The sequence below is a fragment of the Geofilum sp. OHC36d9 genome, from assembly GCF_052400685.1.
Lineage (GTDB): Bacteria > Bacteroidota > Bacteroidia > Bacteroidales > Marinilabiliaceae > CAZHHH01.
Map to the genome: position 1 here is coordinate 57672 of NZ_JBQTGJ010000009.1, position 57671 is coordinate 115342.

At 40.1% G+C, this 57671-nt stretch carries 45 protein-coding genes (2 of these 45 cut by a window edge); 28 read left to right on the forward strand and 17 right to left on the reverse strand.

Annotated features, from left to right (window positions below; genetic code table 11):
• The 11 genes from ACT3CD_RS10655 to ACT3CD_RS10705 all read right to left on the reverse strand — a co-directional run.
• A protein-coding gene (locus ACT3CD_RS10655; protein ID WP_444645558.1) for an ROK family protein crosses the window boundary here: on the reverse strand, nt 1-715 show its 5' portion. It extends 221 nt beyond the left edge of the window; the window shows 715 of its 936 coding nt (coding positions 1-715); its start codon is at nt 713-715; the stop codon falls past the left edge of the window.
• Between the two features lie 608 nt (nt 716-1323).
• The gene (locus ACT3CD_RS10660) at nt 1324-3621 is read right to left on the reverse strand and encodes a GH92 family glycosyl hydrolase (protein ID WP_444645560.1); all 2298 of its coding nucleotides are present in this window, start codon (nt 3619-3621) and stop codon (nt 1324-1326) included.
• Between the two features lie 109 nt (nt 3622-3730).
• Complete coding sequence (locus ACT3CD_RS10665; protein WP_444645562.1) at nt 3731-5638, reverse strand: hypothetical protein; 1908 nt, start codon at nt 5636-5638, stop codon at nt 3731-3733.
• A 1546-nt stretch (nt 5639-7184) separates the two neighbouring features.
• Nucleotides 7185-7568, reverse strand: coding sequence for a nucleotidyl transferase AbiEii/AbiGii toxin family protein (locus ACT3CD_RS10670; RefSeq protein ID WP_444645564.1), 384 nt, complete (start codon nt 7566-7568; stop codon nt 7185-7187).
• A gap of 435 nt (nt 7569-8003) precedes the next feature.
• Nucleotides 8004-8438 carry a cupin domain-containing protein gene (locus tag ACT3CD_RS10675; protein ID WP_444645566.1) on the reverse strand — a complete coding sequence of 145 codons (435 nt, stop codon included), beginning with the start codon at nt 8436-8438 and terminating at the stop codon, nt 8004-8006.
• A gap of 448 nt (nt 8439-8886) precedes the next feature.
• A complete protein-coding gene (locus ACT3CD_RS10680) occupies nt 8887-9363 on the reverse strand; it encodes a DUF1456 family protein (RefSeq protein ID WP_444645568.1) in 477 nt (158 codons plus the stop codon).
• Between the two features lie 163 nt (nt 9364-9526).
• Nucleotides 9527-10855 (reverse strand): ATP-dependent 6-phosphofructokinase, encoded by a 1329-nt coding sequence (locus ACT3CD_RS10685; RefSeq protein WP_444645570.1) that lies wholly within the window; start codon nt 10853-10855, stop codon nt 9527-9529.
• A gap of 448 nt (nt 10856-11303) precedes the next feature.
• On the reverse strand, nt 11304-12095 hold the full coding sequence (gene gpmA, locus ACT3CD_RS10690; protein WP_444645572.1) for a 2,3-diphosphoglycerate-dependent phosphoglycerate mutase: 792 nt from the start codon (nt 12093-12095) through the stop codon (nt 11304-11306).
• A 29-nt stretch (nt 12096-12124) separates the two neighbouring features.
• On the reverse strand, nt 12125-13552 hold the full coding sequence (gene pyk / locus ACT3CD_RS10695) for a pyruvate kinase (protein WP_444645574.1): 1428 nt from the start codon (nt 13550-13552) through the stop codon (nt 12125-12127).
• 96 nt (nt 13553-13648) lie between these two features.
• On the reverse strand, nt 13649-14599 hold the full coding sequence (locus tag ACT3CD_RS10700) for an L-lactate dehydrogenase (RefSeq protein ID WP_444645576.1): 951 nt from the start codon (nt 14597-14599) through the stop codon (nt 13649-13651).
• A gap of 659 nt (nt 14600-15258) precedes the next feature.
• A complete protein-coding gene (locus ACT3CD_RS10705) occupies nt 15259-16281 on the reverse strand; it encodes a class I fructose-bisphosphate aldolase (RefSeq protein WP_444645578.1) in 1023 nt (340 codons plus the stop codon).
• 1459 nt (nt 16282-17740) lie between these two features.
• On the opposite strand from ACT3CD_RS10705, the gene ACT3CD_RS10710 reads away from it, so the two are divergent.
• Entirely contained in the window at nt 17741-18373 is a 633-nt protein-coding gene (locus tag ACT3CD_RS10710) for a hypothetical protein (protein WP_444645580.1), read from the forward strand.
• 421 nt (nt 18374-18794) lie between these two features.
• Here the strand turns inward: ACT3CD_RS10710 and ACT3CD_RS10715 are convergent, their stop codons facing one another.
• The gene (locus tag ACT3CD_RS10715; protein ID WP_444645582.1) at nt 18795-18944 is read right to left on the reverse strand and encodes a hypothetical protein; all 150 of its coding nucleotides are present in this window, start codon (nt 18942-18944) and stop codon (nt 18795-18797) included.
• A gap of 216 nt (nt 18945-19160) precedes the next feature.
• On the opposite strand from ACT3CD_RS10715, the gene ACT3CD_RS10720 reads away from it, so the two are divergent.
• Genes ACT3CD_RS10720 through ACT3CD_RS10730 form a run of 3 tightly spaced genes read left to right on the forward strand, consistent with a single transcriptional unit; the run spans nt 19161 to nt 22843 of the window.
• A complete protein-coding gene (locus tag ACT3CD_RS10720; protein WP_444645584.1) occupies nt 19161-20612 on the forward strand; it encodes a TrkH family potassium uptake protein in 1452 nt (483 codons plus the stop codon).
• A gap of 18 nt (nt 20613-20630) precedes the next feature.
• The gene (locus ACT3CD_RS10725) at nt 20631-22163 is read left to right on the forward strand and encodes an ATP-binding protein (protein WP_444645586.1); all 1533 of its coding nucleotides are present in this window, start codon (nt 20631-20633) and stop codon (nt 22161-22163) included.
• Entirely contained in the window at nt 22160-22843 is a 684-nt protein-coding gene (locus ACT3CD_RS10730; RefSeq protein WP_444645587.1) for a response regulator, read from the forward strand. Before ACT3CD_RS10725 ends, ACT3CD_RS10730 begins: the two co-directional genes overlap by 4 nt.
• Before the next feature lie 393 nt (nt 22844-23236).
• On the opposite strand, the gene ACT3CD_RS10735 is transcribed toward ACT3CD_RS10730, so the two are convergent.
• The gene (locus tag ACT3CD_RS10735) at nt 23237-23647 is read right to left on the reverse strand and encodes a bacteriohemerythrin (RefSeq protein WP_444645589.1); all 411 of its coding nucleotides are present in this window, start codon (nt 23645-23647) and stop codon (nt 23237-23239) included.
• Between the two features lie 161 nt (nt 23648-23808).
• Between ACT3CD_RS10735 and ACT3CD_RS10740 the strand changes: the two genes are divergently transcribed.
• The 5 genes from ACT3CD_RS10740 to ACT3CD_RS10760 all read left to right on the forward strand — a co-directional run bounded on the left by ACT3CD_RS10740 (nt 23809) and on the right by ACT3CD_RS10760 (nt 31690).
• Nucleotides 23809-25047, forward strand: coding sequence for an MFS transporter (locus ACT3CD_RS10740; RefSeq protein ID WP_444645590.1), 1239 nt, complete (start codon nt 23809-23811; stop codon nt 25045-25047).
• Between the two features lie 411 nt (nt 25048-25458).
• The gene (locus tag ACT3CD_RS10745; RefSeq protein ID WP_444645592.1) at nt 25459-25905 is read left to right on the forward strand and encodes a MarR family winged helix-turn-helix transcriptional regulator; all 447 of its coding nucleotides are present in this window, start codon (nt 25459-25461) and stop codon (nt 25903-25905) included.
• A gap of 25 nt (nt 25906-25930) precedes the next feature.
• Nucleotides 25931-27115, forward strand: a complete 1185-nt coding sequence (locus ACT3CD_RS10750; protein ID WP_444645594.1) for an efflux RND transporter periplasmic adaptor subunit — start codon at nt 25931-25933, stop codon at nt 27113-27115.
• Between the two features lie 14 nt (nt 27116-27129).
• Complete coding sequence (locus tag ACT3CD_RS10755) at nt 27130-30279, forward strand: efflux RND transporter permease subunit (RefSeq protein ID WP_444645596.1); 3150 nt, start codon at nt 27130-27132, stop codon at nt 30277-30279.
• 22 nt (nt 30280-30301) lie between these two features.
• On the forward strand, nt 30302-31690 hold the full coding sequence (locus ACT3CD_RS10760) for a TolC family protein (protein WP_444645598.1): 1389 nt from the start codon (nt 30302-30304) through the stop codon (nt 31688-31690).
• Between the two features lie 203 nt (nt 31691-31893).
• Here ACT3CD_RS10760 and ACT3CD_RS10765 read toward each other — a convergent pair whose 3' ends face one another.
• Nucleotides 31894-32400: a TlpA family protein disulfide reductase gene (locus tag ACT3CD_RS10765; RefSeq protein ID WP_444645600.1), complete on the reverse strand. Its 507-nt coding sequence runs from the start codon at nt 32398-32400 to the stop codon at nt 31894-31896.
• Nucleotides 32401-32921: 521 nt separating this feature from the next.
• On the opposite strand from ACT3CD_RS10765, the gene ACT3CD_RS10770 reads away from it, so the two are divergent.
• From ACT3CD_RS10770 to ACT3CD_RS10805, 8 genes are all read left to right on the forward strand, one after another.
• On the forward strand, nt 32922-33836 hold the full coding sequence (locus tag ACT3CD_RS10770; RefSeq protein ID WP_444645602.1) for a glycosyltransferase family 2 protein: 915 nt from the start codon (nt 32922-32924) through the stop codon (nt 33834-33836).
• Nucleotides 33837-35071: 1235 nt separating this feature from the next.
• The gene (locus ACT3CD_RS10775; protein ID WP_444645604.1) at nt 35072-39421 is read left to right on the forward strand and encodes a CusA/CzcA family heavy metal efflux RND transporter; all 4350 of its coding nucleotides are present in this window, start codon (nt 35072-35074) and stop codon (nt 39419-39421) included.
• Complete coding sequence (locus tag ACT3CD_RS10780) at nt 39421-40635, forward strand: efflux RND transporter periplasmic adaptor subunit (RefSeq protein WP_444645606.1); 1215 nt, start codon at nt 39421-39423, stop codon at nt 40633-40635. The genes ACT3CD_RS10775 and ACT3CD_RS10780 overlap by 1 nt, the downstream gene beginning before the upstream one ends.
• A gap of 308 nt (nt 40636-40943) precedes the next feature.
• Nucleotides 40944-41936 (forward strand): fatty acid desaturase, encoded by a 993-nt coding sequence (locus ACT3CD_RS10785; RefSeq protein ID WP_444645608.1) that lies wholly within the window; start codon nt 40944-40946, stop codon nt 41934-41936.
• 827 nt (nt 41937-42763) lie between these two features.
• Nucleotides 42764-43339 (forward strand): Crp/Fnr family transcriptional regulator, encoded by a 576-nt coding sequence (locus ACT3CD_RS10790; RefSeq protein WP_444645610.1) that lies wholly within the window; start codon nt 42764-42766, stop codon nt 43337-43339.
• Between the two features lie 217 nt (nt 43340-43556).
• The gene (locus ACT3CD_RS10795; RefSeq protein WP_444645612.1) at nt 43557-44120 is read left to right on the forward strand and encodes a YceI family protein; all 564 of its coding nucleotides are present in this window, start codon (nt 43557-43559) and stop codon (nt 44118-44120) included.
• A 117-nt stretch (nt 44121-44237) separates the two neighbouring features.
• On the forward strand, nt 44238-45047 hold the full coding sequence (gene ygiD / locus ACT3CD_RS10800) for a 4,5-DOPA dioxygenase extradiol (protein WP_444645614.1): 810 nt from the start codon (nt 44238-44240) through the stop codon (nt 45045-45047).
• A gap of 257 nt (nt 45048-45304) precedes the next feature.
• Entirely contained in the window at nt 45305-46147 is an 843-nt protein-coding gene (locus ACT3CD_RS10805; protein ID WP_444645616.1) for an SDR family oxidoreductase, read from the forward strand.
• A gap of 747 nt (nt 46148-46894) precedes the next feature.
• Here ACT3CD_RS10805 and ACT3CD_RS10810 read toward each other — a convergent pair.
• From ACT3CD_RS10810 to ACT3CD_RS10820, 3 genes are read right to left on the reverse strand one after another with little or no spacing between them, the layout of a single operon-like run.
• Nucleotides 46895-47272: a protein-export chaperone SecB gene (locus ACT3CD_RS10810; protein ID WP_444645618.1), complete on the reverse strand. Its 378-nt coding sequence runs from the start codon at nt 47270-47272 to the stop codon at nt 46895-46897.
• Between the two features lie 2 nt (nt 47273-47274).
• Nucleotides 47275-47502, reverse strand: coding sequence for a hypothetical protein (locus tag ACT3CD_RS10815; protein WP_444645620.1), 228 nt, complete (start codon nt 47500-47502; stop codon nt 47275-47277).
• Nucleotides 47489-48061: a hypothetical protein gene (locus ACT3CD_RS10820; protein ID WP_444645622.1), complete on the reverse strand. Its 573-nt coding sequence runs from the start codon at nt 48059-48061 to the stop codon at nt 47489-47491. Before ACT3CD_RS10820 ends, ACT3CD_RS10815 begins: the two co-directional genes overlap by 14 nt.
• Before the next feature lie 635 nt (nt 48062-48696).
• Here ACT3CD_RS10820 and ACT3CD_RS10825 point away from each other — a divergent pair.
• The 11 genes from ACT3CD_RS10825 to ACT3CD_RS10875 form a co-directional block, all read left to right on the forward strand.
• A complete protein-coding gene (locus tag ACT3CD_RS10825; RefSeq protein ID WP_444645624.1) occupies nt 48697-50088 on the forward strand; it encodes an alpha/beta hydrolase family protein in 1392 nt (463 codons plus the stop codon).
• Nucleotides 50089-50526: 438 nt separating this feature from the next.
• Nucleotides 50527-50826, forward strand: coding sequence for an ArsR/SmtB family transcription factor (locus ACT3CD_RS10830; protein ID WP_444645626.1), 300 nt, complete (start codon nt 50527-50529; stop codon nt 50824-50826).
• A gap of 90 nt (nt 50827-50916) precedes the next feature.
• A complete protein-coding gene (locus tag ACT3CD_RS10835) occupies nt 50917-51147 on the forward strand; it encodes a thioredoxin family protein (protein ID WP_444645628.1) in 231 nt (76 codons plus the stop codon).
• A gap of 25 nt (nt 51148-51172) precedes the next feature.
• Nucleotides 51173-51619, forward strand: coding sequence for a nitrophenyl compound nitroreductase subunit ArsF family protein (locus tag ACT3CD_RS10840; protein WP_444645630.1), 447 nt, complete (start codon nt 51173-51175; stop codon nt 51617-51619).
• Between the two features lie 2 nt (nt 51620-51621).
• On the forward strand, nt 51622-52320 hold the full coding sequence (locus ACT3CD_RS10845) for an aromatic aminobenezylarsenical efflux permease ArsG family transporter (RefSeq protein ID WP_444645631.1): 699 nt from the start codon (nt 51622-51624) through the stop codon (nt 52318-52320).
• 50 nt (nt 52321-52370) lie between these two features.
• On the forward strand, nt 52371-53495 hold the full coding sequence (locus tag ACT3CD_RS10850; protein WP_444645633.1) for a permease: 1125 nt from the start codon (nt 52371-52373) through the stop codon (nt 53493-53495).
• A gap of 486 nt (nt 53496-53981) precedes the next feature.
• The gene (locus ACT3CD_RS10855) at nt 53982-54584 is read left to right on the forward strand and encodes an FmdE family protein (RefSeq protein WP_444645635.1); all 603 of its coding nucleotides are present in this window, start codon (nt 53982-53984) and stop codon (nt 54582-54584) included.
• Nucleotides 54585-54968: 384 nt separating this feature from the next.
• Nucleotides 54969-55706, forward strand: coding sequence for a sulfite exporter TauE/SafE family protein (locus ACT3CD_RS10860; protein ID WP_444645637.1), 738 nt, complete (start codon nt 54969-54971; stop codon nt 55704-55706).
• 41 nt (nt 55707-55747) lie between these two features.
• The gene (locus tag ACT3CD_RS10865; RefSeq protein ID WP_444645639.1) at nt 55748-56128 is read left to right on the forward strand and encodes a rhodanese-like domain-containing protein; all 381 of its coding nucleotides are present in this window, start codon (nt 55748-55750) and stop codon (nt 56126-56128) included.
• Between the two features lie 179 nt (nt 56129-56307).
• Complete coding sequence (locus ACT3CD_RS10870; protein ID WP_444645641.1) at nt 56308-57210, forward strand: cation diffusion facilitator family transporter; 903 nt, start codon at nt 56308-56310, stop codon at nt 57208-57210.
• A 358-nt stretch (nt 57211-57568) separates the two neighbouring features.
• On the forward strand, nt 57569-57671 hold the 5' portion of the coding sequence (locus ACT3CD_RS10875; RefSeq protein ID WP_444645643.1) for an ArsR/SmtB family transcription factor. 224 nt of this gene lie beyond the right edge of the window; 103 of the gene's 327 nt are visible here — the first part of the coding sequence; the start codon lies at nt 57569-57571; the stop codon falls past the right edge of the window.

Consider the following 57671-nt stretch of genomic DNA (forward strand, 5'->3'; position numbering starts at 1 on the left):
AGGGTTGAAGAAATACACCCATTTTCACCCCAAAATCATCGAATAATTCGTGTACATACCTATTGGTTTTTGCCAAGTCTGCTATTTGCTTAACATCTTGCAATTTCTTCCCTGATATTTTTTCAAACCGACTTAACAAACCCCGTGTGGAGAAATAATCATCTGCAATACCATTTTCAAAAGGCAAATGCCACATGCAGCCATTTTCCGGAACTTCGGCGCCTTCAACCACAGGTAACCCATCTTTTATAAACGCTGAACCCAACCCGGTGCCCAAAGTTATACTCAAAGATCGATGATACGATTTTGCCTTTCCAACCTGGTCTTCACCTATGGCAAAGGCGGCAGCATCGTTTATTAACCTGATTTTAAAACCATTGGATAAATTAAGCATTTTACGAAGTTCGTTAGACACATTTAACCCATAAGTGTTTTCGTACTTACCATTTAGCCCTTGAAAAAGCGAAATGCCATTTACATAATCAAAAGGACCAGGCATGGCAAAACCAACTCCATTAACCCGATCTGAACCTACAATATCAATAGTCTCTTTTATGACACCTCCCCATGCTGCAATTATTTCAGCAGGCTGAGCATGATTATTCAAATCCCTTTCAGATATGCTATCTGTCAAAAGATTTTTCTTCTCCAAATCATAGGCCATGCAACTTACGTGGCTACCACCTACATCAACTCCAATGGCAATTGTCTTCATCGTTATCTTTAAATATTGATTGTTTATGTAAATCAGTCTAAAATGTAAAAACCGATATTATATTCAAATGAGCATGTCTAAATCAATTCATAAAAACACCAGCTCATTTGGGCATTCAAACTAAATGGAGCCTGTCCATAAATTAAATGTTTGAAATATAAAGTTCAAAGACAAGGCTTATGAAGGCTTTAAAATCAAGGAACAAACAAACGAAACAAAGGCAGAGACTAAGCTGTTGCTGCGAATTTGTCGCAAGGAACGAAGTCGCTTACTTTTCGTAAATGACTGTTATTATAACAAAAGAGTTGGATTTATAGACAGATTGCAACAAGACCTCAGATTTTCTACTAATTTCACTCTCTCCATATATGCTTTATTCCAAATTTCGTCCTTAAAGAAAATACCGCTATAAACACTTATCACCCTTATTCTTTACGGATATTTCAAAATCAGGCAGGCGTGTTTCCCTTCAGCAGTTGTTTTATCTCATAAAGGGCAATAAAAAACCGCCTACCCAACCCTTTTGCTACCAGATACAATTAAAACCACAAGTTACTCTCAATCAACTGTCAACTATTAATGGTCGCATCATCGACAACTATTTATTTCTATTGTTCATCCCAAAACGAATAGGGATATGCATCACTGTCGATGCCCCTAGCTTTGTTAGGCCGATCGCTCATATCATATCGAAGATAAGCGCCATCCATAAGTTCTGAATAGCTCAACCAGTTTTTTTCATAACGTTTACCATTCAAATAGAGTTGTTTCACATACCTGTTTTGGACAGTATTGTTTGGTGCTTCTATGGTGATGGTATTACCATTTTCGAGCTGCACACATACTTTAGGAAAAAGCGGTGACCCAAGAACATATTGATCAACCCCGGGGGTTACAGGATAAAATCCCATAGAACTGAAAACGTACCAGACCGAAGTTTGGCCGTTATCTTCATCGCCACAATAACCATCAGGGTTTGAAGTATAAAGTTTGTCCATCACCTCTCGCACCCAATATTGAGCTTTCCATGGCTGTCCAGCATAATTGTAGAGATAAATCATATGCTGAATGGGTTGATTACCGTGCGCATACTGGCCCATATTCGTAATCTGCATCTCTCTAATTTCGTGTATCGGGAAACCGTAATAAGAATCATCAAAAAGTGGGGGCATCTTAAAAATGGAGTCAAGCATGTTAACGAAAATTTCCTTACCTCCCATCAGATTAATCAAACCCTGAATGTCGTGAAATACCGACCAGGTGTAATGCCAACTGTTACCTTCGGTAAAGGCATCACCCCATTTAAGTGGATTGAATGGTTCTTGAAAAGTACCATCTTCATTTTTACCTCGCATCAAATTCGTCTCGGGATCGAAAAGGTTCCGGTAGTTCTGGCTCCGTTTTTTAAAGAGCTCAATCTCCTTCTTGGGACGCCCCAATTCTTTAGCCAATTTCCAGATGCACCAGTCGGCAAAGGAATATTCCAGCGTACGGGCTGCATTTTCGTTTATGCCTACATCATAAGGCACATAACCAAGCTTATTGTAATACTCATATCCCAGACGACCCGTGGAGCTAACATCGGGATGTACATTTTTGGTGCCGTGCAATACCCCTTCGTAGAGAGTTTCAATATCGTAGCCACGAAGTCCTTTGAGGTAGGCGTCGGCCACAATGGTGGCCGAATTGTTCCCAATCATCACCGAACGATGCCCAGGACTGGCCCACTCAGGCAGAAACCCGCTCTCAAGATAAGTATTTACTAGTCCTGCCTGGATTTTCTCGTTTAAAGAAGGATACATCAAATTAAAGAAAGGAAATACTGCTCTAAAAGTATCCCAAAAACCATTATCGGTAAACATATAACCCGGCAGCACGTTCCCATTATAAGGACTATAATGCATCATTTGGCCGTTGGCATCAAACTCGTAAAACTTACGAGGGAACAACAAAGTGCGGTAAAGCGTCGAGTAAAAAGTACGGGTTTGCTCTTCTGTTCCACCTTCAACTTGGATCCGACTTAACTCCTTATTCCAAATATCCCTGCCTTCTTTTTTCAAGGTATTAAAATCTTTAGTGCCAAGTTCTTTAAGATTGAGCAAAGCCTGGTCATAACTGATAAAAGAGGAAGCCACCCGCGCCTGAACCTTTTCACCTTTACTTGTTTTAAACCCTACAATAGCGCCCACGTAACCGGCCTCAACTTCAAGTTGCCCTTTAATTATTTTATCACCGCTCCACACTGTTTTATATTCAAATGGCTTATCAAATACCACCACAAAGTAATTACGAAAGTTTTCCGGTACTCCACCACTATTTCGGGTCGTATAACCAATCACTTTATTTTCGCCCGGAATAATCTTCACATACGAGCCCTGGTCGAAGGCATCGATCACCACAAAGGAACTGTCACTAGAAGGAAATGTAAAGCGAAACATGGCAGCACGCTCCGTGGGTGTCAGCTCTGTAGTTACATCGTGGTCGGCCAGGTAAACGCTATAATAGTAAGGTTTGCAAATCTCAGTTTTATGCGAAAACCAACTGGCCCGTTCTTCTTCAGTAAAGTCCGCAGTGCCTGTTACCGGCATAAGCGAAAACTGACCATAGTCATTCATCCAAGGGCTGGGCTGGTGTGTTTGTTTAAAACCCCTTATCTTATCTGCTTCGTAGCTGTACTGCCATCCATTGCCCATTTCTGCTGTCTGTGGCGTCCAAAAATTCATACCCCAAGGCAATGCAATAGCCGGATAGGTATTGCCGTTAGAAAGACTGAACTTGGATTGAGTGCCCATTAATGGATTTACATAGTCAACCGCATCCAGAGATCTGACAGCCGTAGTTTGAGCATAGTTGGGTGCAACAGAAATGAATAGAAAAATTGATATAATAAAAATTAAGCGGATCATGGTGTTCATATTTATGTTTATAAATCCTGTTTTACGTTAAATAGTGCCTGTCCATAAAGTCGGAAGTTTGAGCTATAAAGTTCAAATTCAAGGCTTGCGCAGCTCGATTTTAAAACGCTTCATCCAAATATTTTTTAGTTTGCTCTGGCCGATAATGCATTCGAATACGCCAAATCATTTCTTCAATATTAACAACCGAATAATTCTCATTCAACTTGTCGACACATAGCTTGGCAGCCCCTGCACCCTTTATGCTTCCACTCGCTGTTCCTGTTTCATTAAATCCACTCCAGGCATGAACAAGAACCAAATTAAAAAGATCGGAATCTGATGAACTAATCAATTTATTGGCAATGTAATCAGGAGTCCCTTCGCTCTCATTGTTATATCCCCCAAAATCCCAAATTGAATACTTCACCGTAACAACAGGTATATCATAACCATTGCCATTGGCAAACCACATGATTTCACCGTTACCTCCGGCATATGGCGTATATTGAACCGAAATAATCCCTTCTAATTGATCGTTGGCGTCAATATAAGCTTGATAAGCCTCTACCGATGCAATAGAACTGACATCCTTTGACATCACTGCCAAAACTTTAATTCCATGCTGACGCATATGTGCTGCAGTTCCCTCTGCTAGTGCTTTTAAAATTGGGCCCCTTGATTTTTTTTCTCCATAATTGTCAATATAATTGTAACCTCCTCCAAATGTTTGCACAATGGTCGTTTGCGGACATTGATTGTTAAATAAATTCTGACATACAGAAGGTGCAATCATGGACAAATTGTCAACGGCAAGACCGAAAGACATTTTTACACTATTCGCATCAGAATGTGAGTAATAATCTGCACCTATAAAATTATTCATCATCCATTGTACATTATCACCATCCGACAAATAAAAAGAAACATATTTTTTATCTTCTTCCCAATTAATTAATTGAGGATCCATAACCTTTACCAAACCAGGTCGTCGCTGTTTATAATCTAAAGAGGTTAAGGTTGTATTATAAGCCCAGTCATACGGAATCATAATATTTCCTGATTCTGAAACACGCTCAACAAATTGATCCTCTCCAACACCCTGTTCCCATCCATAGACCGGAGAATTTGGTTCTAACCATTGAAGTATTTCTTCGAATAAAGCAATGTTTTGTCCACTTTGCGAAGAGGCATATCTCTTATTCAGGTTGATTACAAACAAATTATTTGTAATTGCAAACTCCCTTAACTCTCCGGTTTGTACAGGCATAACTACCAATGCCTTATTACTACATTTATCTTTGAATTCATTCCAGGCATCCACGGTCGTTTTTTGAGATGCATCATAACGCATGGTATATCCATGGCTTTCATAAAAATCCTTGTCTCTAACATCTACAATAATAGAATTATAAACATGAGAAGCTACGGAAGCCACAATATTACTTTCGGGATTATGTTCTACATCGGTCAAAACATACCCATCAAACAAATCCTTTATTGTGAGTTTAATGCCATCTTTCTCCCCATAATTACAGGTAGCTAATTCAATTGCATTTTGCAGTCCAAGCCCTCCAATTCCCATATCGCTTAAAGCTTGTTTTGATAATTTATAGGATACCTGACCACTAGAATCATTTAGCCAAATTCCAACTTGACTTTTACCTTCTTCTACAGCTCTATTGACAAGGCCTGCCAATGATTGGGCAAGCAGGTGGTATTGAAGTCCCCGGGTTCTTTCATCCTCCCCTAGTGCATTAATACTCCCAACACCAATAACTTTATCACAATTCCAATATAACACTGGTTTTGTATGCGATTGAAGATGCCAATACTGGCCTTCTTCCTGTTTTACTTTCTTAAAAACGTCAATTTCGAAATTTTCATAATTATCAGCGATAACATCTGTGTTTGTTAATTCTATAACAGCATTAGCTCCTACAATTGGCGATTTATTAACATCAGCCTCCTTACCATTTATGGCTGGTTGCTCACTTACGTCTTGAGCCATTACCTGTATGTTATTCATACAACATGCTAATATGACTAGTAGAAATGCAGTCCCCTTAAATATATTAATACGTTTTATCATTTTTAATCTTGATTAGTCTAAACCCGCTTCACTAGCGGTTACACCTGAATTAATTTTATATCGCTATCTGCTTTAGTGGCATTCCAAAATCTGAATTTACTGATATGGCCTCTCATGATATATAACTTATCGATCGGTTTCTGAAAAAAACTTTTATAATTTTTAATGTTGCGCTGAAAGATCTGCAGTGCTCCAGCATTTTCAACAAAATCATTACTCTTACTAAAGTTAACATCACCATTCAAATACATTTTTAATTACCCTTCATTTAAACTAACATCATATACCATAGCAATACGGTTTCACTTTCCGTAATTAATTAAAAATCTGCCAACCCACCCCTGCTTTGCGAAGGCTCCATTCCTTGATCAAATATCATCACAAAAAAAATTAATCATTATCATTCGTTTGGTCGAAGACTCTTATCAAATGTGACAATTATAGTCAGCAACACCACTTTCAAAAAAAATTTCACCATCTCTCAACACTAAAATATCCAAACCTCAAGATGAAAAATATGACACAAATTAAATACGACCTTTAACATCTGGGTCATAATCAATAAATTCTACTCACGTTTCATGGCTTAATATTTCTTGATGAAAATTCAGAAATCAATCAACAATTTTTCTACTGAAAATAAATAAGTTATACACTTCACATCATAAAAGACACTTCTCTTGACTGGAAAAAACAATTCCCTTCACTAAAACTTAAAAATCCGATAAAGAATAATAAAAAACAGAATAGAAGAATTTTCTTATTCAAACCATCTTTTATCATACACCTAATTTTACAAATCAGAATATTCACGTCTTGCCATGTTTTGTACACAAATAAAACGAGCCATGGGAATTGAGTCACACACAGAAGTCTGATTATTCCTGGCGAGTTCCATATGACAACTGAAAAACAAATTATAATCATATGAAAATATCCATCAAAAGATGCTAACAAATATATGTGGGTGCGGTTAAAAAAGGGGTTAAAAGACAATTAAGCAGCGATTAAAAAAAGATTAAAATTCTTAATCCGCGAAGAATTTAGCCTACACTCTATCGTAAGACGAAATATTATTTTGGCATTAAAAAAATAAGAATAATAGCAGATTAAAATGAGTGTCCAAGAACAACAACCATATATTCGACGAATACTCAATCCTCGCAAAATACTAAAACAAATAGATGTCAAGCTATAACCAAGTCAGGAACAAAGTGTAAACGAAAAACGGTTACAGGAAGTTAGTGTCGTCCCTCAGAAAAGGACATTTTGTTAGTCATAAACAGAACCTTACCACTATCAGGCGCATTCACTTCCTGTTTTCTTTCAATTATAATTGATTGCTTTTCGATGGCGAAGCGTCAGCAACGCAATACCATTCTTCTATTTTGCGGTAAGTAAAAATCTTTATTCTTCCTTCGTTTGCCTTCATAATAAAAAGGATATCACAGTCAAAACTACGATTTCCAAGAATCCTATTTTATCATTTTTGCTCCTTATGAAGGTCCAATTCGATAAATTTCAGGATAAATTTTTCGTTACCTGATTCTCTAAAATAGTCAGCAATAAAGGCATGAATAGGTTGTGCAGCATAAGGAATAGAATTTGCGAATGAATTTATTTCAACAATTACCCGGCTTGAAATATTGCCTTTCAGATTTGTGTTGTATTCAAAAAAAGACTTTCTAAAACAAGCCCCCTTATTTGTTTGGCCCTCAACAAACAACTCTTTTAGTGCGTCACTTAACTCTTTTTCTAAAGTTCTGATTAAAGCTTTGATTTTGCTGGCTGTTTGACCCGTTTCAATAATAACTGCTAAATCTACGTCTTCAGAAAAGCGACTAATTAAATGATGACCTTTGGACAAAGAAGTTCCGCCTTAAAAAACCACCAGGTGAGCATACTTGCTTTCAGATAAACGCTTTAATATTAAGTTAATCCAATAGTCCTTTTCAACAAAGACAGGATTAATATTTAGCATTTCTGATGCTAAACGAATGGCTTGCCCAAAGGCTTTGGAATCGTCATGTTACGATTTAAATCAAATTGATATATATCGTAAAGAATGAGCACTATTCTGCAACCTAAATTAAATCGTATATTTAGTTCTCTATGAGTTTATTAGGAATAACGAAAGTCCTACTCTCCCCAAACTAGTAGATTATCCCAATAAGTGTTCCAGCATTACTGTCGGGATGTAGTTCAACACAGACGTTTATTTGATTTCTAATCCTTTATTTAAAATTTTAATTACCCGCAAGGGAAGGTTGAAATTACAAGTTACGGAAGAACAGAAGAAACACTATTTCTGATACTTTTTAATCACCAAATATTTTAATTCAGTATCGCCAACGTTTTTAATACCGTGTTCAACATTTGAAGGGCAATAAAAACTGGTATATGGGCCAGCTATTTTTGTTTTACCATCGAGATAAAATTCAGCAGTACCTTCCAAAACGAAAAAGAATTCATCTTCGATGTGTTTATGAGGAGGATGGGTTGCTAAATGTGGTGCTACCACGCTCATTTTCAAGGTACGTCCATCAATAAAATCAGGATCGGCAAACCAAAATTGGTATCCAACTTGTGTTTTTTTTGCCTGGTCCATCGAAAATTCTGCGACACAATTTTCAATTGTGAATTGTTTTTCAACTTTCACAGAATCTGTTTTATTTTGGGCCAATAATGGGTAGTAAACTGCAAAAATTAAAATTAGATTTAAAAATAGTTTTTTCATATGTTTAAATTTATCTTTCAATGGTCATATGGAACTCTCGATGAATTTTAATCATTCTCCTGTGTGTATTTTAGAATGCTAAAATTCATGTTCGTTTCATATGATTATAATTTGTTTTTCAGTTGCCATATGGCACTCGCCAGGATAATCATACTTCTGTGTGTGAAACAATTCCCATTGCTCGTTTCATATGATTATAATTTGTTTGTTTTTGCACATGAAACTCACCGGAATTAATCACCTCTTGCTTGTAAAATAATTCCCAGGGCTCGTTTCATATAAAGAGCCTTTAATTTAACCATTTGATGTTCAAATCTTTTCTTTTAAGTACAATTGTCAAACTCAGAATCGACCGTACTGTTTGTGAAATAGCACTTATTGTTAAGTGTAAAAGACATAAATCAATGCGTGCAAAATCAATATTAAGTTACACAAAGCCTGAAACGGATTACAACTCTTTAGGTTGAGAATTTCTAATTTTTTTTTGCATGCCATGAAGAAAATTTCTCAAAATCTGATCATTACATTGTCGGTATTGGCTCTGATTTGGACTGCGGAAAAAGGCGCTTAATTCATGTTTGCTTATATGCATATCAGCAAGCTCAAGAATCTCCAATATATCTGTATCATTAAGGTTTAAGGCTATCCTTAATTTTCTGAAAATAATATTATTATTCAAACGGTTTTCGGGGATTGGTTGTTCTCCATCCTTTTTGCCACGTTTTTCGTTTATAAAACCATTTAAAAAAGTTGCGAGTTGAAAGTCACTTAAACTGACATAAGAAGGATCATTGTCTTTCTTTAACCAATCACATATTTGTGAACGCGTAACCTGATGACCGGCCGATGAAAATATATCAATCATTTGGGAATCGGTGAAATCGAATGCGTATCTAATATTGCGTATGATGTCGTTATTTATCATAAATAGTAATTTTTTCCAATATACTGTATTTATTTTAATCACGCTAAAAAATAAGTTTGTAGCGTGGTTTAGTATATGCCGCCAACTAATATAAACGCAGACCCGACCTTCTGTTTAAGCAAAAAGCACATCAGAACTACCTTGCTAACACAACTAATTCAGCTTAACGTTTATTTATCATCGACGCTGGTTGCCCGGTTGTTTCCAGAATATTCCACCACAATTCGCCTTCCACATCTATTTTTTTTCGAGTAGCCACCGTTATTGGAATAGGCAGCAAGGTAAATACGTTATTCCAGTGACCAATAACAAAGTCGGTTTTCCCTGCCATGGCCGCATGAACCGCATTTTGTGCCAAAAGGCTGCAAAACTTACTATCGTTGGCATTGGCCGGCGCGCTACGGATTATATAACTCGGATCGATATATTTGATCGTTACAGGGAAATTATCCGAATGAAATTTTTCCTTTATCTTATCCTTCAGATACAAGCCAATATCCTTATTCTTGATGTTACCCGATGCATCTTTCTCAAAAGTGTCACCTTCAAAAAAGTGCTGACCGGCACCTTCAGCAACAACAATAAGGGCATGATGTCGTTTTTCGAGCCGCTTTCGCAAGACCTGCAAAAAACCTTTTGGTCCATCTAAATCGAATACCATTTCAGGCACAAGAACATAATTCACTTCCTGTATGGAAAGAGCAGCATACGCAGCAATAAATCCTGAATCGCGCCCCATTAGTTTAATAATCGCTATGCCGTTGTAAGCTCCCTTTGCTTCGTTATGCGCATAGCGAATGATATCGTTGGAAATAGTAAATGCCGTTTCGAAACCAAATGACTTATCAATAAGATTAATGTCATTATCAATGGTTTTGGGAATTCCGCCAACCGATATTTTCAATTGTCGGTTGTTAATTTCTTCATAAATGGCGTGTGCGCCACGCATAGTCCCGTCACCACCAATACAAAACAGAATATCCACATTGAGTTCCACGAGCCGGTCAACAATCAGTCCCGTATCTTGCATGCCGCGCGATGAACCCAAGATGGTGCCTCCCGAAAGATGAATACCATCAACCAGCTCAGGCGTCAGATTGACTATCGCATGTTTAAATTCGTGAATAAAGCCTTCAAAACCATACTGAATGCCAATAACATTCTTAACCTTATACCTGTAATACAACTGGTTTACCAGACTCCTGATCACGTTGTTCAATCCGGGGCACAATCCGCCACAGGTTACAATCGCCACTTTTGTTTTTGCAGCTTCAAAATAAAGCTGCTTGTATGGCCCTGCCTTTACAAATGACAGAGGCGTTTCGCCGGTTTCGCGACAATGAAAAAAATGAGCCAGCGACGCATCATATAAAACTCTGTCATCATCTTCAATAAATCCGAACGACTGCTCGTCAGGACGCAAAGATGGTTTTAACGGGGATTCTATCGTTTGATCGCCCAGCGTTTGAACCTTTAAATCGTCATGAGTCATGATAAATCAATATTATTAAAGTCTGATATTTTTATTTTAAAACACATTTATGTCGAGCCTCGCTAATTAAAGACGTACATAGACTCCTTTCTTATGGGGGAAGCTTTATCCGTATGTAAAAAGCTCCACTTTTCAATTTTTCAAACCGGGTTTACAGGAAAATCCAACCGCGACGCTACGCTTATCTTCAAAATGAGCCGTTATCAAAGTAAACTCATAATTTTTAGAACTGCGCCAGTGTTTGAAATATAAAATTTAAATACAAGACTTGCGAAGCCGTTGACTTTATAGACAAACACTATTTAATGCCTGTCCATAAACTAAGTGTTTGAAATATAAAGTTCAAATTCAAGGCTTGCGCAGCTCGAAAAATGTGAGTTTACTCCCGTAAATGACCATTTTGAGAGCAAGCATAACGCAGAAGTTGGACTTTATAGACAAACACTATTTAATGTTTTGCCGCCGCCTGGTTTGCGACAGCCTGCATGGCCTGTTCAATTTGCGCAGCATCGCCGAGGTAATAATGACGAATGGGATGAAGATGTTCGTCCAGCTCATATACCAGTGGAATTCCGGTGGGAATGTTCAGGTTCGAAATTTCATCATCGGAAACATTATCCAGATACTTGACCAATGCGCGGAGGGTATTTCCGTGAGCTGCCACGAGGACCGACTGTCCGGAAAGCAATGCCGGGGCAATATCGCCGTGCCAACAGGGAAGAAAACGGGCCACCGTATCTTTCAGACATTCAGTAGCAGGCAGCTGTTCTTTCAGCAGGTGACTGTAACGAGGGTCATGACTGGGATGCCGCGGGTCTGCCACATCAAGAGCAGGAGGACGCACGCCATAACTCCGACGCCATTCATGCACCTGAGCTTCACCATATTTTTGCGTTGTTTCTGATTTATTCAAACCTTGAAGTGCCCCATAATGACGTTCATTCAACCGCCAGTCCCGATGCACAGGAATCCACATCAAATCCATCTCATCCAGTACAATCCAGAGGGTGCGAATGGCACGCTTCAGCACCGAGGTAAAAGCCACGTCAAAAGTAAAGCCACGCTCTTTTAGTATCTGGCCGGCCTGCAACACCTCTTCACGGCCACGGTCCGACAAATCGACATCTGTCCAGCCGCTAAACAAATTTTCTTTGTTCCACTCACTTTCTCCGTGTCGAATAAGAACCAGTTGTCTCTTACTTTTTTGTTGTTCATTCTTGTTCAAAACAGTTGATGCCATTGCTTTAAATTTTAGTAATTCAAATTCTCTTATACATACCCAACCTTCAGCATATTTGTGGCGCCATGAATTTTTAGAGGTAAGGTACCTACATAAACCACACAATCGCCATCGACGAGTAAATTTTTATCTTTCAAAATCCGTACTGATTCCGGTATAGCCTGGTCTAAATGATCGTAATCGCGTAAGTAAAAAGGAATCACGCCCCACACCAACGATATTTTTTGCAGAATATCTTTATTACTGGTAAAGGCATATATTTTTGACCGGGGCCGATGACTGGATGTCCTGATGGCAGAGTATCCGGAGTTGGTAAATACAATGACAGCCTTTGCCCCCACTTGTTTGGCCAGTTTTGTTGCATTGAGGCATACCGAATCGGCCAAAAAAGTAGCATCGTCCTGTGTTGGCTCATGTTGTTTGTCAAATGGATTGCCATGCGCCTCGGTATAAATAATAATCTGATGCATGTTGATTATGGTTTCAACCGGATAGCGGCCAACAGATGTCTCACCACTCAACATCAAAGCGTCAGCGCCATCGAGTACGGCATTGGCCACATCATTGGCTTCGGCCCGTGTAGGCCGGAAATTGGTCAGCATGCTCTCCATCATTTGAGTCGCAATAATCACCGGTTTCGACTGCCTGATACATTTCTCAACAATTTGTTTCTGAAATAAAGGCACCTGGTCAAAAGGCATTTCCACCCCCAAATCGCCGCGTGCAACCATAATACCATCGGCTGCATCAATAATCTGGTCTATCTGGAGGAGTGCTTCCGGTTTTTCAATTTTGGCAATAACCCCGGCATCGTTGTTACTTTTGCTGATGAGTTCTTTTAGTTCCATCACATCCGATGCCTTCCTGACAAATGACATGGCAATCCAGTCGACATCATGTTCCAGCGCAAAGACAGCATTCGAAATATCATCGGCCGTAAGGCATGGCAACGAAACTTTGGTGCCGGGCAGGTTAACCCCTTTATGTGAAGAGAGCGGTCCGCCGTAAATAACTTTCGCTTTGACCCGATCCCGTTTATTGGTCTCAATCACTTCCAGCTTTATTTTGCCATCATCAATTAAAATGACTTCGCCGGCATTTACATCGTTGGGAAATTCCTGATAGCTCATGTAAATATGATCTTTCTGCCCGACACACTCTTCCGTCACAAAAGTTATCACATCACCTTCGGCCAGTTCTATCAAATTATTTTCAATTACACCAACGCGAAGCTTTGGTCCCTGCAAATCGGCCATAATGGCAACATGCATTTCCAATTCATGATTCAGTTCTTTAATCAAATTAATTAATCGCAGATACTCGTCTTGCGAGGAATGCGAAAAATTTATCCGAAACACATCCACGCCCTCCGTCATTAACCTGGAGATAACCTGTTTCGTGGAAGTTGCCGGCCCCAACGTTGCGATTATCTTTGTTTGTGATTTGATTTGTTTCATCTGTTTATAATTTGATTATTAAAATCAGGCTCCTGTGTGTAAAACAATTCCCATGACTCGTTTCATGTGTTCTATTTTATTCAATCACCAATAAATCTATAGATCGATTGCTTCGATAAAACCTTTCAGCGTATTGGCCGAACGTTTAAATAAATCTTGTTCGTGAGCGGACAAATTGAGTTCCATATATTGTTGCACACCGGTATTATTAACCAACGCCGGAATGCTTATGCAGACGTCGTTTATTCCGTATAGGTCGGTAATCAGTGTGGACACAGGCAGAATAGAATTTTCGTTTCGTACAATTGCGCGGGTAATTTTAACCAACGCCAACCCTATAGAATAATTTGTAGCCCCTTTTGCCTGAATAATTTGATAAGCAGCATTCTTCACTCTCTCAAATATTTCGGCCAGTTCAGCTCTCACATTCGTTTTGTGGGCATACACCGAACAATAATCTTCGATACCCACGCCGCCAATGGTTGCATTACTCCAAACAGGCAACTCGGTATCACCATGTTCCCCGATAATGTAAGCGTGAATATTACTGGCATCTACTTTGGAATATTCGCTGATCATATACTTCAACCGGGCGGTATCCAACACCGTTCCTGAACCAATAACCCGCTCCGAAGGAAACCCCGATAACTTAAGGGTCACATAAGTCAAAATGTCAACCGGATTAGTAACAACTAAAAGAATGGCATTGGTTGTATGTTTGGTGATTTCCGGTATTATATCTTTAAATATAGCCACATTAGCCTTCACCAAATCAGTTCTGCTTTGTCCCGGTTTTTGATTTGCGCCGGCGGTGATAACGACAATATCGGCATCCTTACAGCCTTCGAATCCGGCAGCGTAAATGTTTGTTGGATGTGCGAAACTTAATCCATGATTCAAATCCATACATTCACCCTTTACCAGCAATTCATTCTTGTCGATTAAAACAATTTCCCGCGCCAGGCCACTAAGCATCAACGAAAAAGCAAACGTGCTACCTACATTGCCCGCGCCTACAATTACAATCTTCGGTTTTAATGATTCCATAGGTAAAAAATTTGTCTTTAGTAAAAATAGAGGCTTTCCATAAACCAAATGTTTGAAATATAAAGTTCAAATTAAAGGCGTCCACAGTCATTAAAATCAAGGCGTCCACTTTTCGTAAATGACTGTTTTTATGACAAGCATAACGCAGAAGTTGACTTTATAAACAAACACGAAATAGCCATTTATAAAACAAACGCAAGGGGAAAAAGCTCAAATGCTTGATAAAAAAGGTTCAGATTCAAGGCTTGCCAAATCCCCAAAAGGTAAGTTTACTGATGTAAATGACCATTTTAAGAACAAGCGTAACGCGGAAGTTGAACTTTCCCTATCAAGCACTAATTAAAGGCTCTCCAAACCAAGTGTTTGAAATATAAAGTTCAAATTCAAGGCTTGCGAAGTCATAAAAATCAAGGAGTTTACTTTTCGTAAATGACTGTTTTTATGACAAGCGTAACGCAGAAGTTGACTTTATAAACAAACACTAATTAGAGGCTGTCTATAAACCAAGTATTTGAAATATAAAGCTCAAATTCAAGGCTTGCGATGTCATAAAAATCAAGGAGTTTACTTTTCGTAAATGACTGTTTTTATGACAAGCGTAACGCAGAAGTTGACTTTATAGACAAACACTCGCCAATAATGACTCCCGGAGTGAAAAATTATTTCCTTTCCACGCCGGTATTGTATTCACCCTTACAGGCAGCACGGTTACATTCAGCCCTATGATACAACGCTTTCTGAGCTTTGGGCACATTCGCATCGTTGCCATTCCAGATTTCAAGAGCCGGTTGTTGAAGGGCTCGTCCAAATGAAAAAGACAATTTCCATGGCATTTTGGATTTAAACCTGGCATTCATTGCATTTAAACGTGCTGATGCCAATTCGGCAGTTTGTCCACCCGACAAAAAGGTGATGCCCTGAACAGCAGCCGGAACAACACGCAAAAAGCATTTAACGGTTGCATCAGCAATCTCTTCATCTGACTCCTGTTTGGGACAGGCTAAGCCGGGAACAATCATGTTAGGCTTTAATATCATGCCTTCGAGCAACACCCCTTGCGTGTATAACTGGTCAAAAACCGTATGAAGCACTTCTTCAGTTACACTAAAGCATTTATCCATGGTATGTGCGCCATCCATAAGCACTTCGGGCTCCACAATTGGAACCAAACCTACTTCCTGACACAGTGCGGCATAACGCGCCAGAGATTGTGCATTTGCCTCAATATTGGCCCGGCTGGGGATGCCGTTACCTATTGTTATCACGGCTCTCCATTTGGCAAATCGGGCACCCATTTGATAATATTCAGCCAAACGGTTGCGTAACCCGTCCAACCCTTCGGTTAATTTCTCGCCCTGATGTGCAGCCATCTCTTTTGCCCCCAGGTCAACTTTAATGCCCGGTATGATGCCGGCATCAACGAGAACTTTAACCATAGGGATGCCGCCTTTGGTTTTTTGACGGATGGTTTCATCAAAAAGGATTGCGCCACTAATAAACTCACCCAGTCCGGGTGTGGAAACAAGCATTTCACGGTAAGCACGTCTTTTGTCCTCTGTTTCCGGAATTTGTAGTTTCGCAAAACGTTTGTTGCAGGTTGGTAAGCTTTCATCCATTGCCAGTATACCTTTGTTGTCGGCAACCAGCATCTTTGCTGTTTTTTTTAGTTCTTGTGTTTTCATCTCTTTATAATTATTAATTATGTTATAAACATTCGATGAAACTCATCTGGAGTATTCGTTAGGTACGCTCAACTTTAGTCCTCTCAGTGTTGTGTCAGCAAGAAAACGTCATTTTTTTCGTTACTCTCACTTTCAAAATGGTCATTTACTCCAGTAATCTCACATTTTAAAACTTCGAAAGTCGATATTTTGAACCCTTTGGTTCAAACACCTGACTTTAGGGGCTAGCATTAATTAAAAAATAGTCTCAAGGCTCGTTTCGTAATTGGTTCGGCGGTATGCCAATTGAAGAATCAGTCTGAAAAATTCGTGAAAGGCGAGGAAGATGGATTTATTTTTTTGTAAATAAAGCATCAAAGTCGGAATCGCTCAACTCCTGCGACTGCTCAATATCAGCTTTCAATAGACTTGTCGGATCAATCTGTTTTAAACGACTCTGTTCCGGGTATTTTTAACTGATACCCCACCATAGTAGTCGTATTGGTGAAACATCACATTTAAGAAATTGTTCGTTTTCAAAAATTCACCTGTAAACTTCATCTGCAATTTTCGCACCACAAATGACAACATGATTCAGCTTTAATCCGACGCGCAGGTTCGCGCTATTAAAAACAGAGATCGATTCACTAAAAAGCCATCTTTCATACAACAGTCTTTGCGCCGACTGTTATATAAAAACATCTCTATTTTGAAAAATAAAACCAAACGATTCACACCCCAGACATGACAAAATGAACATGGCCATTTCACGTCACACGACTCTTGTAATACAAAGCCCTCCCAATTTAACAATATCTATCTAACATAATCCAGCCCGAATAAACAGGTTATTAACGTGAGAATAAATCAGGACACAGAATTATCTTGTCCAGCGCCAATCTATAAACTAAACGTTTGAAGTATAAAATTAAATACAAGGCTTGTGAAGTCATAAAAATCGAGGCGTTTACTTTTCGTAAATAACTGTTTTGATGGTCATAACAAAGTCGTTACTATATATACAAACACGATCTGACCATTTACATGCCTTTGTTATACTTGTTCGCCAGCTTTTATACCCGGTGGTTCTATCTCTTTAAATATGATTTCATCTGAATTGCTAAAAAACAGCATCACAAATGAGATTCATAACAGCAAAACATGTGATATTATTTTTCACTTTTAGAAATCCGCCACTAGCTCAAAAGTTGTAAATCCGGGCTAAAATAAAATAGTTGATTCCATAGAATGTATTCCCGACAAATTTTAAAGAAGAATTAGCATCAGCCACATTCCGAAATCTTAAAAAAAGACTCCTAAAACTTTTAAACGTGTAAAACCCGCATATCGAGAGCCTGCTTTTTGCATAGTTTTGCCTAACGAAAAATTAATATTTCATTTAACGACGAACATTAAACAACAAAAAATTATGAGTATGAAAACGTTAAAACTATTTTCAATCTTGGTTATTGCCCTTGGGATGATGTCTTGTAGTAAAGACGACGATGATGACAATAGTGTTACGGTTGAGGAACTTCAAGGGCTCAATTATTATCCTGATTCTGAAGAAGAAAGATTGATAACTTTTGAGTGGGATACATATGATTTGGCCAATGATTATTACTTTTATATAAATGGTGAAAAGAGCCTAAATACTGCCAAGATTACCGAAACAAAAACATATGCATATTTTTACGATATCGATGAAGAATATGACAATTTTACAACAATAGAATATGGCGATGTTCTAACCATTGAGGCTTATAACGGTACTACTTTAGTAGCTACTGCTGAAATTACGTATGGTGTGGATGCTGATGAAGATCAAAATGATGATGAAGATCAAAATGATGATGTCGAGGTTGGTGAAATTACAGGCATACAAGTTATGTATATGAATTATTCATATACTTTATTATGGAGTGCTTATAGTGACGCTATAGAATACTATGTTTATTTAAACGGCACAAAAATATCTGATATTCCTTACTCCGGAACTCAGGCTAATCTGAATGAGTTATCAGCAGGTGATGTTATCGAAATTAAAGCTTATTCCGATTTTGATGAGGAAGAGTTAATAGCTACAGGTTCTTATACCTACAGCGAAGATTAATAATAAATGAGGCAATGACGTAAAAAAGCCAGGCAACAAAGGCCTGCTTTTTACATCAGGTCCATTACAATCAGTGGTACTGAAGGAGATAACACTGATGCATATTTTAATGATACTTTTACTGTTTTGTATTAATTTATAAGGGCAGTATTGTATTAAGATAGTCCATAAACAGCGGCGAAATATTAAAATTTCGCCGCTGTTGCTATTTATTAGATTGTAAAATTGTCAAGTTAGTCGTTTGCCTATTTTCTGATCTTGAATATTTCGTATTCTATTTTTTCCGCTTGTAATGAGGCTCTTTTATTTGCAACCGGTATTTAGGGCGTATTTAGGTGTTAATACAATTAAATTATGTCACCAAACTTATAAACAAATCATCTCAATAACAAATTATATATTGTCGCAGAAAAAAAACGATTTAGCCCAAAACGTCACTTAATGCTTGTCCGAAAATTGAGACGTTAGTTACATAAATAACATACCGTTGCAAATCGCATACGGAGCCATAATACAAAAAGCGACCATTATCGCGAGGACGTCCTGATCGCTCCAAACCATTACCAGCCATACGTCATCTTTATAATTTCTTTATACTCCGGGAGGTTCTTTTTACATTCTCTTTATTGATTCTACCCTTACTTTGTCAACGTAAAAATCAGGCGCAAACAATTTCCCTTTATTCTTTACAACCACATATAAACAAGCCACAAACACATCCCCAAAGAAGTAAAGACACAATAAAAACAAAGGGCCATAGAACGATAATAAACAGTTGATAAAAAACATGAGTGGATTGATCGATTTCAGATTTATTCTGAATGTGTTAAGCAGAATTCTATTTATTCTTACGGGCGCAATGATTATGAGCGCCGGGGTGGCTGTTATCTATTCAGAGTCGTTAATGCCTTTTATAGTCAGCGTTGCAATACTGTTGCTGCTAAGCATTCCGTTATTTTATAGTACACGCCGGTCAATCAACCACGAAGATCTGCATCAACGGGAAGCCTATCTCACCGTCACACTGTCGTGGCTGGTCATAGGGCTGGCAGGCGCCTTACCCTTTATTCTTTCAGGCGCAATTCCATCTTTTACAGATGCGCTGTTTGAATCGGTGTCGGGATTTACCACCACAGGCTCCTCCATTCTAACCGACATCGAAGCCCTGCCAAAATCCATTCTTTTCTGGCGCAGCACGACCCACTGGATAGGCGGTATTGGCATTATTGTACTGGTCATAATCATTATGCCCTCGCTTAAAATAAGTGGCTATCATCTTTTCACCATGGAATCGTCGCTGCAGGAAAAAATGAGAGCCCGCATCAAAAGCGTAGGACGACGTTTATTCATCGTTTACATTTCGCTAACGGTGGCCGAAATCATTTTTTTACGGCTGGGGCAGATGAATTTATTTGAGAGCGTCTGTCACGCTTTCGGAACTGTGGCAACAGGAGGCTTCTCACCCAAAAACACCAGCATTTCCGATTACAGTCCGTATATACAATACGTCATCATGCTCTTCATGGTATTGGCCGGCACCAACTTTGCCGTTCTCTATTATCTATTTGTGGGCAACTTTCGCAAAATAAAAGAGAACGAAGAAATTGTATTTTATCTGCTGGTTATCGTTACTATTGGAACGCTCGTAAGCAGTATTCTCTTCTTCTCCATGCATCTGCCCATGGAAAAAGCCTTCCGGGATGGATTTTTCCAGGTTATTTCAATCATCACGTGTACAGGTTTTGCCTCTGCTGATTATATGCAATGGCCGCAATATGCCTGGTTCATCATTTTCATTGCCATGTTTATAGGCGGTAGCACCGGATCAACGGCCGGTGGCATTAAAATTGTCAGGCACGTGGTATTGTTTCGAAATGTATCACGCTCCTTCCATCAAATGATATGGCCCAACGCCGTTATTCCGGTAAAACTGAATAAATCGACTATTAACAACACGACCAATAATACCATCATGAGTTATATCATCGCCTATCTGATGGTGTTTGGTGCGGGCAGTTTACTGTTGCTGCTTCTGGGGGTGCGCCCCGAAGAAGCCGTCAGCTCTGTTGCCACCTGCATGGCAGGCATCGGACCGGGACTGGGCAGGGTGGGGCCAGTGGGTAACTTCGCACACCTTCCTGATATCGTAAAAATGATACTTGCCTTTTTAATGATAGTAGGGCGTTTGGAGATATTTACAGTATTGGTCATATTTACACGAAATTTCTGGCGAAACTAAGCATTCACAAAAAGCTAAATGTACAATCCTTTTAACATCCTGCAACCAAAGGCTCATCCTGTCAAAGCAGCTATTATACAATACCTCATCTCCGTGTTGTCAATCGGCATAACCATATTGCTGTGCATCCCCCTGGCAAAAACAGAAAGCTATCACCTGGTATCGTTCATTCTCCTGATTGTGGTTTCATTTTTGGCCACTTTTTTAGGCACAGGACCGGTTCTAATAGCCTCCACCGTGAGTGCTATGGCCTGGAATTTCTTTTTCATTTCGCCTCATGGCACCTTTCACATCGAGAGAACCGACGACCTGCTGATTTTTGGTCTGTTTTTCATCATTGCCATTATCAATGGGGTACTGACCACACGTGTACGACATCAGGAACGACTAGTGCGCGAACGCGAAAACCGCACCAACACATTACTTCAACTCACCAGACGCCTTTCTCAAGCACGAAACCTTGAAGGAATCATAAACATTGGCGTTAAAGAAATCAAAAACCAATTCGGCGGAAATGTAATCTTTTTGCTGCGCGATGAAAGTGGCAATCTGACCACGCCTTCCAACTACAATTTCAACCTGGCCGAATACGCCCCCATCGCACAATGGTCATTAAGCCACATGAAAAAAAGTGGCTGCGGCACTTCTATCTACCACGACTGCCCCTACACCTTTTGTCCGTTATCCGGAACCAAACATAATCCCGGTGTTTTGGTAATCATCAACCCCATTACTTTATCCGCCGACCAGTATCTGCTTTGGGATGCTTTTCTATCTCAGATATCAACTGCTCTGGAACGTGAATTTTTAGGTGAGCTGGCCCAGCGTGCGCGTTTTTTCCACGAATCTGACCGGCTTTACAAAACCCTGTTCAACTCTATCAGTCATGAATTCCGCATTCCGGTAGCTACTATTATGGGCGCCTCCGACACTCTTCTTAACGATCCTCATCCCGAAACCATACAAACGGAACTCCATAGCGAAATTTTCAAAGCATCGGTACGTCTCAACCGACTGGTGGAAAACCTGCTTAATATGTCGCGACTCGAAAGCGGATTCATAGCGGTGCGCCCCGACTGGCACGACATTAATGACCTCATCAATAAAGTAACCGACGATCTGGAAAATGAATTAATTCATTTTAAAGTACAACTGACCATACAAGACGATATGCCATTAGTAAAAATAGACTATGGACTAATGGAGCAGGTATTTTACAATCTGATTATCAATGCCACGCAACACACGCCGGTCGGTAACGCCATAAAAATTAATATTGAACATCACAACGACGTACTTGAAATTAGTATTGCCGATGAAGGAATGGGCTTTCCTGAGAAAGACCTGCCAAACGTATTTAGTAAATTCTACAAATTAAAAGGAAGCAAATCCAAAGGCCTGGGACTGGGCCTTTCTATTGTTAAAGGATTTGTGGATGCACACAACGGAACCATCGAAGTAAAAAATAACACCGGTAAGGGCGTTACCTTTACCCTAAAAATACCGTCGCCTCACCCCGACATTACACATCTTCAAACAGATAAAATATGAACGAGCCGCATACCATCCTGATTATTGATGATGAACTACAAATTCGCCGGTTACTCGAAATAACTCTATCATCAAACGGATATAAAATATTGCATGCCACAACAGGTAAGGAAGGCCTGGTAGCCGCAGCAACAGGGCATCCTTCGCTCATCGTTCTCGACCTGGGGTTGCCGGATATCGACGGTCAGGCGGTACTGACAGACTTGCGAAAATGGTTTTCGAAGCCCATTATTATATTGTCGGTACGCGATTCAGAAGAAGATATTATCAATGCGCTGGATAAAGGGGCCAACGACTATTTAACCAAGCCATTCAGAGGTGGTGAACTGATGGCCCGTATCAGAGCAGCTATCAGAGCAGGCGAACGCAAAGACGACGAACCGGTTGTCATCTTAAACCACCTAACAATAGATATGGTAAACCACACGGTGCGTAAAGACGATGAACTGGTCAAACTAACCTCCACCGAATATGAGTTGTTGTGTTTATTGGTACGCAATCGTGGGCGGGTGCTCACCCATCAATATATTCTCAAAGAGATATGGGGTTATGGATACCTTGAACAAACCCAATATCTAAGAGTTTATGTGGCCCAATTAAGAAAGAAAATTGAAGAGAACCCGGCCAAACCAAAACTACTCATAACCGAGTCGGGCATTGGCTATCGTTTGGGAGAATAATTGTCTATAAAGTCAACTTCTGCGTTACGCTTATCATAAAACAGTCATTTACGAAAAGTAAACGCCTTGATTTTTATGACTTCGCAAGCCTTGAATTTGAACTTTATATTTCAAACACTTAATTTATGGACAGACTCTAAGTAGTGCTTACCCGGAAACGCTTGCGTCAGATAAGAAAACTTCAGTGTTGAAGCTTACGCTGCTCGGAAAATGTGAGTTTACTGTTGTAAATGACCACTTTGAAAGCGAGTGTAGTGCTGTCGTCGGGATTTAATAGACGGGCTCTAAATTAAAATTGGGACAACAAATCAAGTCTGACAAAAAACAAAAATCAATAATAGCTAGTAAAAAAACAGAGTCGACGTTTTTATGACCACAATACCAACAGAATCATTATTCTTCACTTTTCATTTTCATCAAATGCTGAATCAGTTTACCGTCCAGACTGCTAATATGTTCGGTTATCCAGATATTAACAAAGTCTTTTAGCTCGCTCAGATCAACCATATCCATATTTGAGACGCCAATAATATCGGCAAGGAGATGCCGCAACCTTTCATGATCCAATTTATGTTCATCACTATATGGAAAATCGAATATTCGCATTAAATTTTCTTCACTCTGAAAATGAAAATCAAGAAACTTATACAACTCAACCATCAGATCCCGCCTTATTTCATGGTCAAGATCATGCGTATAAACATAATCGATTCTATTTAAAATATCCAGAAAAACTTCATGCTCACGATCAATCTCCGAACAACCAAAACTAGAAATTGCAATACTTTTAAGATTCACCTCCATCACCAATCAGCTCCACATTAGTATAAATAAAAATCTAAATATAGATAAAAGTTATTTAACAATTGTAACGCTAAATAACATTTTACATAACCAAATCCAGCACTCCGTTAAGAAAAGAAAAAACGCAATGTCAATTGCATCTAAAGTGCAATCTTTACAAAATGAAAAAGAGCACAGGTAGCATCGTGGCTAAGGACGGTAAAATTGAAAAACAAGAAAAAGCAGACAGACACCAGGCCCGTTTCAAAGCCATTGAATATTGTATATTTTTATCAGGATTATCGGTATTTGCACAATTATATCTGTTTCAACCCATTCTTCCGGAAATCACACAACATTTCAAAATCACCCCGGCAACAAGTAGTCTTTTAGTTTCGGCAAGCACCATTGGAATGGGTTTTGGTCTGTTTATCTTTGCCTTCAAAGCCGACTCCATGTCACGCAAAAGGCTCATGACCATCGCCCTGGTGTCCTCTTCTGTATTAACGCTATTATCGTCCTTTCTCAGCTCCTTTGTATGGCTTGTTGCCATCAATTTCACCAAAGGCGTATTACTCTCCGGCGTGTCAGCCGTGGCACTGGCCTATTTATCGGAAGAAGTCAGCACCGCCGTATTTGGCTTTGCCGTGAGCTTGTACCTTAGTGGTAATACATTTGGAGGAATGGCCGGACGAGTGGTTACCTCGCTGATATCAGGCTGGACCGGCTGGCGCATTGCGGTCGTATTTATAGGTGTAGCCAGTCTGGTTTTAGGATTAATCTTTTCCCGCCGTTTTCCGGAATCCCGATTTTTCAAATCCCAAAACAACAGCATAAAAGCACGTTTGCAACAAATGAAACATCTGTTAAAAGACACCTTTTTGCTTCGTTTATATTTTGTGGGTTTTATTCTGATGGGCAGTTTCGTAAGTGTCTACAACTATTTGGGATTTCGCCTGGAAGCCGCACCCTTCTCGTTACCTCATTATGTCACCGCATCCATCTTTTTAATGTACACCTTTGGTATTGTCGGCTCATTGCTTACAGGGTGGCTTTCGGACAAATATGTGCCACACAAAATAATTCAGGTCTTTTTATTGCTCATCATAGCCGGACTACTCATGATGATGTCTAAAAACATTTTCGTTTTGGTATTAGGTCTGGGGCTGTTTACGCTTAGCTTTTTTGGGGTTCATTCCATGGCAAGTCAAATGGTCTCAAAACGCGTGGATGAAGGCAAAAGCTCTGCCACTTCATTATACTGGTTGTTCTATTACATAGGCTCCAGCGTGATGGGGAGTTTTACCGGTATAATTATTCATCGGAACAGCTGGTATGCATTTGTAATCTGCTTAATGGCTTTGGTGTTACTTTCGCTACTGGTCATGACGCAGAGAGCACCAAAGGTTAGGAAAACATAAAGCAGACGCATTTCATTGAATTTATCTTCACTCTTCATTAGCAACTACCTGTTAACAGCTTCAACTGACAACTGTTAGAACAGCAGTCTTCAGTTTCAGTGCCCAAAGGCCTTATATAAAATGATGTCTTAATAAGACCAGCATGTTGCACTTTCATTGCAGTACATGCCCCAAAGTTTAGTAAGAGTCTGCCACTAAAGTCCAACTTCTGCAGTAAACGTACTCTCCCACAGGTTTCTTACGACAGCAAAATCACATCTTTCAACCTGCTCAAACCTTGAATTTGAAGGCGCGACTTTACTCACAAAACACAAATAGGACCTACAAGTATTAATTAACTTTTCGTTAACACCAATTAGTAGCCTAAGTCCACTAATTAAGTCTACTTTTGCCTCCCTAAAAAAGCAGATGATGCCATTGAAACAACCTTTAGGCTATATTTTAGGCAAGACCATGCGTGTTTATCGCAACAAGCTTACGGCAGAATTTAAAGAAAACAACGTCGACCTATGTCTGGGACAGTATATTATGCTGGCCCAAATATATTTGAATGAGTCGGTTTCGCAGCAAGAACTGGCCGATCACCTGCAAGCCGACAAATCAGCGGTGATGCGACAAATCAACACCCTGATAGAAAAAGACTACGTGAAACGCCGGGTTAACCAACAAGATAAACGCAAGAAGAATTTGATATTAACCCCGGGAGGTCATAAAATTTTCGCCTTCACCAAATCGCTGGCACTGGAAGTCTCGGAAGAACTATTGACAGGTACTAACAGCAACGAACAACACATTTTTGAACAGGTTATTCAACGGATTATAAAAAACGGCAGCTCAGAAGACGAAACTTTAAGATAAAACAATGATTAAGGTAAGATACAATATGAAGACAATTAACGCATACAAAATACTGGCAATGGCATTAATAATGGCCGTAACTGTTTCATGCTCCAATACGCAGCAAAAAAAACAAGATGCTCGCATGCCTCCCAAAACGTACAAAACCATAGAGCTGCAACCACAGTCAATCACACTGTACCGCGACTACCCAACAACTTTGCAGGGCCAGCAAACCGTCGATATACGGCCCAAAATTTCGGGTTACATCGACGAGATATTAGTGGATGAAGGAGCGCAGGTTCAAAAAGGGCAAATATTGTTTCGTCTCTTTGCTAAAGATATACAGGCCAGCTTACGGTCAGCCCAGGCGCAGGTTAAGGTCGCAGAAGCCGATGTCGCCGCTGCCAAAATCAATCTGGAGAAAACCAAACCATTGGTTGACAAAGACATCATCAGTCAGTTCGACCTGGCCACAGTAGAATCAATGGTACAAGCCAAAGAAGCACAATTGGCTCAGGCCAAAGCGATGCTGGCCAATGCCAGCGCAAATTTGCAGTACACCCAAATAACCAGTCCCACCAACGGCATCATCGGCAATTTCCCCTACCGCGAAGGAAGTCTGGTGAGTAGCAACAGCACAGCCCCACTCACCACTGTGTCAAACACCACCAATATGTACGCCTATTTTGCCATGAACGAAAAAGAGTTTCTCTCGCTGATTAAAAATCTGGAAGGCACCACCCTTCAAAAAAAATTGAGCACGTTGCCTGATGTATTGTTGGTATTGGCCGACAACTCCATCTATAACCTGTCGGGCAAAATTGAAACAGCCAGCGGACTGGTAGATGCACAAACCGGCGCCATCAATATCAGGGCTGCTTTTGCCAACCCGGCCGGACTGTTGCGCAGCGGAAGCAGTGGTTTGGTGCGTATCCCAAACCACATCGATTCCACCATCATCATTCCACAAAAAGCCACGTATGAGCTGCAGGGTAAACATTTTGTATACGTGGTTGGCGACGATAATAAAGTCAAACATACCAGTATTAACATTTTAGTTGGGAACCTAAAAGAGGCCTATGTGGTGACCGATGGTTTAAAGGCCGGCGACAAAATTGTGATTGAAGGCATTGCATCGTTAAAAAACGAAGAAGAAATAAACCCTGAAATCACAGAAACGCCAACATATTCAGACGATTTAACAACAGAAAACCGGTCCAACAACTAATTTATAAAAAACCGATGTTTAAAAAATTTATAGAGAGACCGGTATTGTCATCGGTCATATCCATTATCATTGTAATCCTTGGGTTGTTAGGTTTGTTTAATCTGCCCATCGAACAGTACCCCGACATAGCACCGCCAACCATCAGCGTTACAGCCAACTATACCGGTGCGGATGCCCAAACGGTTTTAAAAAGTGTTATCACACCCCTGGAAGAGCAAATTAACGGCGTGGAAGACATGACCTATATGTCGTCAACGGCCAGTAACGACGGTTCGGCCACTATACAGGTCTTCTTCCGGCAAGGTATTGATCCCGACATGGCCGCGGTGAATGTGCAAAACAGAGTCGCACGCGCCACCGGTCTGCTTCCCGAAGAGGTGATCCGATCGGGCGTGATAACTGCCAAGCGACAAAACAGTATGTTGATGGTTTTTTCGCTATACAGCAACAACGAAGATTTCGACGAGACTTTTCTGCAAAACTACAGCAAAATTAACCTGCTGCCACAAATTCAAAGAGTACGTGGCGTTGGCGAAGCAGTGGTTTTTGGGGCCAAAGACTATTCCATGCGTATCTGGCTGAAGCCCGACGTAATGGCCGCTTACCAATTAATACCGGCGGATATTATTGCCGTATTAAACGAACAAAACCTTGAAGCAGCTCCGGGCCGACTGGGCCAGCAAAACAAACAATCGTTTGAGTATGTTCTTAAATACACCGGAAAATTATCGCGTCCCGAACAATTCGAAGATATTGTCATAAAGGCCGATCAGACAGGTAACATACTACGGCTGAAAGACGTGGCCCGGGTTGAGTTGGGATCGTTAAATTATTCCACCTCAACGTTGGCCATGAATAAACCCGGCATTACCATGGCCATTTTTCAGTCGCCCGGATCAAATGCCCGTGAAGTAATTGTCGACGCTCAAAAGGTTCTTGACGATGTGTCACAAAACTTTCCGGAAGGGATAAAATATACCATTCTGGTCAACTCCAAGGATTTTCTCGACAGCTCCATCAGCAGAGTACTGGAAACCCTGCTGGAAGCTTTTCTACTGGTATTTATTGTGGTCTTTGTCTTTCTGCAAAATTTCAGAGCCACACTCATACCAGCCATTGCAGTTCCCGTGGCCATCATCGGCACCTTCTTCTTCCTGAATCTGTTTGGCTTCACCATTAACCTGCTGACATTATTTGCGTTGGTACTGGCGATAGGTATAGTGGTTGATGACGCCATAGTGGTCGTTGAAGCCGTCCATGCCAAACTCGACCAGGGCGCCAAAAATGGAATGGAAGCAGCCATTTCGGCCATGAACGAAATTTCGGGCGCCATCATCTCCATAACGCTGGTAATGGCTGCCGTATTTATACCAGTCACATTTATCACCGGCACCACGGGCGTTTTTTACAAGCAATTTGGTATCACACTGGCAGTGGCCATCGTTCTTTCGGCCGTCAATGCACTGACGCTGAGTCCTGCCCTGTGTGCTATATTTCTGAAACCGCACAGCAACAACCCTTCAGAACAAAAAGGATTTCTGAAACGCTTCTATTCCGCATTCAATACGTCCTTCGAATACATGACGGTACGTTATAAAAAAACCACCAACTTTGTGATTGCACGTAAATGGCTGGCCATTGCTACAATATTGGTATTCTCCGGCGGATTATATTTCTTAATGAGAACCACCCCCACCGGATTTGTACCCGCCGAAGACCGTGGTTTTATGATGATTGACATCAGCATGCCGCCGGCCACCGCATTGGAACTCACAAAAGAAGTAACACTGGCCGTTGATCAGTTGGTGAGCTCTACGCCCGAAATTGAGAGTCGATCGATGATCGTTGGCCGATCAATAATCAGTGGGCAGGGCAGTTCATACGGCATGTTATTTTGTAATCTGACGCCGCTGGAAGAACGAAAAGGAAAAGGACAGGACATCAACAGCATTATAGGAAAACTTTATGCTGCCACGGCAAAAATTAAAGATGCCCGTATCATCATTTTCACACCTCCCATGGTTCCCGGTTTCAGCATCTCCGGAGGCGTTGAACTTAAGCTGGAAGATAAAACCGGCGGCGACATCAAAAACTTTGAACAGGTCGCCGAACAATTTTTGGGCGCCCTGAATCAGCGTCCTGAAATTCAATATGCCTTCACCTCGTTCAACACCCATTTTCCACAATATCAGATTGATGTAAATGTGGCCCGGGCCCGACAGTCGGGAATACTGATCAGCTCGGTGTTAAATGCTTTGCAAGGTTACATTGGAGGCGTATATGCGTCCGATTTTAACCGCTTTGGGAAACAATACCGTATTATGGTACAGTCGGAACCCGGTTCACGAGGCAACCCCGAAGACCTCAACAACCTGTTTGTGCGAACCGGCAACGGAGAGATGGCTCCCATCACGGAATTCATCACCCTGACACGCGTGTATGGCCCTGAGAACATTGACCGGTTTAATATGTACACCTCAATTGCGGCAAATATTGCACCTAATTTTGGCTACACATCGGGGGATGCCATTGAAGTCATTCGTGAGGTCGCCGAACAAACACTACCTCCGGGCTATGGCTACGAATTTTCAGGCTTGACGCGCGAAGAAATCGCCTCCGGAAACCAATCGATCCTGATCTTTATTCTGAGTATTATCTTTGTCTATTTCCTTCTGGCAGCTCAATACGAAAGTTTTATACTGCCACTCTCAATATTATTATCGCTACCGATAGGTATAGCAGGATCGTTTCTTTTTGCGCGAATAATGGGCGTTGAGAATAACATTTACCTGCAAATATCGCTGATTATGCTCATCGGGTTACTGGCCAAAAATGCCATTCTGATTGTTGAATTTGCTGTGCAACGACGACAAAAAGGAATGAGCATCATTCAATCGGCCATTGAAGGCGCCACCGCGCGTTTACGTCCCATCCTGATGACCTCTTTTGCATTTATATTCGGACTACTGCCGCTGATCATTGGCGGAGGTGCCGGCGCAAATGCCAATCGCTCCATTGGCGTAGGTGCCATTGGCGGTATGATTGTCGGAACGCTGATAGGAATTATGGTCATTCCTTCAATGTATGTGATATTCCAAACGCTACAGGAAAAGATCAGGAAACCGGTAACAGAAGCCCCGACAATGCACAATGAAGCAGAGTAACCTACTGAAAAATTTAAAAATTATGAGTCGCATTTCAATAAACCATCTATTTCTGCTTATAACTGTAACAGGCGTATTGGGGGCGTGTAACACCCCTAAACACTTTTTACAGGATTCGATAGACACCCATCAGCTTTACGGAATAAAAGACACCGACAGTACCAACCTGGCAGAATTGTCGTGGCAGGAACTTTTTACCGACGATTTGCTTAAACAATACATTGCCGAGGGACTGCAAAACAATCCTGACCAGCAAATCGCCCTTGAACGGGTTAAAGAAGCCGAAGCCTATTTCAAACAAAGCAGGGCGACACTCTTGCCCGGAATTGATGCCGCAGCCAGAGGCAATTACACCCGTAATTCTGAGATTCTATTTCCCAATGGACCGCGCGAAACCGGGACTTACCAGTTAGGTTTGGAAGCTGGCTGGGAGCTCGACATCTGGGGCAAATTAAGGAGTGCCAAACGGGCCGCTTATGCCAATCTGCTGGCCACCGAGGCCGGACAAAAAGCGGTAGAAACCCGGCTGATTGCCAATATCGCAACGGTCTATTACAACCTCTCAGCGCTGGATGCAAAACTGGTCATCACGCAACAAACGGTGCAAAACGATAAAAATTTGGTGGAGACCATTAAAGTGTTAAAAGAAAGTGGTCGGGTCACAGGAGCTGCCATCGTGCAGAGCGAGGCGGTGCGTTATGCGGCTGAAGTAACCCTCCCCGATCTGGAACAACAAATCAGGGAGGTACAAAATGCACTGTGTCTGCTGTTGGGACGCACACCCGAAACCATCCCCCGTCATTCACTATCTGCCCCCATTGATGCCTCACTGTTGACGACCGGCGTTCCGGCACAACTGCTCGACAACCGGCCCGACGTGATGCAGGCCAAATACGATGTGATGAGCGCCTTTGAAATGACCTCCAGCGCCAGGGCTTATTTTTACCCGGCCCTGACACTCACGGCCTCAACAGGTTTTGCTTCCGACGACCTGAATAATTTACTGGATCCGGCAGCCTTTGCAGCAAATATCATTGGAGGCCTCTCCGCCCCTATTTTTAACAAAAGAGGCAATATAACCCGTTTGAAAGTAGCCAAAGCCAAACAGCAGGAAGCATTACTGAACCTCCGGTACCTGTTGCTCAATGCCGGACAGGAAGTGAACAATGCCCTGGGGATGTACCAAACGGCCACCCGAAAAATTGACCTAAGGCAGCAACAAATCGACGCCCTGCGAAAATCGGTGGATTATACCCGCGAGCTTTTAAATTACGGGTCGGCTTCGTACATTGAGGTGTTAAACGCGCAGCAAAGTCTTTTGGACGCGCAGATAAATGTGGTAAACGACCATCTACAACAACTCAATGCCATTGTTTCGCTCTATCGCTCCCTCGGTGGCGGATGGAAATAATCAAAATCTGATAAAAAACATCGTTCCAAACGGACAACACACCAATGAAACGTCATTGTTTCTTCGGATCAGAAATTACGCTGCGAAACCAAACAGTGTAAAGCAATCCAAATAACATAAGCCCGATGAGAATACTTTCTCACCGGGCTTCATAATATAATCTGTCAGCAACGGACTAAAACAGCCCACTGCAAGCAAAAACACTAATTCAGTAATTGATTCAACACCTTCAACATTTCGTCAAATTCCTCGCGGCTAAAACCCACTGAAGCGTATACCACTTTTCCATCGCCATCAACAATGTAATTACGTGGTATGTAGTTAAGCGCAAATTTATTATAAATGCTTTTATCCGCATCGGGATACATTTCAAAGCCAAGTGCATTGGCCGCTTTAAACTTAAGCACCTCATCGGCTGAATGACCACGCCCAAAAGACAAAAGACGAAAGTCAGTGCGGTCTTTATATTTCGCCCACACTTCATTTTGCAGCAAAGGCATTTCCTGCTTACAAGGGCCGCACCACGTGGCAAAAAAATTAATCAACACAACTTTCCCTTTATAATCAGAAATAGATTGGGACGTTCCTTCAGTACCGGAGATCTCAAAATCAGGCACCATCTGGCCCTTCAACACAACATCATCGTTCTGGCCCATCAATGACCCCGATAAAAGACCTAAAAACAAAACAACAAAAAAATATCTAATCATAGCGCATCGAATAATTGGTGTTCAAATAAAACATAAATCCAAGTCAACTCCAAAAAGTCAGCTTATTAAAATAACAATTCCAAAGACACTGAATACGAATAACCGCATCTCAAACCAAAGCCTGGTCATAAACCATGTGTTTGAAATATTAAAATCAAAACGTTTACGTTTCGTAAATGACTGTTTTTATGGCAAAAAAATAAAGTCGCTGGACTTTATAGATAAACACGAATTAACCGACTTTTCGAAGTGTGTCCAAAGTTAAAACACCCTTCACCAATTCCCCGCAGAAGAAAACAGTGCTGCCAAACAGTAAAAAAGAGATATTATTGCAGGCCAACAATTTAAACATTTCAGACCATTGAATTAAACAGACAAAAGGTGCTACAAACACAATTTTTCCATAACTTAGTCATCCTTCGACGTTGATAGTGAGTGAATCGGGAACATGGTGTTTTCTTGCTGACACAACAGACAAACGAAGACGATTTAAAAACCGAGTAACAAGACCGTAAGTAACCATGATTTCTATTTGTATTCCAGTTTATAACTATATCATCGTTGATCTTATAAAAAAACTCTCTTCTTTATCAGAAAAGGCCAATGTTCCTTGCGAAATCATTCTGATTGACGACTGTTCAGAAAATAGTTATAAAACCATAAATGAAAGTGTTAGCGCAAAAACGACCTATATCAGACTGGGAAAAAACATCGGAAGGGCAGCCATCAGAAATCAGTTCCTAAAATATGCCAGATATGACCATCTTCTGTTTCTGGATTGTGACGTCGTTATTACTTCTGATGATTTTTTGGATAAATATATTGATGCTTTGAAACAACACCCCAATCAATTGATTTGCGGTGGCCGCGAATACCCGGTGTTACCGCCACCTAAACATCAGATTCTGAGATGGCAATACGGCATTCATAAAGAAAGTAAGACTTACGTCGAACGACAGAAAAATCCTTATCGATCATTCATGACCAATAACTTCGTCATTCATAAAAAAATATTAGAGACAACACCTTTCGATGAAAGGCTTAAGGGATATGGCCATGAAGACACGTTATTCGGTTTTGAATTAAAAAAACGAGGCATCGGCATCATCCACATTGACAACCCGGTGGTTAATGGAGATCTGGAGAATAACGATAAATATATTTCTCAAACGGAAAATGCGATACTTAATCTGACCCACATACTTAAAATGGTTAATTATGACAAAAGCCTCATTGAGGACATTACGCTACTGAGGGTTTATTACAAATTATACAACATCCGGAATTTGATTAAAGCTCTGTTTATCCTGACGAAACCCATTATAAAATACACGTTGCTCAATGGCTATGTAAATCTGTATCTCTTTGATTTTTACAAACTGGGAACCCTCACCACATACATGAAACAAGCTAAAACAATTGCTTCACACACATAAGCTTAATTAATTTTGACGAGTTCCATTTGGCAATACGCCCCACTATTTAGTGCCTGTCCATAAACTACGACTTTGGACAACCGTTGAACATTACTGAGGACAACCGTTGGACATTACTGAGGACAACCATTGGACATTACTGAGGACAACCGTTGGACATTACTGAGGACAACCGTTGGACATTACTGAGGACAACCATTGGACATTACTGATGACAACCATTGGACATTACCTGACGACTGTTCATAAACTTTAAATATTTGAACTATAAAGTTCAGATTCAAGGCTTTCGAAGTCATAAAAATCAAGAAGTTTACCTTTAGTAAATAACTGTTTACAGGACAAGCATCATGCAAAAATTGAGCTTTTCCAGCAAAAGAAACGACATTACAACCCGGAAGCCAACTATTTTTAAAGTATATTTGTTGTCATAATTAATAACTAAACATCAAACAGATTGGTATTTAAAGGCAAACATATAAGTGAATTTCTGATTCTGTTTGCAGGGTTAATTATATTGACTCATGCCGTTATTCCGCACCACCATCATTTTTGTATAGAAGCACATCCGGGATCCCCGGCATGCCCAAATCCCCATACAGACAAGCACAACGAAAATCAGAATACGCACTGTCATGCTTTTAATCTTCTGATTTTTGAGAGAACAAATATTCCCGTTAAGCTCGCGCCTTTTGAATTTGATTTTCATTTTGATCTTTTCGCCATTGCAACAAATCCAAAGACGTCTGTCGAAATAAATGCTTTCTACAGGACTTGTTGTATCAAGCTTATTCTGCAAAAACAATTATTCTGCACCAGCTCTTCCTTAAGGGCTCCTCCTGTTGCAGCCTGATATTTCTTCCGGTTTTCATCCCTGGAAATATTTTTTCGGAAATCGTTAATTTCTTTAGTTAGAGCCTGTCTATAAACTAAGTGTTTGAAAAGCAAAATTCAAATACAAGGCTTGCGATATCACAAAAATCAAAGCACTTACTTTTCGTAAGCAACTGTGTTTATGGCCGGTATAACAAAACCATTGTCTTTACAGACACAACTTAGTAGTCTGTCCATAAGCGATGTATTTGAAATCTAAAATTCAAATACAAGGCTTGCGATGTCATAAAAATCAAAGCATTTACTTTTCGTAAATAACTGTTTTTATGGCAAGTATAACAATATCGTTGCCTTTATAGGCACACACTAACTAACAAAACTTATCTAAAACGAAACATCTGATGATTAATCGTATCATATCATTTTCAATAAAAAACAAAGTCCTCATAGGGCTGATGGTTATAGGCCTTATAATGGGCGGCCTGTATTCCATGACCAAAGTACCGCTCGATGCCACGCCCGACATCACCAATAATCAGGTTTTAGTCATAACAACAGCGCCCAACCTGGGAACTGAAGACATTGAGCAATTTGTAACCTACCAGGTAGAGCTGGCAGTAGCCAATCTTCCCGATGTGACTGAAATACGAAGCGTCTCAAGATTTGGGCTCTCAGTTGTAACCATTGTCTTTAAAGAAAGCGCCGGCACCTACCTGCCCCGCCAATTGGTAAGCGAAGCATTGGCCGAGGTCAAAGAGAAAATACCCGAAGGATTTGGGGATCCGTTTATGGCCCCTATCAGCACCGGATTGGGTGAGATATATCAATACACTCTGGAGGTGCAACCCGGGTATGAATCGACCTATGACGATATGGCCCTCCGCAGCATGCAGGAATGGATCGTTAAACGACAAATGGCCATGTTACCCGGCGTTGTGGAGGTTAACTCTTTCGGTGGCCGCAACAAACAATACGAAGTAGCCATCAATCCCGACAAACTCCGAAGCATGGGCCTGACCATCTCCGATGTCTTTGAAGCACTTGAAGACAATAACCAAAACACCGGTGGCGCCTATATTGAAAAAAACTTCCAGGCCAACTTTATCAGAGGCGAAGGATTAATGAGATCGATGGCTGACATTAAAAACACGATGGTGGCAAACAAGGCAGATCACCCCATCTTTATCAGAGACATCGCCGAGGTAAAATTCGGTAACTTCCTGCGCTATGGTGCATTTACCAAAGATGGAAAAGGAGAAGCCGTAGGCGGTATTGTGATGATGCTTAAAGGCGAAAATTCCAATAACATCATTAAAAATGTAAAAGAACGAATGGCTTTAATTCAGAAATCCCTGCCCGAAGGGGTTGTCATAAAGCCATTTCTCGACCGCAGTAAACTAATCAAAAGCACCACCTCCACGGTAGCCGAAAACCTTTCGCTGGGTGCCCTCATCGTCATCTTCGTACTGGTTTTATTCCTGGGCAATTTAAGAGGTGGTTTAATTGTGGCATCCACCATTCCTCTGGCTTTGCTTTTTGCTTTTATCATGATGAACTTGTTTGGCGTGTGGGCCAACCTGATGAGTATGGGTGCGCTCGATTTCGGAATTCTGGTTGATGGAGCGGTCATAATCGTCGAAAGTATGATTTTTCAGCTTCATAGTAAAAACCTCATCGGCACAAAGCCCGACCAGGCACTACGCGATAAAATTGCCGGTACGGCTGCCAGTAAAATGATGAACCCGGCATTTTTTGGACAGCTTATCATTTTAATCGTCTTCATTCCGGTTTTAGCCCTTCAGGGAATTGAAGGTAAAATGTTCATCCCGATGGCCATGACATTTGGCTTCGCCGTTTTAGGCGTGGTTCTGTTATGCCTCACTTACATACCTATGATGGCAGCCAGGTTCCTGCAACCACCCAAAAATGATAAAAAAACGTGGGGCGATAAAATCATTGCCAGACTCGAAAAAAGCTATGCCCCCATAATCAGCTGGTCGCTCAGGAAAAGCTGGATAGTATTAAGTATCGCCTTTGTGTTGTTGTTATCCAGCGGATTAATATTCACACGGATGGGCGCCGAATTTATACCGACCCTTGATGAAGGCGACTTTGCTTTTCAGGCCTTTTTGAAACCGGGAACTTCGTTAACCGAAGTCACAAAAACATCCACCCGTCTGGAACAAATCGTATTGGAGAACTTCCCGGATGAAGTGGAAAGCATTCAAAGCAGAATTGGCGTTGCCGACTTACCCATGGACCCGATGCCCATTGATATAGCAGATATATTTGTGATATTAAAACCTGAAAATCAATGGACAAAAGCACGCTCAAAAGAAGACCTGATCAATAAAGTCAGAGAAAAAGTCAGTGTCGTGCCAGGTGTCAATTTTGAATTCAGTCAACCGGTTGAAATGCGTTTCAACGAATTGTTAACCGGCATTCGGGAAGATGTTGCAGTGAAACTGTACGGTGATGACTTGGATATGCTGGCCGACAAAGCACAGGAAATAGCACAGCTGGTTTCCGGTATTGAGGGTGTGGCAGGTGTAAAAGCTGAAGCAACCAAAGGGCTTCCTCAAATCACCGTTCATTACAACCGCAATAAACTGGGGCGTTACAACCTGAAAATAAAAGACCTCAACACCATCATCGAGACCGCTTTTAGTGGTGGCGTAGCCGGACGTATTTACGAAGGAGAACAGATGTTCGACCTGGTGGTACGGCTGGATGAGACTCATCGTCAAGACATCGACAACATAAAAAATCTGTTTGTAAGCTTACCCGACGGCCAACAAATACCGCTGGAAGAAGTGGCTGAAATTAATTATCAGCCGGGCCCCATGCAAATCAGCCGCGACAATACCAACCGACGAACCTATGTCGGGATTAATGTTGAAGGCAGAGATATAAAATCGCTGGTGGCCGAAATTGAAACAACGCTGGAAGAAAAGCTCGATCTGCCCGTTGGTTATTACATTCGCTACGGTGGCGCTTTTGAGAACCTCGAAAGAGCTTCAAAACGGTTGTCGCTTGTTGTTCCGCTGGCACTCGCCCTCATTTTTATGCTGGTCTTTTTCGCCATAAAATCGTTTAAACAGACCCTCATGATTTATGTGGCTGTTCCGTTTGCCGCTGTAGGCGGACTGTTTTCTCTTTACGTGCGGGGTATGCCCCTTAGCATTTCTGCCGGTGTTGGTTTCATCGTTTTATTCGGGGTAGCGGTACTCAATGGACTGGTGTTAATTAGCGGGTTCAATGAACTAAAAGCCGAAGGCAGATGGTCCCTTTCCGACATCATCAAAAAAGGGTCTATCAGACGTATCCGCCCCATTTTATTAACCGCCTCAACCGACATACTCGGCTTTTTACCCATGGCAATATCGACATCGGCAGGCGCCGAAGTTCAGCGGCCATTAGCCACAGTAGTCATTGGCGGAATGCTCACATCCACACTATTGACCCTTATTGTGCTGCCTATTTTATATAAATTTGTGGAATCGGCAACAAACAAACCCGCATCGTTCCGACCATTGACAAATGCGCTTCCATTGCTATTAATAACAGCAGGCGTCGGACTTTCCGGTAATGCCAATGCCCAAAATTCATCGGTAACACTACCGCAAGCCATTGAACGGGCCATAGATAATTATCCGTCCATAAAATCGGCTGAACTGGAAGTGAGAAAACAGAAGGCGCTAAAGGCCACGGCTTATGACCTGGGTACCACCTCGGTAAACACCGGCAAAGAAGAAGTGGGCAACGGCGCTCCGGGCATCCAAAACAAAATTGCAATTGCCCAGTCCGAGATTGACCTCTTCGCCATTCCGGCCAAAAGCAACCTGGCAAAATCGCGTACAAAACAAGCCCTTGCGGCCCAAAACATAACCCAACTGGCTTTAAGTCGCAACGTGAGTATAGCCTGGTACAATGCGGCACTGGCCAAACAACAATACCAGCTTCTGAAAGAACTCAACACCTTGTACAACGATTTTCAGAAAGCCGCCCAGCTGAGGTACAAAACAGAAGCCAGCTCCAAAATTGAATATCTGTCGGCTTCGGCAAAACACACGGAAATGCAGGTCAATGTTAAAAAGGCCGAGAGCAACTATTGGGCCGCATTACATCAACTAAACCAATATCTGCTTTACCCCGAAGTTGTGGATGTCGACATACAGCATTTGGGGCACGATACTTTTAAGCTGGTGTCACAAGCCGATTCTTTAAACAAAAGCCCTTTAATTGACTACTACTTAACCGAAACTGATGTAGCAGAAAAAACATGGAAAGCAGAGAAAGCCGGATTACTACCCAAAATAAATCTGGGTTATAAATTACAATCAATTGATGGTCTGTCGGGATATTATGGCTGGGAAGCCGGCATATCGGTTCCTTTGTTATTCTTCTCTCAATCGGGCGAAATAAAGGCATCCAAAATGGAATTCCAGATCGCCCACCAGCAGTACCAGCAAAAAAAGCTGAAATTAAGAGCGGAATACTATCAACAAATGAGCCGATACATAACCTTACAACAAGTCATCGACTATTATCAGACGGAGGCCTTGCCTCTGGCCGATGAACAGATCAAAACGGCACAACTGGCCTACCGTCTGGGCGATATCGACTATGTTCAGTTTATTCAGAATACAGAAGCTGCCATTCGCACAAAACAAGATTTTTTAACACAGCAGGCCGAATATTTTGAATTGTCGGCACAGCTCCAATTTCTAACCGGTAAAAACACTAAATAATGAGACCTACAAAAACAGGAATAGCAATTATAGCCATCGCAACGTTAATGGCATGCAACAACAAACAAGACAACAACCATAATGAAGAACAGCACCACCACGACGAAGAAGGAGTCGTCATCTTAAACCAACAGCAGCGTGACGCCCTGAAATTAAAAACAGGCACTTTTGAAATGCGCAACCTGACAACGGTGGTAAAATCGAACGGACAGCTGGTGGTTGCACCGTCAGACAAAGCCGACATCACCGCCGTTATAGGTGGAAATGTAAAAGAAATAGACGTATTTCACGGCGACAAAGTGCGTAAAGGCCAGCAACTGGCACTTCTCGAACATCCTGATTACATCACATTACAGGAACAATTTTCAGAAACAGCCAATCGACTTGATTTTTTAAAACAGGAATATGAACGACAAAAAGAGTTGTTCGACAACAATGTGGGCGCCGGACGCGACTTCCAACAGGCCCGGATGGAGTACAATATTGCAAAGACTAAATACGAAGGGTTAAAATCGCGCCTGGAGCTGTTAAATATCTCGCCCGACAACGTGATGGCAGGTAAAATTTCAAGCACCATACCCATCTATTCGCCACTAAACGGATTTGTCAGTGAGGTGAATATTAAGTTGGGCACTTATGTTGATGCCAAAGACAAGCTATTTGCGGTGTCGGACAACAGTGCCATTCATGCCGATTTTATGGTTTACGAAAAGGACGTCCATTTACTCAGTGTGGGCCAGAAAATTCATTTTACAGTGGCCAACCGTCCCGAAGAAGAACTGTTGGCGACCATTTTTGCCATCGGCAAAGAATTCGACGCCAACCTGAGAGCGGTTCATGTTCACGCCAAAATCGATAAAAATGTCCCGGGTCTTATTCCTGGCATGTACCTGTCCGGTCATATACATACCGACGAAAAATATACCCGCACACTTCCAAACGATGCCATTGTCACGGAAGGAATCAAATCATATATTTTCACGTCTGACCCTGAAGCGGTGACGCATCATGAACACGATGAAACAGACCGTGAGGCCGACAGCAACAACCCCTTGGCCTATAAAATGGTTGAAGTAATACCCGGCATCAAAGACGACGGCTACACTGAAATAAACCTCATCACCCCATTGCCCGAAAACACGCAAATAGTTCTCAATGCGGCCTATTATTTACTGGCTGACATGAAAAAAGAAGAAACCGAACACGAACATTAATTTTCAAAATACGAAACTAAACCATTTCATTCTTTGTTTTACTATAAGCTGGCAGGAAAAGAGTCCCCTTTCCTGCCAACTTTACCTGTGTGACTGACAATCAGGTCTTGACTTAAATTGACTATTAAAACATAACAATTTATTAAACACCCAGTTAGTACTTGCAAGACAACTCAGGTATGTAATAAATATGTTCTGATTCAAGACTTGCAAAATCCCAAGGCGTAACACCGAAGCCGGACTTTTAATTATTGCTTTTATGCACAGCGATAATTATTTTTGTATTAGCACTTTAAAATTAAGATAAAATGGAAGCTCAAAACAACGAATGGTCAAACTGGATTAATATTATTAAGCCATACACCCGACCCAGCATTGCTAAAAGCTGGTGGCAGGTAATAAATTCTTTTGTCCCCTACGTGATTCTTTGGGTAATAATGGTTTATTCGCTCCGTTATTCATATTTAATCACCCTTGCATTATCAGTCCTTGCAGCGGGTTTTTTGGTTCGTATTTTTATCATCTTTCACGACTGCGGGCATAACTCCTTTTTTAAATCACGCCGCTTAAATAAGATAGTAGGAATCATTGCCGGCGCACTGGTATTTACGCCATACCACAAATGGCACTATCAGCACATGGTGCATCACAAAACCGTTGGCGACCTTGACAAACGTGGAATGGGTGACATTAAAATACTGACGGTAAAAGAGTACAAAAACAGTACAAAAAGACAACGACTTTTTTATCGTCTCTATCGTAATCCTATTATCCTGTTTCTAATTGCCCCATTTTTTCTCTTTGCCATATTTTTCCGTTTCCCGGACAAAAAGCTATCCAAAAAGATTAATCTATACTCTCACATAACAACCGTATCAATCATTGCAGCCATCACCATCATATCCTTCATGATCGGCTTAAAAACGTATGTTCTGATACAGATTCCCGTATTGTATTTTGCTTCAGCGTTCGGGGTTTGGTTGTTCTATTTGCAGCACCAATTTGAAGACGTGATGTGGGAACGCACCACAAACTGGGATTATACCACCATTGCGATGGATGGCAGCTCATTTGTAAAATTTCCCGCCATATTACAATGGTTCTCGGGTAACATCGGGTTTCATCACATCCATCATTTAAGTCCCAAAGTACCCAATTACAATTTGGAAAAATGTTACAAAGAAAATCCTCTGTTTCAAAAAAAGCCCATGACTTTCATGGAGAGTCTGCGAGCAGCAAAATACAGCCTTTGGGATGAAGAAAAACAAAAACTGGTGAGTTTTAAGGAGGCTTTGTCGTGATTCACACAAAAATGGATAGAGACGCAATGAATTGCGTCTCTATCATTACCGATACACAAACAATAAATTCAATAACAAATTTGATATCAATTATTCGTAGTTTTAAAACGGGTGTTACCGTCGATGCCCGTAAAATAAATTCTGTTTTCGCCTGATAACCGCGATTCCATGACCATATCAGCCGTAATAATAAATCATTTCAACGAATTAAAAATATATTATAAACAATCCCGCAAATTGGCAGGATAATAATATTTAAAAAAGTTCTGTCGATTATTTGCTGTTTGCAAAGAGGTCTCGCTGTTAAAATTTATTTCGTGCCTGAAGAATCCGACGGCAGATAAAAAACTTCATTTTTGAGGCTTTCGAAACCTGAAAAATATAAATTTACTGATGCAAATACCCATTTTAAAAGCAAGCATAACAAAGTAGTTCTCTTTACAGACAAACACTAATTAGTGCCTGTCCATAAACTAAGTGTTTAAAATATAAAGTTCAAATTCAAGGCTTACGAAGTCATAAAAATCAAGGCGTTTACTTTTCGTAAATGACTGTTTTTATGACAAGCGTAACGCAGAAGTTGACTTTATAGACAAACACTAATTAGAGTCTGTCCATAAACTAAGTGTTTAAAATATAAAGTTCAAATTCAAGGCTTGCGAAGTCATAAAAATCAAGGAGTTTACTTTTCGTAAATGACTGTTTTTATGACAAGCGTAACGCAGAAGTTGACTTTATAGACAAACACTAATTAGGCACCATACATCAGGAGAAGATGTGTCTCTTTTCCTTAAATTTGTATTTCTGTTTTATCAAAGCGAATTAAAATGCCTGATGACAATAAATTACTATATTATTTTAAAAAATGGTCGGATATAACAGATAAGGATGAACCAGTTATTTTAAGTTCATTCGAATCGGCATCTGTCAAAAAAAAGAAAGATCTTCTTGTTGCAGGAGATACATGCAAATACATCTATTTTATTACCAAAGGTTGCTTACGCTCTTTTTATATCGATTCAAAAGGGGTCGAACACATCTACCAAATCAGAATGGACAACAACTGGATTAGTGATTTGGAAAGCTTTTTTACTCAAAAACCATCAAAATACAATATTGAAGCAATAGAAGATACACAAATGTTACGTATCTCGTTTGAGCGAATGGAACAGCTATATACTGAAGTTCCCAAATTAGAAAGATATTTTCGCATACTTTTTCAAAAAGCATACATTAACGCGCTAAAGCGCTTAAATGCAACCATGTGGGAAACGGCAATGGATCGTTATAATAACATGCTGAAAGAACATCCGGACATGTTTCAACGGGTGCCATTAGCCTATATTGCTTCTTATCTGGGAATTACACCTGAAAGCTTAAGCCGTATCCGAAAGCGCCGATAGCACCCACTTTATTCGCTTCGGTTAACCTACATCAATTTCATTTCTTACCATAGGTCAAGTGTTCGGCCCCCCTTGTCACGTTACCTTTGTATTGTAATAATTAATTAAAACCAATTAATTTTTTGCGATATGAAACGAGCATGAGATGGATTTCTCACAAAGGAGGGTCATTTCAGTGGCGGGTTCCATGTGGCTAAAACAAACAAATTAGAATCTTATGAAAACAGTAAAATTATTAGGAATGCTTTTGATAGCAGGTACATTATCCACTTTTGCACAAAAAAGTGAAATAAAAGTAAACGAGTCGGTTGTTAAATGGACAGGCAATAAAATTGGAGGTTCGCACAACGGAGAGATTCAAATTAAAAATGGATATTTTGAATTAAGAGAGGGTGATATTGTGGGCGGAAAAGTCGTTATGGATATGAATACCATCACAAATAACGATGTTGAGGATGAAGGCTACAATCAGAAATTGGTTGGTCACCTGAAATCGGACGATTTCTTTGGTGTTGAAAATTTTCCGACAGCGACTTTTGTAGTCAGTAAAGCAAGCAAATTTGAAAACGGGAAAGCCAAAGTATCCGGAACCATAACCATTAAGGGGAAATCAGAACCCATCACATTTGATGTTTTCAAAAAAGACAATAAATACGCAGCGCAATTAAAGATTGACCGTTCTAAGTTTGATGTTCGCTATGGCTCCAATTCATTCTTTGACAATCTGGGTGACAAGGCTATTGATAACATATTTATTCTTGACATACAAATTGTTATTTAACAAAGAGCAATCATCTCATTTTAAAATGAAAAGAGCCATGAGAAATTGGTTCGCACACAGAGGGATGATTAATTCCGGCGAGTTCCATATGACAACTGAGAGACAAAATATAATCATATGAAAAAAATAACAGAATCGTTTTCGAATAGCTCTAAAATGCCCGTCCTTTTTATAGGGCATGGAAGTCCAATGAATGCCATTGAAGAAAATGAATTTGTACAAGGATTCAGGAACGTATCGTCGCAAATAAAAATGCCCAGGGCCATTTTAGTCGTCTCAGCGCATTGGGAAACTGCCGGGACCAAAATAACTGCCATGCCAAATCCGCCAACCATTCATGATTTTGGCGGATTTCCACAGGCACTTTATGAAGTGCAATACCCGGCACCGGGCGACCCCAACCTGGCCGCTGAAACGCAACAATTGATAAAAAGTGCCGAAGTGCGGCTGGATGATAATTGGGGCCTCGACCATGGGGCATGGAGCGTTATTCGTCACATGTATCCTAAAGCCAATGTGCCGGTAATCGAACTCAGTATTGATTATCGTAAAAATCCGGCCGAACACTACGCTTTAGCAAAAGAGCTAAGTATGCTTCGACACAAAGGCGTCCTGATTGTTGGTAGTGGCAATTTAATACACAATTTACAAATGGTAGACTGGCGCAGAATAAACGAAAATTTTGCTTTTGACTGGGCTCAAGAGGCTAACACCAAAATAAATGAATACATATTGAATGGTGATCATCAAAGCTTAATCGACTTTTCAAAGCAAGGTAAAGCTTTTCAATTAGCCATTCCCACGCCCGAACATTATTTGCCATTGCTTTATGCTCTGGCACTTAAGGATGCAAAAGACGACATCAGCCTATTTAATAACCAGCCCATTGGAGGCTCTTTGTCAATGACATCCGTTAAAATAGGCTAAAATTACAATTGTCTGAACAGATGCTTTTCTACAACTTATAGAAATACATTTGGCAGACCAATAAAAAAACAATGATCAAATGAAACCTCCCTGATAAAAGTTCCCACACAAAGAGACAATTATTACATGAAGCGTCATTTGGTACTAAACATTAAAATTGAAACAGATGAAACGAGCCATGATAAAGGAATGCTCACACAGGTGAATGATTATTCCGGCGAGTTTCATATGGCAACTGAAAAACAAAATATAATCATATGAAAATAGCAGTAACAGGAGCCACAGGCCAGTTAGGCCGTTTGGTTGTAATTGAATTAAAGAAAAATATTTCCAGCGATAATATTGTTGCATTAGTCAGAAACCCGCAAAAAGCTTCAAAATCAGGCGTAGAAGTCCGCGCTTTTGATTATACCAGAAGCAATGAATTAGCTGACGCTCTGGCCGGTATCGATCATTTATTACTTATATCGGGTAACGAAATTGGCCAACGCGCCGCTCAGCATTCAAATGTAATTGAAGCCGCCAAAAAAGCGGGCGTAAAATGGATTGTTTATACCAGTCTATTGCACGCCGATACATCAACATTAAATCTTGCCGGCGAACATCTGGTCACCGAAAAAGCGTTGAAAGAGTCTGGCATTGACTATACAATACTTAGAAATGGTTGGTACACCGAAAATTACACTGCGTCGATTGAAGGTGCCATTGCCGGCGGTGCATTTATTGGAAGCGCCGGTAATGGAAAAATAGCATCAGCAGCCAGAGCCGATTATGCCGCGGCAGCAGCAGCGGTGTTAACCGACGAAAACCATAAAGGGAAAGTTTACGAATTAGCCGGTGACCAATCTTACACACTGAGCGACCTGGCGGCTGAAATTTCTAGCCAGACGGGTAAAAATATCCCTTATAGAAATTTAACGGAATCAGAGTATGTCAAAATACTTACAAGCTTTGATATCCCAAAGGATTTTGCAGCAGCAATCGCAAGTTGGGACATCAGTGCTTCAAAAGGCGATTTGTTCGACGACGCCCACCAACTTTCAAAATTGATAGGCAGACCAACAACCTCATTATCCGACTCTGTTAAAGAAGTATTATAATAAAGAAAAATTGCCTGTCTTTACGCCATAAACTCTATTCCAGTTTTGTAAAGACAGGCAATTTCAGTTCTGAAACCCGCCTTGAAATATCCATGAAAGTAATTATGCCATCGGAAGTATTTACTAAAAAGATGCCACATCCTTCCGGTCAATTAGAATAAAAATCGATCTATTTCTGCATTTTAAGTCATTCTGACGATTGCTTTTTTATTACTTCCCCAAAACAATAAAAGCAAACTTTGAAACACCCATTTCAGAAATCCGTGTTAACAAATCAAGCCACAAAACAACAGTTTCTTTTAGCTGGTTGAGAACAAATTTCAGTCACGTTTTGAGTGTCCTGAAAAAGAGCCTTGCTCCTTTCGGTAAAAAGGACTGCTCCTTTCAGGTAAAAGGACCGCTCCTTTTGGGTAAAAGGGCCGCTCCTTTTGGGTAAGAGGACCGCTCCTTTTTACACCCTCATGGAAAGCTTATGAACAGGAGCTTCCAGAGGGGCCCAAAAACTGCTTAGAAAAAAAATCTTATGAAATCAGTGCTTCAAAACAGTGGGGCAAAAGCACTAAATCAGGGACAAAATGAGCCCCAGGTTTGTAACACAGAGGTACACAAAGAAGACACTGAAAGGCATAATCTCAATCCATTTCATTTTTCACACTGAGAACAGGCCTAAAACGAAGCACCAGCCATCAACATAATTAATTTTCTATGCTCATTTTCTGCTCGTAAGAAACCCGATTAGGGCAAAAACTAATCTTCTTTTGACAGTTTTACGAAATTTATTGAAGGTAAAATTATGGGATCAAATCCAGATTGTAGAGTTAAATTTGATATGTACGCCCTTAAATAGGGAAAGGCAATCGCAGGTGCATTAATTTTAGGGAAATTAGAAACTTTGAACTCTTCCGTGACTTCTTCCTCTAATGAAAAAATAAAAGTAGCCTCAATACTTAGGTTAAACCTTTTATCTTTTATTTCAACAGTAAAGCCAACACCAAAGGTCTTATTATCTTCTTCCGGGAAGAAATTACCACTGTTCAAGTTAAAAGAATTCTCCTTTCTGGTCTCATCATTAAGAACAGAAAGACTCAACTCTTGAACTTTCCAATTCTCTAATTGTATTTTCATATCTATGCAGCTAATGGAGATGTTTCTGAAACTTGATTAGTATCAATTAAGTCGTCATTAGAAGTAGCATAATATAATTTATTAATTACAGAAAAAGGTTGATCATCTAAGGCTAAAATATCCTCTGACTTAAAACCATATTTTGTAACTGCCAAATTATACAATTCCTCTGGCGTTATATTTTCAAAAAAATGGTCGATTTTTGATTTTATATCTTTAGATAATTTCATTTTTCACGTCTCCTATCTTAACAATTTTAGTACCTTCAATATTCTTTATTGGATCATATACAGTACAAATTGTACAATTTGGTGTTCTCAATCTTATTTGTTTCTTCCTTTCTCTTGCAAACTTAATGTAAAAATTTCCTTTTACAACATCAACTGGTAATATACCTTCATTCCGTGCTAAGTTAATTAATAATCCATCCAAATAAATAATATTCTTTCCTGACTTTTTAATTGCACGCTCAAAAGCTTTAGTTAAATATTCTAAAACAACAATGCCATCCTCGGAGGTCAGGTCAAGCAAATTATCATCCTCTACTTTAAGCGCAGATCTCAATACGCTAAAATGATTATATGTGTATTTTTTTTCAAAATTATTCCACGCTTGAACTATAGCCCACTTTTTTGCTTGTTCATCAGGTTTGGAGCTAATTCCTTTTATGAAAAAATAAACCCCACTCCCTAACCATTCATCATTACCAACAGACAATTCATAATTATTGTCAATTATCTTTCTGGCAGATGCTACACTAGTTCCATGGTAACCTATAAATTGCTGCATTGTTCATAAAATTTCAAACAAACATAACAAAAAAATTATTTGTCTCCCCCCCCTAAAAAAATAAAAACAGCTTTAAATATTAAATCAAGAAGCTATCAATCAAAACTTTTGCACAAAGGAAAATGGGAATAAACGCCCGTTAAGTAGACTTCAACTAACGCTTAACAAACCAATACCAACATGGGATGCAAAAACATTGGTGGATTAACCATCGTCACTTTCACGACAATCGATTACACTCCCTTTTTTCTCAATCCATTTCATCCTTTACACTGAGAACAGGTATAAACCGATGTGCCAGCCATTAACATAATTAATTTTCCATATGCATTTTCCGCTTTGCGAACCTTTGTGTTTCTTTGTGATATTTTTTTCTCATCAATAAAGCCCCATTTTTTTTGTTACTTTACTTTCAAATAGATTATTACAACAGGGCGCTCACTTTTTTCAATCTTCAAGACGAACAGACTTACAAAAAAGCCAAAACACCAAAGGAAGTTGAACATATGAGTTCCATGTGACCTTAACAAACAAATTATAGACAGATGAAACGAGCCTTGGGAATAGCTTCACACACAGAGGGATGATTAATTCCGGCGAGTTCCATATGACCTTAAAAAACAAATTTTAAACATATGAAAACCATCTTAATTTTACTGATTACATTGTTTTCTTCATTTTCATTAACAGCTCAGGACATTACAGGGCAATGGAACGGACTTTTAAAAGTCCAGGGAATTCAATTACGGGTTGTTTTTAATGTATCAAAAACCGATGATGGATATCAGTCCACAATGGATAGCCCCGACCAAGGGGCTAAAGGCATACCGGTGACAAGTACCACTTTTGAGAATAACCTGATTAAATTTGAAGTTGCAAGCGCAAAAATTGAGTACCTCGGCGAATTAAAGGATAACGAAATAATCGGAACATTTAAGCAAGGTGGTCAGGAATTCCCGATGAATTTATCCGGCAAAGCCATTGAAAAAGCCGTTGTAAAACGACCACAGGAGCCAACAAAACCTTATCCATACTACTGTGAAGATGTCACTTTTAAAAATACAAAAGCAGACATCACACTATCAGGAACATTAACTCTACCCCAAAACAAAGGGCGTTTCCCGGTTGTAATTCTAATTTCAGGTAGTGGCCCACAAAATAGAGATGAAGAATTATTAGGACACAAACCTTTTTTGGTAATATCTGATTATTTAACCAAAAACGGAATTGGCGTTTTAAGATATGACGACAGGGGCGTTGGGCAATCAAAAGGCACATTTAAATCTGCTACTTCGGCCGACTTTGCAACGGATGTGGAGAGTGCGGTTGCTTATTTAAAAACAAGAAATGAAGTGACTAAAATTGGCCTGATTGGTCACAGCGAAGGCGGATTAATAGCACCAATGGTTGCCAGCCAATCTGAAAATGTGGCTTTCATTGTTTTATTGGCTGGCCCGGGAATTCAGGGAGACCAAATACTGCTATTGCAACAAAAACTAATCGGAAAAGCAACTGGAATAAGCGATGAAGATTTACAGAAAAACGAAATCATCAATAAAAAAACATTTGAAATTGTAACCAAATCAACCAATCCTGATCAATTAAACAGTGACCTTACCAACTACCTTAAACAAATATTAAAAGACGGTCCCGCAGAACAAAAGCCGGAAGGTATCAGCGATGATGAATTTGTGCAACAGCAAGTCGAACAAATCACATCCCCCTGGATGCAATACTTCCTCAAATACGATCCGGCCCCGGCATTGGAAAAAGTAAAATGTCCTGTTTTAGCACTCAATGGCGAAAAAGATCTACAAGTACCACCAAACGAAAATTTAGGAGCAATCAAAGAGGCTTTAACAAAAGGAGGTAATAAAGAATTTACAATCAAGGAATTACCAAACCTAAACCATTTGTTTCAAGAATGTAAAACAGGCTCACCACTCGAATATGCCACCCTTGAGCAAACTTTTTCGCCAATAGCACTGGAAGAAATGACAATGTGGATAAAATTACAGACGGAATAAAACGCCTGCCAATAAAAATCTAAAAAAGATCATTACAGAAATAATTAATTACAAATTTTAATTGGAACTTACACAATAGATCTGAAATTATGTACATTTGTACCGCAGTGCACTTCTATTCGTAAATCAAATTCGCTTTAGTTTCTGCACTTAAAAATATTAAAATAAAACCTAGACAAAGCTCTAGGTTTTTTATTTTATCTCTTTCCGTTTGTAAATATCAAGTATTCTGACTCATCCGATTTCCGCTCGTTATTCCATTTGACTTAAATGAAAAATTTGTTTTTTGCCGGACAATAGTCTTCAGCAACATCTTGGATGAAAAAAAATTAAGACATTCAAAATCAATACCTGTCGACCGCTCAATCCTAAAAATATTTGAAGACTATTGGGATTTTGATAAAAATGCATACCTTTGTTCGTCTTTTTACGAACACTATGGATATAAAATCAGTGACAACCGATAAACAAATACGAATTGCACGCTATGCCAAAGCAATGGCACACCCCGTTCGGGTATATGTAATGGAGTTGCTTTCGTCGCAAAGCTGTTGTTACAGCGGCGACCTGAGCGATGAGCTTCCCATTGCAAAATCAACCTTGTCACAACACCTGAAAGAATTAAAAGACGCCAGATTGATTCAGGGAGAAATAGAATCCCCCAGAATTAAATACTGTATCAACAAAGAAAACTGGAAAGAAGCTCAACAACTTTTTAAACAATTTCTGAGAGTATAAAAAAAATTTGCAAACAATGTTCGTTGTTTTGCGAATAACGAATAACAAAATATAAGCAAAATGAATTTGAACAATTTAAAACCAGCAAACATGGATATCAAAATTTTAGGCACAGGCTGTGCAAAGTGCAAGGCTCTGGAAAAAGCCACCCGCGAAGCGGTAGCACAAACAGGGATAAATGCCACTATTACCAAAGTAGAAGACATTGTTGAAATTATGAAGTATAATGTGATGACGACCCCTGCCCTGGTTATTGATGACAACATTGTTGTGAAGGGAAAAGTGCCGTCGGTAGATGAAATCAAGAAATTTCTAGTCTAGTAATCAATTCAAAAAAGGACTCAAGATGAAAAAATTAATCAACACGCTAAGCCTTATCTTTTTTGCAGGCGTTATGGCTGTATCGGCACAATGTTGCAACGGAGCAACAGCCAATGACAATTCAACCGGTACAAAAGCAACCGCTTGTTGCGCCAATAACCAAACATCAAGCGAAGTAAAAGCTTATTATTTTCATACAACCCGCCGTTGTGCCACCTGTCAGGCGGTAGAAAAAGTTTCTAAAGAAGCGATCAAAGAGTATTATGGTGACAAGGTTATTTTCCAGTCCATCAACAGCGACGAAGACAAAAACAACGAGCTGGTATCAAAATATAAAATTAGCGGTACCGCACTTTTAATTGTTAACGGCGACAAAACGGTGAACCTGACCAACGACGCCTTTTTAAATGCCCGTAACAATCCCGACAAATTGAAAAGTAAATTAAAATCAACCATTGATTCAATGATGTAACGATGGAGGTATTACAAAATTTTCTGGAGACATCGCAGTTTCCAATATTCACGGCATTTATACTGGGACTTATGACCGCCATAAGTCCCTGCCCGCTGGCAACCAATATTACGGCCATTGGTTTTATCAGTAAAGACATTGTGAACCAACGCAAGGTATTTGTTAACGGCTTGATTTACACATTAGGGCGGGCCATTTCGTATACTGTCATAGGCGTACTTTTCTTTTTTGGAGCCAGCCAATTCGAGTTTGCAGGCTTCTTTCAGGAGTGGGGCGAAAAAATATTAGGTCCTCTTCTTATTGTCATCGGCTTGTTTATGCTTGGCATTTTAACACTCAAAATACCCGGTGTTGGTTCGTTGACCGAAAAGATGGAACGTAAATCGAACAACGGCTTTTGGGGCGTTCTTTTATTGGGTGTGGTTTTCGCACTGGCATTTTGCCCATACAGCGGGGTCCTTTACTTCGGGATGTTAATACCCATGACAATCAGCAATGCCAGTGGCTTGTATTTACCACTGTTCTTTGCCATAGCCACCGGTATCCCGGTCATTTTATTCTCATGGCTCATTGCATTTAGCGTAGGCTCTATCGGAACGGTATACAATAAACTGAAAAACTTCGAACTCTGGTTCAGACGTATCGTTGCATCTCTGTTTATTGTGGTTGGCTTGTATTACGTCCTGACGATTTATTTATAAAAAAATTTACACCAACTGTTCGTGTTTTAACGAACAATAAAAAACAAATAATGAATCAATTGAATTCTTTGATACCCAACAAAAGCAAAACAAAGGATGTTGCGTATGCACTTGAAAACCCCGATGCCAATCAGGGTAACAAAAGAAAAATACGATTAGTCATTTCAGTTGCCATTGTTTTACCACTTTTAATAGCTCTGTATCATTATTTACCGGGTCTGGTCGATACTTTTACTTTTGATTACATAAAACTCAACCCGGAATCACACTTAGGAGAAGCCGTCAATTTTTTCTTTTACGATACCATAAAAATATTAATACTGCTCTTCTTAATCAGCAGTCTGATGGGCGTTATAAATGCGTATTTCCCCGTGGACCGGTTACGGATTTATCTGACAACCAAAAAAATGTACGGACTGGAATATTTCTTTGCATCCTTTTTCGGTGCCGTCACACCATTTTGTTCATGTTCATCCATTCCTCTGTTTATTGGCTTTGTAAAAGGAGGCATTCCTTTGGGCGTCACATTCGCCTATTTAATAACCTCTCCGTTGGTCAATGAAGTAGCAGTAGCCATGTTTTTAGGCTTATTTGGTTTTAAGGCCACCGTGATCTACACCGGAACCGGCATTTTAATGGGGATGCTTGGTGGTTTTATTCTGGGAAAACTCAAACTGGACAAATACCTGAGTGATTGGGTACGTGAAATACAAAATAATTCCATCCAAAAAAATGAAGAGTGGAATGAGGAGAAATTATCCTTTTTAGATCGTCTTCCAACCATTATTAAAGATGGATGGGATATTGTTCGCAAAGTACTTTTGTACGTCATTATTGGAATTGCCATTGGTGCTGCAATGCACGGTTACATCCCCGAGAATTTCTTCACAGAGTTTTTATCGGCCGATAAATGGTACGCCGTACCGCTGGCAGTGATACTTGCGGTTCCCATGTATGCAAATGCGGCAGGTATAGTGCCTGTCATACAGGTATTTGTTGCCAAAGGGGTACCGCTGGGAACAGCCATTGCTTTTATGATGGCCGTGGTCGGTCTGTCGTTGCCAGAGGCGACTTTACTGAAAAAAGTGATGAAATGGAAACTGATAGGAGTTTTCTTTGGCACCATCACCTTGTTCATTATTATCCTCGGGTTTTTATTCAATATTGTGCTTTAAATAGTGTTTGTCTATAAAGTCCAACTACTGCGTTACGCTTGCCATAAAAACAGTCATTTACAAAAAGTAAACTCCTTGATTTTTATGACTTCACAAGCCTTGTATTTGAACTTTATATTTCAAACACTTAGTTTATAGACAGACTTTAAATAGTGTTTGCCTATAAAGTCCAACTACTGCTCTACGCTTGTCATAAAAACAGTCATTTACAAAAAGTAAACTCCTTGATTTTTATGACTTCACAAGCCTTGTATTTGAACTTTATAGCTCAAACACCCGACTTTATGGACAGGCACTAAATAGTGTTTGGCCAGGAAGTTAACTTCTGCGTTTATGTACAGGCTCTAAAATAATTATGCTAATGCTCGTTTCATCTGATAACTAAAACAAATTATAAACAGATGAAACTCCCATGGGCACCTCATCACATAACATTGAAACAGCACACCATAAATCATTGAATATCAATTTTAAACAAAAAAAATTATGGCAACTAAAAAAGTAGAAATACCTGAATGGACATTCGAATTTCACGGACACAAGTGTCCCGCAATGCCAATTGGCTATAGAGCCGGCTTAACGGCCATGAAAAAACTTGGCGTTGAAAAAGCGAGTAACAAAGAGTTATATCTTTTTTGTGAAAATGGCCCGGCACATGCAGCTGCGTGCTTTTTAGACGGCGTAATGGCAGCAACAGGTTGCACGTATGGAAAAGGACTGGTAGAAAAGTTAAACTATGGGAAAAATGCGATTGTTCTGGTTGATCTAAAATCAAAACAGGCCGTAAGAGTTTCTACAAGACCCGGGTTCTTTGAACAGGCATTGAACTCTGAATTTGTGAAACTTCGCAAGCAAAAAGTGGAGCCTAAAGACATTAAACCTGAATTGGTCATGCCACTCATTGAAAATGTAAAACAATTGGACGAAGAGGTTCTTTTTTCGGTAAGTGAACTATTCGAAAAAGAGGTGCAACTACCAAAGGGAACTTTTGACTGGCACCATTGCTCAAAATGTAATGAGATCGTATTTGATAATCAATCAAAAATTATTGATGGTCAAAGAGTCTGCATTCCATGCTCAGAGAACTAATCTAAAAAATACGACTTCTGCGTCAGGCTTGCTTCCCAAATGCTCATTTACACCAGTAAACCAACATTTTTCGTACTTTGCAAACCTCAAAATAAAGTTTTCTTATCTGCCACCGGAGTTTTCGTACAAATACCAGTTAACCCCATACAGAGAAGTTTAGAGCGAAGACGTTACACCTTTTTGCTGCCCTTTGTTAATCTCTCGCGGATTTTTGGGGCAGCAATTATTTTGTTTCCGATAATGAAAACTAAAGTGAAGATGACATTTTTCAGAAATAACACAGGATGAATCCAATAACATCCCTGCATAATCTCTTTCATTGCTTTTGGGCAACGCAAAGCAGACTCGCAACGAATTAATAAAAAACAACAAAAATATTAATAGATGGATTATTTAATTGGAGGTATCTCCTTTGTCGCAGCCTTCCTGTTTTCACTGGGAGGTGTAGGCGCAGCCATTATACTAATTCCCATTTTAGTGTCATTGGGTATTCCCATAGGTATAGCCAAACCTGTGGGGCTTTTCTATAACACCGTAAGTTTAACGGGAGCCAGTATCTCAAACATCAAAAACAAAAGGCTTGATTTCAAAATCGGCATCCCGATCATTCTCTTTTCTTTTATATTTGCCATTATAGGCGCCTGGGGATCGCAATTCATCCCTAAAAAAATCATATTGGCTTTATTTATTGGGTTTTTACTTTTCTCAGGGTTTATGTTCCTTTTTCACAAAAAGAAAGAACAGGCATCCTATCGCGAAGACCGCCCCTATAAAGCGCTCTCTGCCATAGGCGCGTTAGCCGGTCTGTTATCAGGTCTATTGGGCGTTGGTGGTGGGGGAATTATATCACCCTTAATGTTAATGCTTGGATTCAATCCCAAAAAGATTGCCTCCATCACGGCTTTTGTGGTTCCGTTTTCTTCCTTCGCAGGATTTTTAACTTACTGGTCAATGGGCAGCGTGAACTGGCGCTTGTTAGCCATCGCTTCAACGGCAGGCATCATCGGAGCCACGCTGGGCACAATGTTTATGCACAAAAGGCTAAACCCCCAAACAGTGAAAAGAATTTTGGCCATTATTCTTTTAATGATGGCGGTAAAACTGGTTTGGAATATCATTTAACAAAATTTTCAATCGAACACGAACTATTAAAACATATAATCATGGAAGATGTATTAAGAAAAATGGACTTGTCGTTTACAGGAACAGGTCAACACAAAATTATGCCGCAAGCTTTTCTGGAAAAGGAAGATGCCATATTGCTTGACGTCAGGTCAAAAGAGGAAGTTGAGGCTTTGTCGTTTAATTTTAGTTTATGGAAAATAAAGGTGGTTAACATTCCCATTAATGAACTCCCCGATCGTTTAAACGAATTGCCCAAAGACAAATTCATTGGTACTTTTTGTGCCTCGGCAACCAGATCGGCCTGGGCATACATCTATTTATTGTCAAAAGGATTTGAAAACACAAAATGGATCGATGCAGGAAATGAAGATTTTGCGGCCTTGATAAAACCGGGTTCGGTCTTCAAAAAAACAAAATAATGCGTTATGTGTTACTGAACTAGTATCAGCAAGTAGTCTGGAGTGCTTGATAAGAAATTTTCAATTTCAGGATTTTCGAAATCCTAAAAAAGTAAATTTACGCCCGTAAAGAACTATTTTTAGGACAAGCATACCGCAGAAGTTGAATTTTTCTTGCAAGCACTAATTAACTGAAAATTATGGGCAATACAAAAGAGCATCACCATCACCACCACGAGGTAAGCGGCAAAAATCTGGGTTGGTCTATTTTCCTGAATGTGGCCATCACGGTGGCCGAAGCCATTGGTGGCATAATATCGGGAAGTATGGCGCTGCTGAGCGATGCCACACACAATTTCAGCGATGTCATTTCACTCGTTGTGAGCTACATTGCCAATAAACTCACGAAAAGGAAGGCCACCGAAAACCAAACCTATGGCTTCAAACGCTCCGAAATAGTTGCCGCATTTATCAATTCGGGCACGCTAATGGTTCTGTCCATTTTTATTTTCTATGAAGGCATTCAACGCTTCTTCGACCCGGTAGAGATTGCGTCCAACTGGGTCATCTGGCTGGCCCTGGCTAGTATCGTGGTAAATGGTCTGAGCGTCTTATTTATACAACACGATGCCCGTAATAACATGAATATCAAGTCAGCTTACCTGCATCTGCTGACCGATATGATAACTTCGGTTGCCGTACTTATTGGTGGTGTGATTATGAAATACCTGCATTGGTATTGGATCGATGCCATTTTCTCAACTGCCATTGCCATTTATTTAATTTATACCAGTTGGCATATCTTTAAATCGGCGCTTGAAATTATCATGCAATTTACCCCTTCAAATATTGACGTTAAAGATATTGCCAAATCCATTGAGGCCATTGCTCAGGTGAAAAATATTCATCACGTTCATGTTTGGCAAATTAATGAACATGACATCATGTTTGAAGCCCATATTGATTTAATGAAAGACATCAAAATAACCGAATTTGAGCCCATTTTATTAACAATAAAAGAGATGCTGTCCCAGTTTGGTATAAATCATATAACCATTCAACCCGAATTTTCTGTCGACGACAAAAAGCAACTCATCTCTTAACAACAGGGCGCCTTACAAATGAAATACAGACTCGCATTTTTCCAGCGTCACAAGTCTTAAATTTAAACTTCCTAACTCAAACTCCTGACTTCCTGACTTTATGGACAGACACTAAATAGAGTTTGTCCATAAACTAAGTGTTTGAAATATAAAGTTCAAATTCAAGGCCTGTGAAGTCATAAAAATCAAGGAGTTTACTTTTCGTAAATGACTGTTTTTATGACAAGCATAACGCAGAAGTTGACTTTATAGACAAACACTAAATAGTTGGTTAGTCGGCCACAAAAACAAAGCTTATTTTTTTGTTTTGACAACACTATGTCGTATGTTTGCGTCATACAACACGCGAAACAAAAAAATGGATAAAAGAGAAATATTTGATGATGAGTTGCAGGAATTAGCTCAGTTTGCCAAGGCTATCTCACACCCTGCCCGACTGGCCATTCTGAAATACTTATCAG

What these genes read in the sequence shown, in the direction of transcription:
- ACT3CD_RS10660 (WP_444645560.1), bottom strand. Translation starts at nt 3,621, where the DNA reads ATGATCCGCTTAATTTTTATTATATCAATTTTTCTATTCATTTCTGTT.
- ACT3CD_RS10665 (WP_444645562.1), bottom strand. Translation starts at nt 5,638, where the DNA reads ATGAATAACATACAGGTAATGGCTCAAGACGTAAGTGAGCAACCAGCC.
- ACT3CD_RS10675 (WP_444645566.1), bottom strand. Translation starts at nt 8,438, where the DNA reads ATGAAAAAACTATTTTTAAATCTAATTTTAATTTTTGCAGTTTACTAC.
- ACT3CD_RS10680 (WP_444645568.1), bottom strand. Translation starts at nt 9,363, where the DNA reads ATGATAAATAACGACATCATACGCAATATTAGATACGCATTCGATTTC.
- ACT3CD_RS10685 (WP_444645570.1), bottom strand. Translation starts at nt 10,855, where the DNA reads ATGACTCATGACGATTTAAAGGTTCAAACGCTGGGCGATCAAACGATA.
- gpmA (WP_444645572.1), bottom strand. Translation starts at nt 12,095, where the DNA reads ATGGCATCAACTGTTTTGAACAAGAATGAACAACAAAAAAGTAAGAGA.
- pyk (WP_444645574.1), bottom strand. Translation starts at nt 13,552, where the DNA reads ATGAAACAAATCAAATCACAAACAAAGATAATCGCAACGTTGGGGCCG.
- ACT3CD_RS10700 (WP_444645576.1), bottom strand. Translation starts at nt 14,599, where the DNA reads ATGGAATCATTAAAACCGAAGATTGTAATTGTAGGCGCGGGCAATGTA.
- ACT3CD_RS10705 (WP_444645578.1), bottom strand. Translation starts at nt 16,281, where the DNA reads ATGAAAACACAAGAACTAAAAAAAACAGCAAAGATGCTGGTTGCCGAC.
- ACT3CD_RS10710 (WP_444645580.1), top strand. Translation starts at nt 17,741, where the DNA reads ATGATGTCTTGTAGTAAAGACGACGATGATGACAATAGTGTTACGGTT.
- ACT3CD_RS10715 (WP_444645582.1), bottom strand. Translation starts at nt 18,944, where the DNA reads ATGGCTGGTAATGGTTTGGAGCGATCAGGACGTCCTCGCGATAATGGT.
- ACT3CD_RS10720 (WP_444645584.1), top strand. Translation starts at nt 19,161, where the DNA reads ATGAGTGGATTGATCGATTTCAGATTTATTCTGAATGTGTTAAGCAGA.
- ACT3CD_RS10725 (WP_444645586.1), top strand. Translation starts at nt 20,631, where the DNA reads ATGTACAATCCTTTTAACATCCTGCAACCAAAGGCTCATCCTGTCAAA.
- ACT3CD_RS10730 (WP_444645587.1), top strand. Translation starts at nt 22,160, where the DNA reads ATGAACGAGCCGCATACCATCCTGATTATTGATGATGAACTACAAATT.
- ACT3CD_RS10735 (WP_444645589.1), bottom strand. Translation starts at nt 23,647, where the DNA reads ATGGAGGTGAATCTTAAAAGTATTGCAATTTCTAGTTTTGGTTGTTCG.
- ACT3CD_RS10740 (WP_444645590.1), top strand. Translation starts at nt 23,809, where the DNA reads ATGAAAAAGAGCACAGGTAGCATCGTGGCTAAGGACGGTAAAATTGAA.
- ACT3CD_RS10745 (WP_444645592.1), top strand. Translation starts at nt 25,459, where the DNA reads ATGCCATTGAAACAACCTTTAGGCTATATTTTAGGCAAGACCATGCGT.
- ACT3CD_RS10750 (WP_444645594.1), top strand. Translation starts at nt 25,931, where the DNA reads ATGAAGACAATTAACGCATACAAAATACTGGCAATGGCATTAATAATG.
- ACT3CD_RS10755 (WP_444645596.1), top strand. Translation starts at nt 27,130, where the DNA reads ATGTTTAAAAAATTTATAGAGAGACCGGTATTGTCATCGGTCATATCC.
- ACT3CD_RS10760 (WP_444645598.1), top strand. Translation starts at nt 30,302, where the DNA reads ATGAGTCGCATTTCAATAAACCATCTATTTCTGCTTATAACTGTAACA.
- ACT3CD_RS10765 (WP_444645600.1), bottom strand. Translation starts at nt 32,400, where the DNA reads ATGATTAGATATTTTTTTGTTGTTTTGTTTTTAGGTCTTTTATCGGGG.
- ACT3CD_RS10770 (WP_444645602.1), top strand. Translation starts at nt 32,922, where the DNA reads ATGATTTCTATTTGTATTCCAGTTTATAACTATATCATCGTTGATCTT.
- ACT3CD_RS10775 (WP_444645604.1), top strand. Translation starts at nt 35,072, where the DNA reads ATGATTAATCGTATCATATCATTTTCAATAAAAAACAAAGTCCTCATA.
- ACT3CD_RS10780 (WP_444645606.1), top strand. Translation starts at nt 39,421, where the DNA reads ATGAGACCTACAAAAACAGGAATAGCAATTATAGCCATCGCAACGTTA.
- ACT3CD_RS10785 (WP_444645608.1), top strand. Translation starts at nt 40,944, where the DNA reads ATGGAAGCTCAAAACAACGAATGGTCAAACTGGATTAATATTATTAAG.
- ACT3CD_RS10790 (WP_444645610.1), top strand. Translation starts at nt 42,764, where the DNA reads ATGCCTGATGACAATAAATTACTATATTATTTTAAAAAATGGTCGGAT.
- ACT3CD_RS10795 (WP_444645612.1), top strand. Translation starts at nt 43,557, where the DNA reads ATGAAAACAGTAAAATTATTAGGAATGCTTTTGATAGCAGGTACATTA.
- ygiD (WP_444645614.1), top strand. Translation starts at nt 44,238, where the DNA reads ATGAAAAAAATAACAGAATCGTTTTCGAATAGCTCTAAAATGCCCGTC.
- ACT3CD_RS10805 (WP_444645616.1), top strand. Translation starts at nt 45,305, where the DNA reads ATGAAAATAGCAGTAACAGGAGCCACAGGCCAGTTAGGCCGTTTGGTT.
- ACT3CD_RS10810 (WP_444645618.1), bottom strand. Translation starts at nt 47,272, where the DNA reads ATGAAAATACAATTAGAGAATTGGAAAGTTCAAGAGTTGAGTCTTTCT.
- ACT3CD_RS10815 (WP_444645620.1), bottom strand. Translation starts at nt 47,502, where the DNA reads ATGAAATTATCTAAAGATATAAAATCAAAAATCGACCATTTTTTTGAA.
- ACT3CD_RS10820 (WP_444645622.1), bottom strand. Translation starts at nt 48,061, where the DNA reads ATGCAGCAATTTATAGGTTACCATGGAACTAGTGTAGCATCTGCCAGA.
- ACT3CD_RS10825 (WP_444645624.1), top strand. Translation starts at nt 48,697, where the DNA reads ATGAAAACCATCTTAATTTTACTGATTACATTGTTTTCTTCATTTTCA.
- ACT3CD_RS10830 (WP_444645626.1), top strand. Translation starts at nt 50,527, where the DNA reads ATGGATATAAAATCAGTGACAACCGATAAACAAATACGAATTGCACGC.
- ACT3CD_RS10835 (WP_444645628.1), top strand. Translation starts at nt 50,917, where the DNA reads ATGGATATCAAAATTTTAGGCACAGGCTGTGCAAAGTGCAAGGCTCTG.
- ACT3CD_RS10840 (WP_444645630.1), top strand. Translation starts at nt 51,173, where the DNA reads ATGAAAAAATTAATCAACACGCTAAGCCTTATCTTTTTTGCAGGCGTT.
- ACT3CD_RS10845 (WP_444645631.1), top strand. Translation starts at nt 51,622, where the DNA reads ATGGAGGTATTACAAAATTTTCTGGAGACATCGCAGTTTCCAATATTC.
- ACT3CD_RS10850 (WP_444645633.1), top strand. Translation starts at nt 52,371, where the DNA reads ATGAATCAATTGAATTCTTTGATACCCAACAAAAGCAAAACAAAGGAT.
- ACT3CD_RS10855 (WP_444645635.1), top strand. Translation starts at nt 53,982, where the DNA reads ATGGCAACTAAAAAAGTAGAAATACCTGAATGGACATTCGAATTTCAC.
- ACT3CD_RS10860 (WP_444645637.1), top strand. Translation starts at nt 54,969, where the DNA reads ATGGATTATTTAATTGGAGGTATCTCCTTTGTCGCAGCCTTCCTGTTT.
- ACT3CD_RS10865 (WP_444645639.1), top strand. Translation starts at nt 55,748, where the DNA reads ATGGAAGATGTATTAAGAAAAATGGACTTGTCGTTTACAGGAACAGGT.
- ACT3CD_RS10870 (WP_444645641.1), top strand. Translation starts at nt 56,308, where the DNA reads ATGGGCAATACAAAAGAGCATCACCATCACCACCACGAGGTAAGCGGC.